Annotated in this window: 62 protein-coding genes and 1 other RNA gene (2 of these 63 cut by a window edge); 7 read left to right on the forward strand and 56 right to left on the reverse strand. The window is 42.6% G+C overall.

What is annotated here, in order from left to right; all coding sequences use genetic code 11:
- The 7 genes from G343_RS0111580 to G343_RS0111605 form a co-directional block, all read right to left on the reverse strand.
- Positions 1-729, reverse strand: the 5' portion of a protein-coding gene (locus G343_RS0111580) for a sulfurtransferase (RefSeq protein WP_020008312.1). It extends 129 nt beyond the left edge of the window; 729 of the gene's 858 nt are visible here — the first part of the coding sequence; its start codon is at positions 727-729; its stop codon lies beyond the left edge, outside the window.
- On the reverse strand, positions 726-4103 hold the full coding sequence (locus G343_RS0111585) for a dynamin family protein (RefSeq protein ID WP_020008313.1): 3378 nt from the start codon (positions 4101-4103) through the stop codon (positions 726-728). The genes G343_RS0111580 and G343_RS0111585 overlap by 4 nt, the downstream gene beginning before the upstream one ends.
- Positions 4104-5234 (reverse strand): THUMP domain-containing class I SAM-dependent RNA methyltransferase, encoded by a 1131-nt coding sequence (locus G343_RS0111590; protein ID WP_020008314.1) that lies wholly within the window; start codon positions 5232-5234, stop codon positions 4104-4106.
- A gap of 89 nt (positions 5235-5323) precedes the next feature.
- An RNA gene (gene rnpB, locus G343_RS15250) (RNase P RNA component class B) lies at positions 5324-5714 on the reverse strand.
- 31 nt (positions 5715-5745) lie between these two features.
- Entirely contained in the window at positions 5746-6072 is a 327-nt protein-coding gene (gpsB, locus tag G343_RS0111595; RefSeq protein ID WP_020008315.1) for a cell division regulator GpsB, read from the reverse strand.
- Between the two features lie 11 nt (positions 6073-6083).
- Entirely contained in the window at positions 6084-6626 is a 543-nt protein-coding gene (locus G343_RS0111600; RefSeq protein ID WP_020008316.1) for an SLOG family protein, read from the reverse strand.
- Positions 6627-6959 (reverse strand): hypothetical protein, encoded by a 333-nt coding sequence (locus G343_RS0111605; RefSeq protein WP_245541955.1) that lies wholly within the window; start codon positions 6957-6959, stop codon positions 6627-6629. It lies immediately after the preceding gene.
- An 88-nt stretch (positions 6960-7047) separates the two neighbouring features.
- Between G343_RS0111605 and recU the strand changes: the two genes are divergently transcribed.
- On the forward strand, positions 7048-7659 hold the full coding sequence (gene recU, locus G343_RS0111610; RefSeq protein ID WP_020008318.1) for a Holliday junction resolvase RecU: 612 nt from the start codon (positions 7048-7050) through the stop codon (positions 7657-7659).
- 2 nt (positions 7660-7661) lie between these two features.
- The gene (locus G343_RS0111615) at positions 7662-10133 is read left to right on the forward strand and encodes a transglycosylase domain-containing protein (protein ID WP_169336677.1); all 2472 of its coding nucleotides are present in this window, start codon (positions 7662-7664) and stop codon (positions 10131-10133) included.
- Positions 10134-10296: 163 nt separating this feature from the next.
- Here G343_RS0111615 and nth read toward each other — a convergent pair whose 3' ends face one another.
- The 33 genes from nth to cmk all read right to left on the reverse strand — a co-directional run bounded on the left by nth (position 10297) and on the right by cmk (position 39436).
- Positions 10297-10953 carry an endonuclease III gene (nth, locus tag G343_RS0111620; RefSeq protein ID WP_020008320.1) on the reverse strand — a complete coding sequence of 219 codons (657 nt, stop codon included), beginning with the start codon at positions 10951-10953 and terminating at the stop codon, positions 10297-10299.
- The gene (locus G343_RS0111625; protein WP_020008321.1) at positions 10946-11566 is read right to left on the reverse strand and encodes a DnaD domain-containing protein; all 621 of its coding nucleotides are present in this window, start codon (positions 11564-11566) and stop codon (positions 10946-10948) included. The genes nth and G343_RS0111625 overlap by 8 nt, the downstream gene beginning before the upstream one ends.
- 44 nt (positions 11567-11610) lie before the next feature.
- Complete coding sequence (gene asnS, locus G343_RS0111630; protein ID WP_020008322.1) at positions 11611-12900, reverse strand: asparagine--tRNA ligase; 1290 nt, start codon at positions 12898-12900, stop codon at positions 11611-11613.
- 1 nt (position 12901) lies between these two features.
- Positions 12902-14089 carry a pyridoxal phosphate-dependent aminotransferase gene (locus G343_RS0111635; RefSeq protein ID WP_020008323.1) on the reverse strand — a complete coding sequence of 396 codons (1188 nt, stop codon included), beginning with the start codon at positions 14087-14089 and terminating at the stop codon, positions 12902-12904.
- Positions 14090-14122: 33 nt separating this feature from the next.
- Positions 14123-16639: a helicase C-terminal domain-containing protein gene (locus G343_RS0111640; RefSeq protein WP_020008324.1), complete on the reverse strand. Its 2517-nt coding sequence runs from the start codon at positions 16637-16639 to the stop codon at positions 14123-14125.
- Between the two features lie 17 nt (positions 16640-16656).
- Positions 16657-17619: a biotin--[acetyl-CoA-carboxylase] ligase gene (locus tag G343_RS0111645; protein ID WP_020008325.1), complete on the reverse strand. Its 963-nt coding sequence runs from the start codon at positions 17617-17619 to the stop codon at positions 16657-16659.
- Entirely contained in the window at positions 17582-18796 is a 1215-nt protein-coding gene (locus tag G343_RS0111650; RefSeq protein ID WP_020008326.1) for a CCA tRNA nucleotidyltransferase, read from the reverse strand. Before G343_RS0111650 ends, G343_RS0111645 begins: the two co-directional genes overlap by 38 nt.
- Positions 18789-19934: an N-acetyl-alpha-D-glucosaminyl L-malate synthase BshA gene (bshA, locus tag G343_RS0111655; RefSeq protein WP_020008327.1), complete on the reverse strand. Its 1146-nt coding sequence runs from the start codon at positions 19932-19934 to the stop codon at positions 18789-18791. The genes G343_RS0111650 and bshA overlap by 8 nt, the downstream gene beginning before the upstream one ends.
- Before the next feature lie 4 nt (positions 19935-19938).
- A complete protein-coding gene (locus G343_RS0111660; protein WP_020008328.1) occupies positions 19939-20316 on the reverse strand; it encodes a methylglyoxal synthase in 378 nt (125 codons plus the stop codon).
- Between the two features lie 79 nt (positions 20317-20395).
- A complete protein-coding gene (locus G343_RS0111665; RefSeq protein ID WP_020008329.1) occupies positions 20396-20875 on the reverse strand; it encodes an NUDIX hydrolase in 480 nt (159 codons plus the stop codon).
- Positions 20876-20974: 99 nt separating this feature from the next.
- Positions 20975-21688, reverse strand: a complete 714-nt coding sequence (locus G343_RS0111670; RefSeq protein ID WP_026366383.1) for a zinc metallopeptidase — start codon at positions 21686-21688, stop codon at positions 20975-20977.
- Between the two features lie 42 nt (positions 21689-21730).
- Complete coding sequence (locus G343_RS0111675) at positions 21731-22306, reverse strand: DUF1405 domain-containing protein (protein ID WP_020008331.1); 576 nt, start codon at positions 22304-22306, stop codon at positions 21731-21733.
- A gap of 40 nt (positions 22307-22346) precedes the next feature.
- On the reverse strand, positions 22347-23147 hold the full coding sequence (locus G343_RS14675) for a menaquinol-cytochrome c reductase cytochrome b/c subunit (protein WP_020008332.1): 801 nt from the start codon (positions 23145-23147) through the stop codon (positions 22347-22349).
- Between the two features lie 24 nt (positions 23148-23171).
- Positions 23172-23846: a menaquinol-cytochrome c reductase cytochrome b subunit gene (gene qcrB / locus G343_RS0111685; protein ID WP_020008333.1), complete on the reverse strand. Its 675-nt coding sequence runs from the start codon at positions 23844-23846 to the stop codon at positions 23172-23174.
- Positions 23847-23857: 11 nt separating this feature from the next.
- The gene (locus G343_RS0111690) at positions 23858-24358 is read right to left on the reverse strand and encodes a QcrA and Rieske domain-containing protein (protein WP_020008334.1); all 501 of its coding nucleotides are present in this window, start codon (positions 24356-24358) and stop codon (positions 23858-23860) included.
- A gap of 143 nt (positions 24359-24501) precedes the next feature.
- Entirely contained in the window at positions 24502-24930 is a 429-nt protein-coding gene (locus tag G343_RS0111695; RefSeq protein WP_020008335.1) for a DUF2487 family protein, read from the reverse strand.
- A 14-nt stretch (positions 24931-24944) separates the two neighbouring features.
- Positions 24945-25412 carry a YpiB family protein gene (locus G343_RS0111700; RefSeq protein ID WP_020008336.1) on the reverse strand — a complete coding sequence of 156 codons (468 nt, stop codon included), beginning with the start codon at positions 25410-25412 and terminating at the stop codon, positions 24945-24947.
- Positions 25393-26664: a tetratricopeptide repeat protein gene (locus tag G343_RS0111705; protein WP_020008337.1), complete on the reverse strand. Its 1272-nt coding sequence runs from the start codon at positions 26662-26664 to the stop codon at positions 25393-25395. Before G343_RS0111705 ends, G343_RS0111700 begins: the two co-directional genes overlap by 20 nt.
- A gap of 2 nt (positions 26665-26666) precedes the next feature.
- A complete protein-coding gene (gene aroA, locus G343_RS0111710) occupies positions 26667-27953 on the reverse strand; it encodes a 3-phosphoshikimate 1-carboxyvinyltransferase (RefSeq protein ID WP_020008338.1) in 1287 nt (428 codons plus the stop codon).
- Positions 27950-28999, reverse strand: a complete 1050-nt coding sequence (locus G343_RS0111715) for a 3-dehydroquinate synthase (RefSeq protein WP_026366384.1) — start codon at positions 28997-28999, stop codon at positions 27950-27952. Before G343_RS0111715 ends, aroA begins: the two co-directional genes overlap by 4 nt.
- Before the next feature lie 5 nt (positions 29000-29004).
- Positions 29005-30171, reverse strand: a complete 1167-nt coding sequence (aroC, locus tag G343_RS0111720) for a chorismate synthase (protein WP_020008340.1) — start codon at positions 30169-30171, stop codon at positions 29005-29007.
- Positions 30172-30242: 71 nt separating this feature from the next.
- Positions 30243-30689: a nucleoside-diphosphate kinase gene (gene ndk / locus G343_RS0111725; protein WP_020008341.1), complete on the reverse strand. Its 447-nt coding sequence runs from the start codon at positions 30687-30689 to the stop codon at positions 30243-30245.
- A 61-nt stretch (positions 30690-30750) separates the two neighbouring features.
- Positions 30751-31704: a polyprenyl synthetase family protein gene (locus tag G343_RS0111730; RefSeq protein WP_020008342.1), complete on the reverse strand. Its 954-nt coding sequence runs from the start codon at positions 31702-31704 to the stop codon at positions 30751-30753.
- Entirely contained in the window at positions 31701-32411 is a 711-nt protein-coding gene (locus G343_RS0111735; RefSeq protein ID WP_020008343.1) for a demethylmenaquinone methyltransferase, read from the reverse strand. The genes G343_RS0111730 and G343_RS0111735 overlap by 4 nt, the downstream gene beginning before the upstream one ends.
- An 11-nt stretch (positions 32412-32422) precedes the next feature.
- Positions 32423-32917: a hypothetical protein gene (locus tag G343_RS0111740; protein WP_020008344.1), complete on the reverse strand. Its 495-nt coding sequence runs from the start codon at positions 32915-32917 to the stop codon at positions 32423-32425.
- A 64-nt stretch (positions 32918-32981) separates the two neighbouring features.
- The gene (locus tag G343_RS0111745; protein WP_020008345.1) at positions 32982-33254 is read right to left on the reverse strand and encodes an HU family DNA-binding protein; all 273 of its coding nucleotides are present in this window, start codon (positions 33252-33254) and stop codon (positions 32982-32984) included.
- Between the two features lie 115 nt (positions 33255-33369).
- A complete protein-coding gene (locus tag G343_RS0111750; RefSeq protein ID WP_020008346.1) occupies positions 33370-34092 on the reverse strand; it encodes a hypothetical protein in 723 nt (240 codons plus the stop codon).
- Positions 34085-34291 carry a DUF2768 domain-containing protein gene (locus tag G343_RS0111755; protein ID WP_020008347.1) on the reverse strand — a complete coding sequence of 69 codons (207 nt, stop codon included), beginning with the start codon at positions 34289-34291 and terminating at the stop codon, positions 34085-34087. The genes G343_RS0111750 and G343_RS0111755 overlap by 8 nt, the downstream gene beginning before the upstream one ends.
- A gap of 4 nt (positions 34292-34295) precedes the next feature.
- Positions 34296-35354, reverse strand: coding sequence for an NAD(P)H-dependent glycerol-3-phosphate dehydrogenase (locus G343_RS0111760; RefSeq protein ID WP_020008348.1), 1059 nt, complete (start codon positions 35352-35354; stop codon positions 34296-34298).
- 13 nt (positions 35355-35367) lie between these two features.
- Positions 35368-36678 (reverse strand): ribosome biogenesis GTPase Der, encoded by a 1311-nt coding sequence (gene der / locus G343_RS0111765; protein WP_020008349.1) that lies wholly within the window; start codon positions 36676-36678, stop codon positions 35368-35370.
- Between the two features lie 101 nt (positions 36679-36779).
- Complete coding sequence (gene rpsA / locus G343_RS0111770; RefSeq protein WP_020008350.1) at positions 36780-38123, reverse strand: 30S ribosomal protein S1; 1344 nt, start codon at positions 38121-38123, stop codon at positions 36780-36782.
- Between the two features lie 74 nt (positions 38124-38197).
- Entirely contained in the window at positions 38198-38773 is a 576-nt protein-coding gene (locus G343_RS0111775) for a lysophospholipid acyltransferase family protein (RefSeq protein ID WP_020008351.1), read from the reverse strand.
- Between the two features lie 3 nt (positions 38774-38776).
- Entirely contained in the window at positions 38777-39436 is a 660-nt protein-coding gene (cmk, locus tag G343_RS0111780; protein WP_020008352.1) for a (d)CMP kinase, read from the reverse strand.
- 48 nt (positions 39437-39484) lie between these two features.
- Here cmk and G343_RS0111785 point away from each other — a divergent pair, with 48 nt between their 5' ends.
- Positions 39485-40468, forward strand: a complete 984-nt coding sequence (locus tag G343_RS0111785; RefSeq protein WP_033426616.1) for an asparaginase — start codon at positions 39485-39487, stop codon at positions 40466-40468.
- A gap of 21 nt (positions 40469-40489) precedes the next feature.
- Here the strand turns inward: G343_RS0111785 and G343_RS0111790 are convergent, their stop codons facing one another.
- Together G343_RS0111790 and G343_RS0111795 are read right to left on the reverse strand one after the other, a co-directional pair.
- Entirely contained in the window at positions 40490-41467 is a 978-nt protein-coding gene (locus G343_RS0111790) for a YpdA family putative bacillithiol disulfide reductase (protein WP_020008354.1), read from the reverse strand.
- A 13-nt stretch (positions 41468-41480) separates the two neighbouring features.
- Entirely contained in the window at positions 41481-42626 is a 1146-nt protein-coding gene (locus tag G343_RS0111795) for a LysM peptidoglycan-binding domain-containing protein (RefSeq protein ID WP_020008355.1), read from the reverse strand.
- Between the two features lie 187 nt (positions 42627-42813).
- Here G343_RS0111795 and G343_RS0111800 point away from each other — a divergent pair, with 187 nt between their 5' ends.
- Positions 42814-43062 (forward strand): ferredoxin, encoded by a 249-nt coding sequence (locus G343_RS0111800; RefSeq protein ID WP_020008356.1) that lies wholly within the window; start codon positions 42814-42816, stop codon positions 43060-43062.
- 30 nt (positions 43063-43092) lie between these two features.
- On the opposite strand, the gene G343_RS0111805 is transcribed toward G343_RS0111800, so the two are convergent.
- From G343_RS0111805 to G343_RS0111845, 9 genes are all read right to left on the reverse strand, one after another.
- The gene (locus tag G343_RS0111805) at positions 43093-43656 is read right to left on the reverse strand and encodes an ECF transporter S component (RefSeq protein ID WP_020008357.1); all 564 of its coding nucleotides are present in this window, start codon (positions 43654-43656) and stop codon (positions 43093-43095) included.
- A gap of 5 nt (positions 43657-43661) precedes the next feature.
- The gene (locus tag G343_RS0111810; protein ID WP_020008358.1) at positions 43662-45359 is read right to left on the reverse strand and encodes a sensor histidine kinase; all 1698 of its coding nucleotides are present in this window, start codon (positions 45357-45359) and stop codon (positions 43662-43664) included.
- Positions 45359-46066, reverse strand: coding sequence for a response regulator (locus G343_RS0111815; RefSeq protein WP_020008359.1), 708 nt, complete (start codon positions 46064-46066; stop codon positions 45359-45361). Before G343_RS0111815 ends, G343_RS0111810 begins: the two co-directional genes overlap by 1 nt.
- Before the next feature lie 18 nt (positions 46067-46084).
- A complete protein-coding gene (gene ccsB, locus G343_RS0111820) occupies positions 46085-47284 on the reverse strand; it encodes a c-type cytochrome biogenesis protein CcsB (RefSeq protein ID WP_020008360.1) in 1200 nt (399 codons plus the stop codon).
- A gap of 4 nt (positions 47285-47288) precedes the next feature.
- A complete protein-coding gene (locus tag G343_RS0111825; RefSeq protein ID WP_020008361.1) occupies positions 47289-48920 on the reverse strand; it encodes a cytochrome c biogenesis ResB family protein in 1632 nt (543 codons plus the stop codon).
- 12 nt (positions 48921-48932) lie between these two features.
- The gene (gene resA, locus G343_RS0111830; protein WP_020008362.1) at positions 48933-49469 is read right to left on the reverse strand and encodes a thiol-disulfide oxidoreductase ResA; all 537 of its coding nucleotides are present in this window, start codon (positions 49467-49469) and stop codon (positions 48933-48935) included.
- A 92-nt stretch (positions 49470-49561) separates the two neighbouring features.
- Complete coding sequence (locus tag G343_RS0111835) at positions 49562-50293, reverse strand: pseudouridine synthase (RefSeq protein ID WP_020008363.1); 732 nt, start codon at positions 50291-50293, stop codon at positions 49562-49564.
- The gene (scpB, locus tag G343_RS0111840) at positions 50293-50829 is read right to left on the reverse strand and encodes an SMC-Scp complex subunit ScpB (RefSeq protein WP_245541956.1); all 537 of its coding nucleotides are present in this window, start codon (positions 50827-50829) and stop codon (positions 50293-50295) included. Before scpB ends, G343_RS0111835 begins: the two co-directional genes overlap by 1 nt.
- The gene (locus G343_RS0111845) at positions 50813-51538 is read right to left on the reverse strand and encodes a segregation and condensation protein A (RefSeq protein WP_020008365.1); all 726 of its coding nucleotides are present in this window, start codon (positions 51536-51538) and stop codon (positions 50813-50815) included. The genes scpB and G343_RS0111845 overlap by 17 nt, the downstream gene beginning before the upstream one ends.
- 30 nt (positions 51539-51568) lie before the next feature.
- Between G343_RS0111845 and G343_RS0111850 the strand changes: the two genes are divergently transcribed.
- A complete protein-coding gene (locus tag G343_RS0111850; RefSeq protein ID WP_020008366.1) occupies positions 51569-52096 on the forward strand; it encodes a DUF309 domain-containing protein in 528 nt (175 codons plus the stop codon).
- A gap of 79 nt (positions 52097-52175) precedes the next feature.
- Here the strand turns inward: G343_RS0111850 and deoB are convergent, their stop codons facing one another.
- The 4 genes from deoB to G343_RS0111870 all read right to left on the reverse strand — a co-directional run bounded on the left by deoB (position 52176) and on the right by G343_RS0111870 (position 55332).
- Positions 52176-53360, reverse strand: a complete 1185-nt coding sequence (gene deoB / locus G343_RS0111855) for a phosphopentomutase (protein WP_020008367.1) — start codon at positions 53358-53360, stop codon at positions 52176-52178.
- 8 nt (positions 53361-53368) lie between these two features.
- The gene (gene xerD, locus G343_RS0111860) at positions 53369-54259 is read right to left on the reverse strand and encodes a site-specific tyrosine recombinase XerD (RefSeq protein WP_020008368.1); all 891 of its coding nucleotides are present in this window, start codon (positions 54257-54259) and stop codon (positions 53369-53371) included.
- A 3-nt stretch (positions 54260-54262) separates the two neighbouring features.
- Entirely contained in the window at positions 54263-54706 is a 444-nt protein-coding gene (gene fur / locus G343_RS0111865; protein WP_020008369.1) for a ferric iron uptake transcriptional regulator, read from the reverse strand.
- 74 nt (positions 54707-54780) lie between these two features.
- The gene (locus tag G343_RS0111870; RefSeq protein WP_020008370.1) at positions 54781-55332 is read right to left on the reverse strand and encodes an NUDIX hydrolase; all 552 of its coding nucleotides are present in this window, start codon (positions 55330-55332) and stop codon (positions 54781-54783) included.
- 206 nt (positions 55333-55538) lie between these two features.
- Between G343_RS0111870 and G343_RS0111875 the strand changes: the two genes are divergently transcribed.
- Complete coding sequence (locus G343_RS0111875) at positions 55539-56453, forward strand: aldo/keto reductase (protein WP_020008371.1); 915 nt, start codon at positions 55539-55541, stop codon at positions 56451-56453.
- Positions 56450-57370, forward strand: coding sequence for an alpha/beta hydrolase (locus G343_RS0111880; RefSeq protein WP_020008372.1), 921 nt, complete (start codon positions 56450-56452; stop codon positions 57368-57370). Before G343_RS0111875 ends, G343_RS0111880 begins: the two co-directional genes overlap by 4 nt.
- Here G343_RS0111880 and G343_RS0111885 read toward each other — a convergent pair.
- Positions 57345-57671 carry the 3' portion of an MBL fold metallo-hydrolase gene (locus tag G343_RS0111885; RefSeq protein WP_020008373.1) on the reverse strand. Its footprint extends 600 nt past the window's final position, so only the last 327 of its 927 coding nucleotides appear in the window; its start codon lies off the right edge, out of view; its stop codon occupies positions 57345-57347. The two genes, G343_RS0111880 and G343_RS0111885, sit on opposite strands and share 26 nt — an antisense overlap.

Genomic DNA, 57671 nt, shown 5'->3' on the forward strand with positions numbered 1-57671 from the left:
CAGTACAAACATTGATGACGCACTCATGCCTGAACCGCAATATACGACAATTTCGTCAAATTTGGCAAACTCCGCGTTCATATGATCGAGTGCACTGAAGTCTATCGCCCCATTTTTATAAATGGATGGGTACGGTATATTGATGCTCCCGGGTATATGTCCCATCTTGTCGTCTGCCGGTTCCTCGCACCCGAGATATCTTGGCCGCGATCTGACATCAATCAGCAGTGTTCTGGGGCTGCTGATGGCTGATTGTACGTCTTTCATGGAACAGTGGAAAGCTGAATTTATCCTGCTCTGTAAATTGACTGGCGATGCTTCGGGCAGCGGCAGTGTCTGTATGTTTTTATCCTTAAGCGCCGCTTCCAATTGTGATATCGTATCATTCCACAAATAGGTTTCATGACCGTACAATTTAAACAGATAATAAAGTCTCGCATGAAAGAAGCTGTCATCATCAGCAAATATAACGATCCTGTTCTCGTCACCCTTGAATGCATAAAAGAGTGTATCAATAATTTCCTGCACAGGAATTGGATGTCTGCCGCCGTTCATACCTGAATCGCTAAACATCCATGGTTGCTGAGGGATATGGGTGGCGTCTGCAACAGGCGCTTTATCGACCCATTCCGCTGAACCGTTTAAATCATCCATGATATTTCTGGCGTCAAGGACTGTAAGGTTTGACTGACCCAGTTTATCTGCAGAGTATCTATCTATTATCGTCATACACCCGCCTCTTTCTGGCTGCTGATTTCACCCAGCAGGGCTTTGTCTTCATTATAATCTTCTGCACTGATTTCAGGGAGTGGTTCTTTCAGTGAGTGAATCAGTGCGTTTATATCTTCTGTCATCTTATCATCCTTTGACTTCATATATGTGCGTACCATTGTCTCAACAGATGATTTCAATTTTACATGATCGATGGATTTCACCAGTTTTTTCGAAAGGTTCAAGAGCTGTTCCCTGAATTCCCTCGTGTTATTTTTGGCTTGGAAAAGCGTTTTTTGGCTGTTCGCAAGTACTGTGGAATCTATCCTGATTTCAACCTGTTCTCCTTCAGTTTCCGGATGATCAAGCTGGGCATGGGTATTGGCTTCCTGCAATTTTTCATTAAACTGTCGGATGACCTGTTCCAGTGTGCTGTCAGCCATCCGGTAAACCGCATTGAAGGCGGTGGCTGTCTCTATCGTCAAAAATGAATTGATGTTATTCGTCAGCAACACTTCGTTTTTGGCTAGAAATTTGCGGTCGGTAATATTGGAAACATTGATCAATCCTTTCAGATGGTCATAAAGCTTAAGTTCCAGCTGTCTGTCCATATGTGTATACACAATGTCAATTTCCTGATCCAGCTGAGGCACGAAGTCTTCAGCAGTAAAATCCTTCAACTGTTCTATCAATGATGCCCTGGCATCATTGATCCTTTCCTGTTCCGCCTGTTGATTGGTGTACCTTCTTATATTGCTTTGCAATGCGGATTTAAACTGTGCCCCTGTTTCTTTCAGAGCAGCATACTGCATCTTTGAGGCATTTCTCTCCGCCAGAGAGATGATGTTCTTTTTGGCAGAATTAAATCTTCCATCTCCATGTTCCAGCGCCCGCTTCGAGGATACCGGATAGATGACATTCTTAATGTCGAGCGACCTGAGGGAATGCCTCATGTAGTCAACGACCTTTTCCCTGTCTGCTTCGGACTTCATTAAATCCACAGCGTTGATGACGAAGATGATTGGAAAGTCTCTGCCTTTAATCGACTGTATATATTTCAGAAAATTTTCGTCTGAACGGCTGAATACGTGATTGTAATAGGAAACGTATATAATGAGATCACTATTGGTAATGATATTATGGGTTTCCTTTGTATGTCGCTGATTTGTAGAATTGATTCCTGGAGAATCAACAATTGTGAATTTTTTTGTCATGTCGTTCTTAATTGACAGCAGTGCTTTATGGATAAAGATAGCATCCTGGTCGGCACTGATCTTATATATCAGTTCATCAACCGGGAGTATTTCCTCTTTTCCCAGATGATTTTTATACGCATCGTACTTGTGGTATATACCATTGACAAATGGTATATACTGTTCGCTCACTGTGTTGCGGCTTTTTTTTAGCCAGGGCATGTAATCCTGGATACTCTCTCCATCCTGATTCGCTATTGCTTTGAGAATGCTTGTGAGGTCCTTCTCTCTTTTATACACAGCGATGCTGTCTTCATTGCCGTTTATTTCTGTAATGGCGGCAGTGGTCGGATTCGGGCTGGTTTTGAGTTTTGATTCACCCATCAGCGCATTGATAAACGTCGTCTTGCCTGCACTGAACCCGCCAAACACACTAATGTTCATCAGTCCGTTATCAATCCGATCCAATTTCTCTTTAAGTACATTTTTAAAACGCTCATGTCTTGGGTGTGATTGGAGCATTCCATGGAGACGTCTGTAGGGTGTCAGGTCAATGGCTGCTTCATCAATCGGGTCATTTTCCGTGTCATGTGCCACATGTTCTATTTGTTCACTGTCTTCAAAATTGAACTGGATCGGTTCCTGCAGATTGAGTTTATCGATTTCGTCATCCATATGAATATAAAAATGTCTGTAATTATTTGTATCAATGGATGCCTTCAGTTTCAACAATGCTTGTATCTCCAGGTAGGTATCTCTTTCGCTTTGGTGGTCGCCCGGCGTCTTCATACTGTCAATATCCTCTGAATCGAGCCCGACAAAGTGTTCCGCCGCCTGATTCATGATATCTGTTTCAAGCCGTTTCTTCAGCTTATCGAGATAATTAAGCACATAGGTATTATTCAGTGTTGTGATCTCTTCTTCAAACAGCAGTGTCTGATCCCAGTGATATCTGAAGGGTGCTCCTGTCAGGCCCAGCTCCCCGAATAAACTGTTGATCGGTGCGTCGATTTCAGTTTTAATCACCGGTGAAATTTCTTCTTCAACCTTAGTACGGTGATCTTCATACAGCGACTGCTGTTTTTTCTTTTTGCCGAAAATGCCCGTGGCGCGAATGTCGCCCGAGAGCACCTTCAGAAAATCCGTGATGGCGCTTTTAACCTGATGCGGATAAAGATAACTGTCCCTGGCAATTCCTTTTGCCTTTTCTTTAACATGTGCCCGAAAGGCGTCCGGATTGTCATGCAATTCAGCAAGCGAGCTGTTTTTGATTTCCTGATCCAGGTATTCTATGTGTCTGTCTACTTCTTCCAGCGTTTTATCGGCTGCTTTCTCTTCGTCACTGTATCTATCCGCAAGCTGCTCATTTAAATACTGGTTTTGTCTTTCCTCAATATTGGAGACGATGCGTTCATGATACTTTTCTTTATACTTTTCCTTAGCATCCTCAATTTCGGCAACCAGTTCTGTCATGCTGTTCACCTCATTGAAGGGAGAATCATATATCGTGGTGGTAAACACATGCCCGGGATTGATTTGCCACTGGGAAAGCGTTGAATGCACCCTGGACAGGAAAGAATCCATGGAAAGTTCCGCATCGTCATGCTTATCCACCTGATTGATGACAAGGGAAAAAGGGATGTTCAAGTTTGAAATGTCTTTAAGCAGTTTTAGATTATGCTCACTTTCCACATGATTGTATTCCACAGTGAAGAATATATAATCACTGTTCAGCAGGAAGCGGTTTGCCCCTTCCTGGTGATGGTCGGTATTGGAATCCACTCCGGGGGTATCCTGAAAAACAGTGCGTTCCCTGAAGACTGGGTGCCTGACATTCATTGAAATCGATGTGATATCAAGATCATTCGTATTCAGTTTCCTGAGCACTTCATAACTCTCAAGGGGAATATATCTATACTGGTCGACAAAAGCCTGGATTTCTTCGGTGCCGCCAATTTGGACTGATACAGTATTATTGGTGGTCGGCACCGGCGATGATGGCAGAATGTCCTGGTTCAGGATATGATTGATCAGACTGGATTTTCCTGCAGAATAATGACCGATGAATGAAAAGACCAGCTGATCTTTATATGTTTTCATAATGGCATGGTCAATTTGTGATACAAGCATTTCATTATCTGATTTCAGGATCTCTTTTCTCAGCTTGTATAAAGTTTCAAGTGTTGGAGAATTTTCCAATCAGTCTTCAACTCTCTTTCCCCAGTATTGATAGAATGTCGTTTCAATATATCCATTAAAAAGTTTTCTGCGTTTCGTCGCTTTCCTGCCGGCAATATGTTCGAACTCCTTATTTGAAGTCATCAGATACACACTGAGCGTTTCATCTCGGTTCATCAGCCGGCCGATCTTCCGGTACATATCTTCAACGGCTTTGGCCTCCCCGATGCGTTCGCCATAGGGCGGATTTGTGACCATCTGTGCACCCCGATGATCTAACCGCAGATCATGAATATCTTTGACTTCAAACGTGATGTTTTCAAGCAGCCCGATCTCCGTTGCATTAACCTTTGCAATTCGGATCATTTCCTCTTCAATATCCGAAGCGTATATTTCCACTGCCCTGTCGTATTCTGCAGCATTTTCCAGCTCCATGCGGTGGTGACGCCACTGTTTTTCAGGAATAACATCCCACTTCTCAGCATCAAATGATCTATTTGCCCCCGGAGCGATATTCATTGCAATCATTGCAGCTTCGATAGCAATGGTGCCCGAACCTGTGAATGGATCTATGAGTGCATTAGAGCCGTCATAGTTGGCCAGTTTCAGCATGGCGGCTGCGAGCGTTTCTTTTATAGGGGCCTCTCCCTGAGAGACTCTGTACCCCCTCATATGTAGTGCCTGTCCGCTTGTGTCAATGGTCAAAAGTACCCTGTCCTTATGGATCTCAACATCAATTTTATATCGGGCACCTGTTTCAGGGAGTTTCGACTTGATGCTGAAAGCATCTTTCAAGTGTTCGACGACTGCCTTCTTCACGATTCTCTGAACATCGGGAACACTGTACAGCTTGGATTTCCGGGAGCTGCCAGTCACCGGGAATTCGGCAGCGGGGGATAATATATCGGACCATGGCAGTGCTTTGGTTTTTTCAAAAAGCTCATCAAATGAGAATGCTTTAAAGTCACCCAGAACAATCCGGATCCGATCCGCAGTCCGCATCTTCAGATTCGTGCTGATGACAGCATCTTCATCACCGTCGAAAAACACTTTGCCATTTTCCAGTCTTGTTTCACAGCCGAGAGATTCTATTTCATCAGCGACAACTCTTTCAAGCCCCATCGGTGTATTTGCGAGCAATTTAAAATGCATTGGAACACTCCCTGTCATATATGTAAACGAATAATATTCGGAAAATAAAAGCTCTCCATGCGTGATGGAGAGCGTCTCTAGTCCGGTGTCTCTATAAGCCATGTTCTGTACCGCTGTGCTGCAGACGTGCACTAGCTACACTCGCACATTGGTGATAATCATCTGTCTATATTACTGTCGTAATATCTCTCCGCTGGTTGAATTTCCATTGGAAAGTGCTCCTACCTTGTTTGGATTGCTCACTCGAGGGGTTTACCGCGTTCCACCTTCTGTATTTCTGCAGAAGCTACGTCACTGTGGCACTTTTAGAGTTACTGAGACCGTATGCCGGGCACTTAGGTCATTTCACAGCCGTCAACCGTATAAAACGAGCTGCCCTGACTTATTGTTTCGTCAGGCACGAACACTACGACCATCTCAGGATCGTGTGAGCATGGACTTTCCTCTATGCGTAATGACGCATAGCGATTATCAGAGATACCGTTCTTTATCATACAAATGATTTGGCGGATCAGTTAACCTTTGATTGTCCAAACACTTTCTTTTCCAGACTGCTCAGCCGTTTAAGGATATCAATCTGATGATTCTGTGTTTGGTTGTCAGCAGATCGGGAATTTGTCGCCACCCGAATCCTGAGATCTTCAACTTCCTTTTTGAGTCTGGTGTTTTCCTCTTCCAGCTTCTTTAAGCTGCTGTTCATGTCCGCCATCTTCTGGTAGTCACTGATCACATCATCAAGGAAACTGTCCACTTCAATCGGTTTGAACCCCCGCAGGGATTTTTCAAACTCCTTTTCAAAAATATCTTTGGCTGACAATTTCAGCGTTTGATCACTCATCATTTCACCTCTTAACTGTCATATCCGGAATCTATGAAAGTATTGATATCATCAAATTGTATTCTTTCAATATTATACGGATTATTCTCCTGGAATTCAAGTATTTCATTGTACAGATATCTTGTTTTGGAGGGTGTTTCTTCATCATATATGATGATCGCCTGATCGGTATGGCGGATTAGAAATTGATTAATGATTTTGAACATTCCGGGATTCTTGTACGGCCGGTCAAATATAAACTGGTGGAAATCACAATCCTTCAAAATCTGTTCAAGCTGCAGTTTTTCGTGGGGCTTATATTTTTCATCAAATCCGTGAAACGGTTTTAGGACAGCGAGACTGATATCATACTCAGATTTAAGTTCAAGCACACAACGGGCGGCATAGAATTCTATGCCTGTATAGCCCTGGATGATAAACCATTCTGTGCCGGCTTCTGCATGTGAGCTGATTTGAGATTTGAGAACATCCGTCAGAATATCCACTTTCGGATCTGAATCTTTAAATATCCCGAGTTCATAGGGTCTGTATCCGGCGATCAGCGTTTTCTTCATTTACAATCCTTCTTTTTTAATGTGTCTGACCCACATATTGACGAATTTATATTTTTCCTTATACGCTTTCATGCTCGAACGGCCTGCGTGACAGGACATTAACAGCTCCATCAGTTCCTCTATCATTTTATCCCTGGTGACGGCGTTGAACCGCTGATCTGTATCATACATTTTGATGTTATCGACCATGTCCTTGTTGTCATTTAAGAACGGCGCGATTTCACTGTCAAAGTCATATTTATACCCGTCCCTTGCTGCTTCGTGTCTCCTGTCTACTTCCAGGAGCAATGCTTCCAGGCTTTCATATGCAGGTTTTCTTGACAAAATTGCCACACTCCCTATAATTATGAATGGTTTATTTCCCTTCATGTGTTGTATAATATTATAATACCATCATACAGAATTATGGAAGGCGATGTTAATGAAATATCCAAAAGGGTTACGGCGGAACAGAATTAATTCTCCGAATGGCTCGGGTATGCCGGACGGGGAGGTCAGCTATGGCTCACGCGGTATGACACTTGAAAAGGATCTGGATTTCACCAACAATTATTACCTTGAAAGAAAGAAAGCTGTCATTCATAAAAAGCCGACGCCGGTGCAGATAGTTAATGTCGATTACCCTTCAAGAAATAAAGCAAAGATATCAGAAGCATATTTTAAAGTGCCGTCGACAAGCGATTATAATGGGATATATAGAGGGAGATATATCGATTTTGAAGCGAAGGAAACGAAGAATAAGACACGCTTCCCCTTCATCAACATACATGACCATCAGGTGGAACACATGAAACAATGTCACAATTCAGGCGGCATCGTGTTCATCATCATCAAATTCAGTTCATATGATGAGGCATATCTGCTGCCATTTGAGCATTTCCTCCGCTTTTGGGAGTGTTTTAAAAATGATGGCAGAAAGTCTATCCGTTATACTGATGTAAGAGAAAACAGCATGCTTTTAAAGCAGAGCATCAATCCGAGAATAGACTATCTTTCTGCAGTAGATGAATTTTATTTTGAGAACGGAGAATGAAAATGGATCAAAATTATAGAAGGGCTGACAAGAAACCCCGGAAGAAAACTTCTTCGGGGAACAGCGGTAAAAAGTCGAGAGCCTCACTAATTAAAAAAATACTCATGTGGATAGTTCTCGTCGGGCTTGTCTTTTTGGTACTGGGTTCTTTTCTGTTTGCATTTTATGCATCAAGAGCTCCTGCATTCAGTGAAGAAAAGCTTAAGGATCCCGTGCCTGCAAATATTTATGACCAGAATGATGAACTGGTTACCACGTTGTATCAGGGTCAGAAGCGCGAGTTCGTGGACATTGAAGATGTGCCGGAACCAATGACCGATGCCGTCCTGGCCATAGAGGATAACAGGTTTTATGAGCATGGCGGGATGGACTTCATAAGGCTCGGCGGTGCAGTGCTCAGCAATATCACCGACGGTTTTGGCAGCGAGGGCGCAAGTACGATTACCCAGCAGGTGGTCAAACGGGTGTTTCTGACGGAAGAACAGACGCTCGAGAGAAAAGCACAGGAAGCCTATCTCGCCTATCGCCTGGAACAGGAATATTCAAAAGATGAAATATTTGAAATGTACCTTAACAAAATTTATTACTCAGATGGGATATATGGAGTGAAAACCGCCAGTCAGTATTATTTTGATAAAGAACTCTCTGAGTTGAATCTGGCCGAATCTGCATATCTGGCAGGGTTGCCGCAGCTGCCAAACAGATATAATTTATATGAAGATGCAGAAACCGGTACCCAGCGTACACATACAGTGCTCAACATGATGCTTGAGCACGACAGGATAACAGAAGAGGAATATAATCAGGCGATTGATACGGACATCACTGCAAACCTGGTCGACCGTACAGCGGAAGAACGGGCTTCGAATGAATCGGAAGATCCGGAATTTGCATCCTACATCAACATTGTCAAACAGGAACTCCAGAACCATGAACAGTTCGAAAATATGGACTTGAACGAAGCACTGGCCAGCGGTCTCGATATCTATACAAATATGGATGCGGATGCTCAGCGGAATCTGCAGGCTATGGCTGATGACAGGGAATATTATTATAACCCGAAATTCCAGAGCGAAGACTTCAATATTGCTTCCACGATCCTGGATACACAAACAGGCAATCTGGCAGCTGTGACCGGGGGCAGAGATTATCAGGAGGTTGTCATGCACAATCATGCATTGCAGCCTAAAAACGCAGGTTCGACAATGAAGCCGTTCCTGGCTTACGGGCCAGCTATTGAAAATATGCAATGGCGGACCGATCAGCCGATACAGGATGAATATGAATATTCCCCTGAGGGCCATGACAACACCATTTACAACTATGATATGGAAGATCACGGCGAGGTCACCATGCGGGATGCATTAAGGCAGAGTTTCAACATTCCTGCAGTAAAGACATTTGAAACGGTCAGCGAAGAAGCCGGCGAAAATGCACCGGAGGAATTTGCGCAGAATGTCGGGCTGGATTACAGCAATAAGAACGATGGTAATTATTCATTGACCTTCAACGATGTACTTGGCGGTTCACAATCTACCTTCACACCGCTCCAGATGGCAGAAGCATATTCTGCCATCGGCAATGGCGGTACTTACAACGAGGCACAGTCCATCCGCTACGTTGAAAATGATGAAGGAGAGACCATCGAGTTTGAAAGTGAATCCAACCAGGCGATGGAGGACTATACAGCATACATGCTGACAGATATGTTAAAAGACACATTTGAACCTTATGGCAGTGCGGACTATATACAGATGGATGGTCTTAATGTCGCTGCCAAGACAGGAACAACCTCTTATAACAGAGAAACCAGAGAAGAATATAATCTGCCGGATAATGCCGCTAAAGATGCCTGGATAGTCGGTTATACCCCTGAATATACTATGAGTGTCTGGACCGGATTCACAGCCACTGAAGAAAATGGGGAGACGTCGTTCGTAGGCGCAGATGAACATATCACACCGCAATGGTTCTTCAGAGACATCATGCAGTCAATCAGTTCTTACAATGGACAGGACTTCCAGCAGCCGGACAGTGTCGTTAATATCAATGGCGGTGAACTGGCCGTGGAAGGTTCGGATGAACTTGACTCTTATGAAGAAGAGCAAGCTTCAATTGCCCGGGAAGAAGAGCAGAGACAGCAGGAACAAGAAGATCAGGCAGAAAGAGAGGCTCAGCAAGAAGAACAGGAAACTGAGGAATCAGACACCGAGGAAGAAACAGAAGAACCGACTGAGGCAGAGACAGCCGAGGAGACGCCGACTGAGGAAGAAACAACCGAGGAACCGACGGAAGAAGAGACAACTGAGGAACCGACTGAGGCAGAAACAACCGAGGAACCGCCGACGGAAGAAGAGACAACTGAGGAACCGACTGAGGCAGAAACAACCGAAGAATCCACCGAAGAGGAAACAACGGAAGCACCGACGGAGGAACCGGCTGAAGAGGAAACAGCCGAAGATGGAGCGGCATAATCTGCGATTCAGTAAGAAAATGGCAGAAATACAAGAAAGACGAACGATTTTCAGTTATTGAATGATAACTTGATCGTTCGTCTTTTTTAATATCATAAAGTTTATTGATTACACACTTTACTTTGGCAGGCAGATTTCAATGTGTTTTTCCGGTTAGTCATCTTCAAGCTTTTGCTTTCTTCTTCATGCGTTTCTGCCCTTCTCTGCAATCATCGAGAAGCGGGCATATCTCACATTTGGGATTTCTGGCCAGACAGTGGTATCTGCCGAAGAAAATTAACTGATGATGGGTCTTACTCCATCTTTCTTTTGGAATTTTCTTCATCAACGTTTGTTCCACTTCCAGCACGGAGTCCTTATAACGTGCGATACCGAGCCGTTTTGATACTCTTTCAACGTGGGTGTCCACTGCGATTCTGGGCATGCCAAACGCTACTGAGAGTACGACATTTGCCGTCTTCCTGCCGACACCTGCCAAACTGATGAGATCGTCGTAATTACCGGGGATACGGCCATCGTAACGATCGATCAGATCACGGCACAGCTTCTGTATATTTTTAGCCTTATTTCGATACAGACCAATCGAGCGTATATCATTTTCCAGTTCATTTATCTCCACTTTAAGATAGTCTTCTGGTGTTTTATACTTTTTAAACAGATCTTTTGTCACCCTGTTCACCAGATTGTCCGTACATTGAGCTGACAACAGCACAGCAATTGTCAGCTCGAATGAATTCTCATGCGCGAGTTCTGCTTTGGCATCAGGAAACATCTGATCGATCTTATCGATCATTTCAACGGTTTTTTTGCCACTAATCAAATACGTCCTCTCCTTCCAGCCATGAGCGTACAGGCATGCTTGACCTTTTTTGTGTATTATCTTTTTTATTATCGGTACTGTTTAAAATCCGTTCGACATACTGAAGTGAAGTGACCTGGTTTTGATAAGCAATATCCACTGCTTCTTTAATTGCTTCAGGTGAGTGATTGGAATCTTCCAGCCAGCTATTTATACGCTGGAACTCATTTGGACTGATGACTCGTCCGTAAAGGCCTTCAACATATTCGAATAATTCCTTGATGGCCGCTGTGTTTTTTTGATTGGCTTCCCTCTCCCCAAAAAGCTTTTCCAGCTTGTTATAAAGGGGGGCAAGCGTGTAATGTTCCACGTATTTACCTTCTTCTTTCACTGTCTGCACTTCAATCAGACCGTTCTCCATCAATTTTTGGATAATACCGGAGATATCATTTTCTTTCATTGTGGTGCCTTCAGACAAAGTTTTGAAATCGGGCAGGGATTTCGACGCTGTATTCATATCAATCAATCGGATAATGACAACAAGGGATTGTTCATCAATACCCAATTCACTGTACCTGTCGATCAGGATTTTATTGACGGGTATGTTGATGTAGTGCAGATAATTTTCAATCATTCATATTCTCCTTATGAAAAATATCGCCCTCAGGCGATATTTTACTACGGGTACAGTCGGTTCAACAGACGCGGGAAGGGTGCTGTCTCCCTGACATGCTGAACACCGCTCAGCCATGCAACCGTCCGCTCCAGACCCAGACCGAAACCTGAATGGGGTACGCTGCCGTACCTGCGCAGATCCAGATACCATTCATAAGCGTCGATATCCAGTCCGCTGTCTATTATTTTTTGTTTCAGTTTATGAAAGTCATGTATACGTTCACTGCCGCCGATAACCTCGCCATACCCTTCGGGTGCGATCAGGTCGGCACAGAGCACTGTTCTTGGGTCATCAGGGTTTTCTTCCATGTAAAATGATTTGATCTCTTTTGGATAGTTGACAATGAAGACAGGCTGATCAAAATGAGTTGCAATTTCTGTTTCGTGGGGCGCCCCGAAATCTTCCCCCCACTCGATGTCATCAAATCCTTTCTCTTTCAAGAGTTCGATTGCCTCTGTATACGTAATACGAGGGAATGGCGCCTTAATCCGCTCTAATACTGAAGTATTCCTGCCGAGCGCCTCCAAATCCAGCCGGCAGCTGGTGATTACATTCTGAACAAGGTACTCTACGTACTGTTCTTGTACCTGCAGGCTGTCTTCATGATTATAGAAAGCCATCTCAGGCTCTATCATCCAAAATTCAATCAGATGCCTTCTGGTTTTTGATTTTTCCGCCCGAAATGTCGGACCAAAAGTAAACACTTTGCCATGGGCCATTGCCGCTGCTTCCGCATACAGCTGCCCGCTTTGTGACAGAAAAGCATCTTCCTCAAAGTATTTGGTATGGAATAGCTCCGTCGTACCTTCGGGTGCACTGCTTGTTAAAATTGGAGGATCAATTTTCTTATATCCATTGTCGAAGAAAAAGTCATAGGTACTTTTAATGATTTGGTTTCTGATATTCATAACAGCATGCTGTTTTCTGGATCGCAGCCATAGATGACGGTAGTCCAGAAGGAATTCAGGGCCATGTTCTTTGGGTGTGATTGGATAGCCTTCCGCAGCATGGATGATTTCGATATTGGAAATTTCCATCTCATATCCAAAGGAGGAACGGTCATCCGCTTTAATCAGCCCTGTCACATACATCGATGTTTCCTGATTCAAGCCCTTTGCTTTTTCAAACAATGTTTCATCTGATGCTTTCACAACAATACCCTGCATGAAACCTGTGCCGTCTCTCAATTGCAGAAACTGTATTTTTCCGCTGCCCCGTTTCTGCAGGAGCCAGCAGCCGATGGTGACTTCTTCTCCTGCGTATTGAGGTGCCTGGTTAATTGAAATCTTCATGTTAAGCTCCTTCTGTTCTACTGAGTACAAATTGTTTTATACGTTCCAATGCTTCTGTCATCTCTTCTATGCTTAATGAGTAGCTCAGTCTGATATTATCCGGTGAACCAAACCCTGAGCCCGGTACAACTGCGACGTATACTTCTTCCAGTACAGCGGCCGCAAATTCATCCACAGTCTCAAAACCGCATTTTTCTGAGCATGTTCTGAAATTCGGGAATAGATAAAAAGCGCCCTGGGGTTTGATGCATTCGATATACGGAATTTCCATCAGTTTATCATAAGCTGCATCCCTTCTCTCATGGAATGTCCGATTGTATGATTTTAAAAATGATTCATCCATCTGGTAAGCAGCTACCGCTGCCCACTGGGAAGGGGTGGCCGGATTTGAAGTGGAGTGGCTGCTCAGATCACTCATTGCTTTTATCACTTCTCTGTTGCCGCAGCAGTAACCGATTCTCCATCCGGTCATTGCATGGGATTTACTCACACCATTGACAACCAATGTATTTTCTTTCATCTGTTCGCTGAATGATGCAATGGAAATATGTTCACCCTCATATACAAGCGTTTCATAAATTTCGTCGGCGACAACGACAATGTCTTTTTCAAGGAGGTATTCAGCGAGCATTTCCAGCTCCTCTTTTGTGTAAATCATGCCGGTCGGGTTGCTTGGAGAATTGAGCAGGAGCATTTTGGTTTTGCCTGTGATGTACTGATCTACAATTTCGGGGGTCACTTTAAAGGAAGTGGACTCATCTGTCTCCATAATGACAGGGCTGCCTTCGGCAAGTTTTATCTGCTCTGTATAGCTGACCCAGTACGGAGCGGGCACAAGAACTTCGTCCCCCTTATCCAGAGTTGCCTGGAACAGGTTATACAATACATGTTTTGCGCCTGTACCAACAAATATTTCGGAGGGGTCATACAGAAGGCTGTGGTCACGGTCCATTTTGGAGATGATCTCATTTTTAAGTTCAGGGATGCCGGCTGCCGCAGTGTATTTCGTCTTACCTTCTTTTAGAGCCGAATGCGCTTTTTCAATGATTTCGTCGGGTGTAGTGAAATCAGGTTCTCCGGCACCAAGGCCAATGACATCCAGGCCTTCGGCTTTAAGCTCTCTCGATTTTGCTGTTATTGCCAAAGTCTGGCTGGGAGTGACATTTCTGATTCTCTCTGATATTTGCATAGCTCTGCTCCTTTTAAATATGATATACAGTCATTATAAATCACGGAGGAGACCTTTGAAAGTATCTCTCGTCCCATGTATGATGTTTTCATTTGGAAAATACTTTAAAAAAGCCTTTTTGTAATTCCTTGTCAATATCCTGTTATCGAAAAGAAGGATAATCCCTTTATCTTCAGGATTTCTTCTGATTCTGCCTGCAATCTGTCTGAAAGCGAATACTGCCTCAGGGAGATCCTGTTTATAAAAGTTTCTGAATCCCTGTTCTTTGGGAACCGGAAAAGGCAGCTTTGTCAGCATTAGACATTTGGCACTGCCGCTTTCTATATTTATACCTTCGTTAAATCCTGAAGTTCCGAGCAGCAGGCATTTATCAAGCTGGTTAAACTGAGTGAGCAGTTTCTCCGAAGATGTGCTTCTGGACTGTTTCAAGATGACATACTCCTCAAACATTTGGAGTTCTCCAGTATAATCGGACACTTTATCGAGCAGATCATAATTGGAGAACAATACCATCAGTTTGCTGTCTGTTTCAGTCAGGTACATTGCGATATACTCCACAATGGCTTCAATGTACTGTTCGTCACCTGTATCATAATCCGGTATGTCTTCCGGGATAAAAAGGCTGGTTTTGTCAAATAGATTGTCCTGACTGATTACCTGGGTGTCATATGGATGATCGCCGAACCAGAAATCCAGATGTTTGAAGCTGCCGCCGACTTCGAGTGTGCCTGACAGCAACACAGAGGATGAAATCTTGTCAATCACTGATGCAATTGGTTCTTTAAAATGATCATGAACATATACTGTCATCTTTTGAAAGTTATTATTCGCAGCAATGGTGAAATCATCATTTTCCATCCCCTGCTTTATAGCTTTTAAAAGTTCCTGGTAATAATGGATATGGTTGTATAATATCTGATAATTTTTCGTCCCTCTGATTGTACCAAGAAAAGTAGAAGTATGTTTGATTCCATTATTCAAATGGCTGATTGCTTCATCAAACCGGCCTGCTGAAATTGAACTGAACAGAAGATCGATGTTCTGATTCAGATGTGACAGCAGATCCTCGAGCAGATAAATATGAGATTCATTGTTGTGGTTAATATACAAAGATAAAAGGCGGTCCTGGCTGCTCAAGCCCACCTGTCCGATAAAGAATTTCATCGCCTGATAATTATATGATGTCTGCACCCTTTCAACAAGCGCATTTTTCAGCTGATGAGCTTCATCGACCAGCACCGCATCGAAATCGGGAATATATTCAAGACAGTCCATGAGGAAATAATGGTTGGTAATAATGATCATTGAATCATTCGCATCAGCCATCATTTTTTCAAAGAAAGGGTGGGAACCACTGTGCCCGGATTGTATTTCCACTGTTTTATAATAAGCTTGTTCAGGCCCCCTCAAATGGATTTCAGCGAGATCGCCGGTATCAGTATCAAGCAGCCATACGAGCAGTTTCATCTTAAGATATATGATTTCTTTATTATCATCATCGAAGGAAAGGAGCAGTTCCAGGGCGTCAAGGCTGATATAGTTTTTGCGTCCTTTCAGGCTGACAGCATTTATATTGAATCCCGCGGCTTTTTGAACGGTATCAAAATCATGAGAGATAATCTGGTTCTGTAAAATTTTTCTGCTCGTAGACAGGAGAATGTTTTTGCCGTACATAGAATGATAACTGATTGCAGCAATCAGGAACGATACGGTCTTGCCCAGCCCTGTGTATGCTTCGACAGCCATATGTCTGCCTTCCTCAAATGCGGTATAGATGTTCAGTGCCAGTCTGAGCTGGTCTTCACGATAATCGTTTCCAGTATAATCAATATACTTCTGATACAGCTCCCTTACATTTATGGGTTCGATCACTTTAGTGTGTGACGCCCTTTTTTTAAGATAAACTGAACCTATCTTCTTGAGATTTTTGGGGACGCTGTCATTCTGATCGGCGATTACTGTAAACAGCAGATCGGAAAGATTGAATTTCAATGGTTTAGAGAGGGTGTAGAGCTGCTTCAGTGTTTCAGTGTTCATACTGGTAATCATATATAAAAGTTTTATCAGCAGTTCTGATGTCGCTCTGGCATCTTCATCAGCCCTGTGTGCATTTGACAGATCCAGTCCAATCGCCCGGGCAACTTCCGATAGTTGGAACCTCTCCAAAGTTGGCATAAATATTTTAGTCAGTTCCACCGTATCGATTTTATATACCGGTTCATACCGAATGTCTGCGTTTTTCAGTGCAGTCTTCAAAAAACCGAAATCAAATTCAACATTATGTGCTGTGAAAATGCATCCCTGAAGCATAGCTGCCACTTCTTCTGCTACGTCATTAAATTTTGGCGCACCTTTTAACATATTGGGTTCGATGCCGGTCAGCTCTCTGATAAACGGGCTCAAGTTTGTATCATCAGAGAGAAAGGTGCTGTATTGATCCACTATCTGCATATCTTCAACAAAGACAATGCTCAGCTGGATGATGCTGTCTCTATTTTTATTGTTGCCGGTTGTTTCCAAATCAACAACGGCAAATTTCCCTCTGTACATCTGATCACCGGTTTCTATTATAATTCGATATCCGCACTGATTATCTTTTTTATATTTCCTTCATTGTCAAGCACTTCAAGAAAGCCATCTTCTGTTATATCCAACGCTACAGCCTTATAATGGTTATAAATCTCACTGATGCTTATTTCCCGGTTGAATATGATCGATTTTCGCATCCATTCTCCCCGGATTGAAGAGAATGGTTCATTTAAGAATTTAACATAATACTTTTCTATATTGTTAAAAAAGTATTCCAAAAATATATCAGTATCAAGTGACTGTCCTTCGGTCATTTCTTCTTCAACAGAGGTGGCCGATTCTACGTTTGAGAGTGCATCATTTTTAAACAGGTTGATCCCCACGCCGCATACTATGGCATTGATGATATTCGCTTCACTCACGACTTCAGTAAGGAAACCGCATACTTTCCTATTGTCTATATATATATCATTCGGCCACTTTATTCCACTCCTGAGTCCAAATGCTTCATCCAGCGTGTTTGAAATGGCCATGGAGATGAAAAGATTGAAACGTATAATCTCAGAGATCGAAATACTTGGGCGAAATACCATGGATACATAAAGTCCGCTTTTCTTTGGCGATTCAAACTGACGGTCAAATCGTCCTCTGCCTTTCGTCTGCTCCTCAGCAATAACTAAATACGTGTTGTCATTTTCCTCCAGGATACGGAAGGCATCTTTCTGTGTGGACTCCGTGGATGTGAAATATTCCATGCCTTCAAAAACTTCGGAGCGGGTAACGAGGGAAGAAAGCTTTGTCGGGCTGAGTACAGAAGGCTTCCGTCTCAGTTGATATCCCTTATTGGTCACAGATTCAATCTCATAACCTTCCTGTTTCAAGATCTGGATAGATTTCCAGACTGCCGTTCTGGAAACATTCAGTCCCCTTGCAATTTTCTCTCCGGATATAAAATTACCGTCCTCAATTAACTTTAATATTTCCTGTTTCAATTTCGACATTCGCGTCAATCCATTTCACTATTTTATCATAATCATTTTCAAGTCGATTATACAATATTTCTTCTTCCAGTATGCCCAATAACTCTTTGATCCAGATACCGCCCTCTTGGTTGAAGTATTTCATCAGCTGCCTGCCGTTGATATTTATATCTGTTGTTTTCTTTATGGGCAGTTTCTGGCTTTGTTCAAGGGAGTCGATGAGCAGTTGGATTTTACAGTCCCGGTCGTCGGCCTTGCTTCCGTTAATTTCAATGAGTGTCTTAACCGTACTGATCACCTCTGGTGAGTACAGATAGGACAATTTAATCGCATCCCTTTCCTGGTTCAGCTCATTTAATAAAGCTGTCATATTTTTTATCATGGATTTTTCCTCATTGGAAATTTTCAATTCAGACAGTTTTTCTTCAATGTCAGGGTGATGGTAAATTTGGATCGCTGCTTCACCTGAGAGGGAATGAGCGATGACATTCAGAAAGTCATTGTCGGATATTTCGCATAAAAATGGCATTTCCTTTTTTACGCCTGTTGAAACCAGCATGTGCTTTACATGTAAAATGTTGTCACGGCCATAGATCTTTCTGAGTTCCACAAGCTTTCTCTCGACAGCAACATGTTTCAGGTGGGGGCTTTTTCTCGTCATTGCAGCTACTGTATCCATGGCAATACTGAAATCCAGTTGAGCCATGAATCGCACAGCCCTGAGTATTCTCAGGGCATCTTCATCGAAGCGTTCGTCAGGATTCCCAACAGTTCTTAACAACCTGTTATCAAGATCTTCCCGGCCTGAAAATGGGTCGGTCAACTGATAATCTTCATTCATTGCCATTGCATTGATTGTAAAATCCCTGCGTTTGAGATCACCGGTTAATTCGTTGGTAAACGTTACAGAGTCCGGTCTGCGATGGTCGCTGTAATCGGACTCTACACGGAAAGTTGTCACTTCACACGGACTGTCATCCATCACTACGATGATGGTCCCATGTTCTTTGCCGACATCTATTGTTTTTTCGAAAATGGATTCGATATCGGCCGGCAGGGCGTCAGTTGTGATATCAATGTCATTGACCGTTCTTTTAAGAATCACATCTCTGACACATCCGCCGACGAAGTAACCCTGAAAGCCGTGGCCATTTAAAATTTTTATAATTTTTTTCCCTGTCTCAAACAATTCATTCATATGAAATGTCTCCTGTCAGACTTTTATAAAGAGACTCGTATTCACGGACAATGACATCCGAATGAAATCTGTCATAGATATTCTGCAGCATTCCATTCTGCATTTCCTTGTATAGTTCATCATCCGTCAAGAGTGCTATGGCACGGATTGCAGCTGATTCGTAATCACCTGTCTGGACAATATATCCTGTTTCACCGTCATTGATCACTTCAGAAATACCGCCGGCACTTGAACCGATAGGCACCGTACCGCAGTGCATTGCTTCAAGCATCGCCAGACCAAAGCTCTCTTTCTGGCTTAGCAGTAAAAATAAATCACTCATCATATAAAATGATTTAACATCATTTTGCTGACCGGCAAAAATGACTGAGGATTCCAGGTCAAGTGACCTTACAAGCAATCTTAAACGGTTAGTTTCCGGACCATCCCCCACAAGCACGAGCACAGAATCGATTTTTTGTTTGATAATGGCGAACGCATAAATAATGTCATCGATGCGTTTGATATTTCTGAAGTTAGATGTATGCATAAGCACTTTAACGTTCTGTGCGAGCCCATACCTGGCTTTCATATCATGTTTTACATTTGCTCTGTTGAATATATTGAATTGTTGCTCTTCAACAAAGTTATATATTGTTTCTATATCTTTATCGGGGCAAATCAGTTCCATTGTCTGCGACTTCAGACCATCGGAAACTGCTGTTACTGCATCCGAACCTTCAATGCCAAAACGTATGGCATTGACAAGGGAAAGATCGTAGCCGAGTACTGTTATATCTGTCCCATGAAGCGTGGTAACTATTTTAACGTCACGTCCGGACATCTGCCGGGCTAAAATTCCACAGATCGCATGCGGCACTGCATAATGCATGTGAATCACTTCCAGCTCATGTTCAAGGATGACTTCCGAAATTTTACTGGCAAGTGTGATGTCATAAGGCGGGTATTTGAACACGCTGTAGTCGTTTATATCAGTTTGATGAATATGGATGCTGGGGTGACTGATATTCAAACGAAAGGGAACATTGGATGTTATAAAATGGACTTCATGTCCCCGTTCAGCCATCTTAATGCCTAATTCGGTTGCAATAACCCCGCTGCCTCCAACAGTAGGATAGCATGTTATTCCTATTTTCATATTATCACTCTCGGTTCTTATTACTTAAGTACTGGATAACCGCCGATGCAGTTCCTTCATTGGTGGCAAGGGGCACATCATAAACATCTGACAATCTCAGAAGCGCCGTTACATCGGGTTCATGAGGTTGTGCTGTCAATGGATCCCTGAAAAATATTATCGTATCGATGGCTTCGTTTGCGACCATTGCACCGATTTCCTGGTCTCCGCCTAGAGGACCGGATTTGCAGCGATGGACAGCAAGCCCCGAATGTTCAATAATTCTTTGTCCGGTTGTGCCGGTGGCAAACAATTCGTGTTTCTTAAAGAAGTCCAGGTGTGTGTATATAAAATTCAGCAGATCATCTTTTTTCTTGTCATGTGCAATTAGTGCGATTTTCATATTTATCATCCAATCCTGAATATCTTACCTCGATTATAGAGAAATTCATTAAGGAAGTGAACTTAATCCTGCTAAATTGTTATATTCTTTCATCATTTATAATTGTTTCAACATTTTCAGGCAGTTTCTGAATTATTTCTTTCACAATCTCCGGGCGCATTTCAATTGTTTTGATTTCATTCATAGGAATCCAGGTGAAACTTTCTTTCCTGCCTCCCCCGATGTCATTTTTTTGAATAATATCTTTCCGCCCTTTTTCTTCCATTAGATAATAGAATGTAATCTCATGGAAATCATATTGAGTGTCGTTGAACTCGTAGTTAAAGAAATTTTCTACAATGGTAAGCAGCCGTTCGACATCATAATTCTCATTTATCATTTCCAAAGTTAGTTTCCGTGCAGCATTCTCGCTGGATTCTCCTAAATTTACAGCACCGGAAAGTGTATAATAATAATCGGACATATTGTTTTTGGCTGTCAGCAGATGGTCATCCTCTATAATAATCATTGCGACCCTGTATCTAAATATATTTTTCCCGGATTTGAATCCTGCATCCATAGAAAGTCCCTCCTTCACATCATTTATAATCATAACAGACACTTTAAAGATAAAAAAAGCCGGATACCCTGTCTGAGGATATCCGGTCTCAAGCACTGACTAATTGCTCCCACGCGCAATCATGATGAACCTTACAAGTTCAGCGACCGCAACTGCAGTTGCTGCCACATATGTCATAGCCGCTGCATTAAGCACTTTTTTAGCGTGTCGATATTCTTTCTCGTTGACAATATTCAGTGATTCTATCTGTTTCATTGCCCGTTTGGATGCGTCAAATTCAACGGGCAGTGTAACCACTTGGAATAGCACTGCAAATGCCATCAGAGCAATACCGCCCCACAGCATCATACTGCCAAATGTGCCTCCGACCCCTTGAGCATAGGTGACAAACATACCTGCTATAATCAGGAAATAGGAAAGATTGCTGCCCAGCTGGGCAAGGGGAAACAACGCAGATCTGAAGTTCAGGAATGCGTATCCTGTCGCATGCTGAATGGCGTGGCCCACTTCGTGTGCTGCCACTGCTGTACCGGCAATACTTGGTGTATCATAGTTGTCTGGTGACAGCGCGATTTTCTTATTCTTCGGATCGTAATGGTCACTTAAGAATCCCTCTCCTCTGACGACTTCAACATCGTAGATTCCATTGTTTCTTAAAATTTCCTCAGCAACTTCCCGACCTGTCAGACCACTTGTTGACCGTACTTTGGAGTACTTATTAAAAGTGGATTTGACGTTCATCTGGGCGAGCATTGGAACAACCATCAGAATTATAAAATAGATGATAATACCCACGTTTATGTCAACCTCCATAAATTTTCATAATCTTATTTTACTTGAATGCTGGTTTGATAGTCAACTGGAACGTCTTGGCACAAGCTGATACAGCAACACCAGAACGAAAACTGTCAGCCAGAACGAAAAATAACCAATGTGGTCCGCATACTGCGATAATTGTCCATATGTCGGATACTGACCGTAGACATAATCGATCACATCATTATGGAACAGCCATACGGCTGTAACCAGAAAATGACTCATTCTGATTTCCAGATGGGGGAGAAACATGAATGCCTGAAGGGCCATTGCACCATGAGAAGCGATAAGCATCAAAGAAACCCAGGAGATAAAACCGGTTTCAGCAATGGTCAGCAGATTCATAATCACCGCCCATCCACCATATTTTATCAAAGTGGTAAATACAAGCGCATCAATGAGGCCCCATTTACGCCCGGCGAGTATAAGGATGATTAGAATGGATAAAAATAATGTTGCTGTCGGACTGTCCGGTACGAATGGGATGAACTGCCAGGGGGTTTCGGACAGCTGTCCGCGGTACCACCAGTACCCATAGATCGTACCGGCACCGTTACATATTAAAAGAAATATTAAAAAATATCTGTTATACATCAGGTCAATAAGTTTTGACATAAATAGATCTCCTATTAAAAAAAACCCTATTGCTAGGGTTTTATTCTCCTTCATCCCCGGTATTCTGGGCATCATCCCTGGGGACTTCTTCAAGATTTGCTACATATTCAGAAATTGCTTGTATTTGGTCTTCTGTCAACTGACCTTCAAATGCGGGCATCTCCCCTGAACCATTCGTTACGAATGAGTTAACTGCCTCCTCCGAAAGCTCGGCTGTCACCAGGTTCGGTCCGGAACCGCCGGTGAGTTCACCGCCGTGACAGCTTGTACAGTTGGTTCGGATCAGATCATCAAATACCGGATCTTCAGTATCCAGGTTTGAGAAGACAATCTGCCCCTGAGCATCCTGAGTTTCCCAATCGTGATAAGCGACAGACTCCCACGTCGTATAGAAAATCAGGCCGCATGCAAGCAGCATTGTTGCTGCTGCCACAGGGCGTTTTTTCCAGTGACGTTCCTTATTGTTATCAAGCCATGGTGCCAGCAGCAATGCGCCGACAGCAATACCCGGAATGACGACTGCCCCAATTACATTGAAGGGGCCGGATGCATAAGTATACTTAAGTATCTGATAGAGGAACAGGAAATACCAGTCTGGCAATGGTATATAACCTGTGTCTGTCGGATCGGCTACACGTTCGAGCGGAGCCGGATGTGCAACCGTCAGGCAGAGAAAACCGATGAGGAAAACTGCACCGGTGATCCATTCCTTGAGAAGGAAATCAGGATAAAACTCTTCTGTGCGTCCGGGAAATTCCGAATAGTCACGGTTAAGTTTTGGTTTGTCATATTTTTTAATTCGTGAGTCGCCGACAAAGGTCAGCCCTTTTCCACGCTCCATATCAATTTACCTCCCTTGTGATTCCTATAGTGGACCAGCAATCCCTTGTCTGCGTATCATGATGAAATGTACTGCCATTAGTACAAACAGAGCAGCTGGCAAGAAGAACACGTGGATGGCGAAGAAACGTGCCAGGGTCTGGGCACCGATGATTTCCTCATCGCCGGCCAGCAGTGTTTGAATCCAGTCACCGATAAACGGCACACTCGCTGCAATATCCAATCCTACCCTGGTGGCAAACAGGGCTTTCATATCCCAAGGCAGCAGATAGCCTGTAAATGCCAGCCCAAGTATTACAAGGAATAATAGGACGCCGACAACCCAGTTAAGCTCACGCGGTGCTTTATATGCCCCGGTGAAGAAGACCCTTAGTGTATGTAGGAATATCATGACGACGACCAGACTTGCACCCCAATGGTGCATACCTCTTACAATTACCCCTGCTGCAACTTCGTTCTGCAGATAGTAGACTGACTCCCAGGCGTTAACAATATCAGGCACATAATACATTGTCAGAAACATACCCGAGATTATCTGAATTACTACAATAAAAAAAGTCAATCCTCCGAAACAGTAGACGAAAGCTGAAAAGTGATAGGCAGGGTTAACATGCTCCGGCACTTCGTGATCAGCAACATCTCTCCATATCGGAGTGATATCCATTCGATCATCTATCCAATCATAGATTCTATTAAGCACTGGTTTCCCTCCTATACAAGTTCATTTGGAAATATTTGCCCAATTGTGAGATATCCATCGGACACACCGACTTCATACTGATCAAGCGGTCCTGTTGGCGGAGTTCCCGGGACATTATTCCCATTTTTTTCATAAAGCCCGTTATGACATGGACAATAGAAACGTTCTGGATTGGCATCATCAGTTGCCCATGAAACTGTACAGCCCAGATGCTTGCATACAGGTGATAAAGCAATAATTTCATCGCCGTCCCTATAGACCCAGGCAAAATCTGTGACTTCACTCTCATACCAGCCATCCTGCTGAATGAACGAAAAGTCCACCTGTGTAGGTTCCTCTGTAATATCATCAGCTGAGATGCTTGTTTGGATCATGGAACCTTCAGCGTCGGACTGAAAAAGCGGATCGACAGCAAATCTGCCCATCGGCAATACCATACCTGCCACCATGAAAGACCCAACTCCCATCAGGGAATAGTTTAGGAACTGGCGTCTTGTTACTTTTTGCGACATTCATCTTTCCCCCCTCAAAACGCACGTTCTTTTACATGAAAATAATACTAGGACAGTTCAATTTTAGCCTATTACCATAGGGCGGTCAATAAGCATTATAAACTTTTGATGTCGGCGTTCTGCCTAATTGTGTAATAATACTTTTATTTATTCCAGATTGAAATGACAGACTTCATCACAGTTTTTACTTCATCGTTGATCATTTCAATTTTCATCTCATTACTCATATTTTCAAGTGGTATTTCATTAAGTTTTATGCGATGGGCATCATCTATTTCTGCTTTCAGATGGGTCAGGACTACGATATTTTTAAATCCATATGTGCGAAGCTGTTTGACATATGAAGCTAGCACACTGATATTTTCATCGACGGTAGTCATCATGGGTGTGATGAGCAGACGCCCCTTAAACTGCTTTTCAAGCTGTATGGATACAAGGTGGAGCATTTCGATGTTGCTGGAATTTAACGGAGCGTGCACAGTCATGTCTGAACTGGCAAATGGGATCACAGCTGTATCGACAAATTCAATCTCATCTTTCAATATTTTCAGATCATTTTGGTTGTAAAGCATGGATTCACCTGCAATTAAATTATTCGCTTTAAAATTTCAGTCAGTTTCAGGAATTCGTGTTCATCCTGTGCGTCTAAGGCATGATCTATCTGTTTCTCCAGTGTATCTTTTTTGATTGCATGCAGGTCTTTATCCAAATCTGATTCAATCGCTTTAACATGCTCGTACTTACTGTCTTCATCTGTTAGATTAAATTCTAGATGAAGCAATGCCTCCTGGTTCATGTTCAGTTCATGAAATATCACTTCCCCATCCGCTGTGACAGTATTATTTTTTTCCAGGACCAGTGTCGGCCGGCTGGTTCCTGTCACTGAAATGCGAAGTTTTCTTGTTATATTTTCATCTGAGGTAAAAGTAATGTTTTTAGAAATCACCGGATGTGATTTCAGGAAATTCAAGATCCAGACGGCAATGCGGTCTTCGAATTCATAGTTAAAAAGAATATAATCTATGAATTCTTTCCTATAACTGATCTTCCTCATTTTCCAATCGCTCCCTTTCAAATTGCCACTCGATATTATTTGGATCCAGCTGAATCAGCTTATCCAATACCGGAGATTTTTGGGAATGGCCGATTTCAGTCAGGTACTTATAATAATCAGTATAGAATTCAAGTGACTCTCCGATCAATTTTTCCGCGTCCTGATAAAATTTAAGCGCATTATCATCATTTTCATTTTCCTGTTCGATTTTAGCAAGCAGGTACAATGATTCGCCTGATAGTGCATGGGTGTCAAGGTTTGGATAAAGCTCTGCAATTTCATCTGTCCGTTCAGTTTGAAGCAATGTTTCAAAAAGCATCAGGTATGCATCGTCGTAATCCTGATCCAGTGAAATTGATTTTTTGAAAGCCTCAATCGCTTTGTCTGAATTCTTAGATCTGAAATTCAGTCTCCCGATATGGAAAAAGATCAGCGGATTCGTATCGTCCTCAGCCAGATAATTTTCAAGTGTGGATATTGCAGCATCCAGTTCGTGTTCTGTTTCATGAACATTCATCAGAAGAATATAAGCATTGATATAATATGGTTCATTTTCAATCACTTTATCCAGAAGATTTTTAGCTGATTCATATGATTCCAGCTGATACTCGACAAGTGCTTTCCTGTAAAAGTCATCGTTTGAATATTGTTTTTCATCCACTTTCTCGAAATATGCTCTGGATTCCTCAAGTTCAATCTGGTTCATGTATAATTCAGCCAGGCGCAAGTTAAGGTTTACACCGTTGAGATCTTCAAAATTCTGATCGATCAGTGGTCTGTAGTATCTCAATGCTGATTCAAAATCACCATCCTGGTAATAAATCTCAGCCAGGGCAAAATCAAGGACAGGCTCATCCTCTATCTCTTTGGCTTCATTTATGAGCCGGATTGAGACATCATTCATGTTCAGCTGTTGAAAAATTTCAGCTTTCGACATGAGTACAGTCTTGGTTTTCGGAGCCTGGTTGATGAGATTAAGTGCATCATCCAGCTTGCCGTCCGCAATGTAGATATCTGTCATATACGCGATGACTTCATCATCGTGGTCCATTTGATTATATATGTGCATGAAAATGGTTTCAGCTTCTTCCATCGCACCTGCCTGAACGAGGGCATCTCCTAATGTAAACAGAGATTCCATGCTCTCTTCATCTGTTAACTGTCTGATACTGTTCAGCAATTGGTTTAGATCTTCTTCAGGGTATTTACCTGATTTCAGATCGTCGATAACTGAATAGATTTGCTCCTGCATTATTAAGCATCCTTCCGTAATGGCTCCAAATCATCTATGAATCCAGGATATGAATTATCAATCGCGGAAATGTCATCAATATCAATTTCAGTGTCAGTCACGATAGACAGTACAATGAGCATCATAATTATTCTGTGATCATGATACCCTTTCACTGTCGTGCCTTCTATTGCATTGACAGTGCTGGAGATTACTTTGAATCCATCTTTTTTTTCTTCAAATTCTATACCAAATTTGGAAAGCTCGTCTATAGTGGCACGTATCCTGTCTGTTTCCTTATATCTGAGCTCACCCGCGTCGCTCACTGTACATGGTTCATTCGAGAATGCAGCAAGCATGGCCAGTACCGGGATTTCATCAATCAGTCTTGGAATTATGTCTCCTGATATATTGAAACCTTTCAATCCGGGTGTATAGGAAGCTGTAATATTACCGATTGCCTCTCCTTCACCCGGCAGTTCCTCAATCTCAATATTTGCCCCCATCATTTTCAAAACATCCAGTATCCCGGAGCGTGTCGTGTTCAATGAAACATTTTCAACTGTAATTGAAGAACCTTTCTTCAGCACTGCTAATGCAATCGGAAATGCGGCTGAAGATATGTCGCCGGGGACGATGACCTCTGCCGGAGTCAGATCTTTTCCGCCCGTCACTGTGGCCCTGCCCTCTCCTGCATCTATTTCAGCACCGAATTGCTTCATCATTATTTCAGAATGGTTGCGGGAAGGTGAGGATTCGATGACTTCTGTTGTCCCCCAGGTGTTTAATCCGGCAAGCAGTATTGAACTTTTCACCTGCGCACTGGCTACAGGCATATGATAAGAAATTGGGCTGAGCACAGAAGGATGGATGACGACAGGCGGGTATCGGCTTTCTTTAAGTTTGATATCCGCCCCCATTTCAGAAAGCGGGGTTACGACACGATCCATCGGACGGTTATTGATGGAGGCATCCCCGCTGATTTCGGCATACAGACCGAGACCAGCGATCAGGCCGGTAATCAGACGGGTGGTCGTACCGGAGTTGCCTGTATAAAGGTGTGTGTGTGGAGATTTTAGTGACGAAGCGCCCCCGGATTCCACGACCCACTCATCCTCTTTTTCGGTAATTTTTGTACCCAATGCACGCATGCATTCGATAGTACGCAGGGTATCCTCGCTTCTGAGCGGCAGTTTAATTACAGTTCTGCCGTTTGCCAGTGCACCAAACATCAGCGAGCGGTGAGTGATCGACTTGTCTCCCGGTACACGCATTGTACCGTTGAAAGCATGATTCAAAAGATTTTTCATATGCTCTCCTTTATATCATTAATATATTTTCCGAGCGTTTCTTTTTCAATTTCTATGAATTTGGCTTCCCCAAATTCCTTAAGAATGACGTATCCCGCAGTCTGGGTGTTTTGATTTTTCTTATCTTTGGAAATAAGGGAAAGCATTTCCTCCGCATCAATGTCCTTAAGGATATCCATTGGATATCCAAGATTATCAAAGAAGCAGTAATAGTATGATAAATCAAATATTTCATATTGTTCCACCTGGTTGGAAATATGGAGCGCAGCATATATTCCGATTACAACTGCTATCCCATGCGGTATTTTATATTTATATTCAACAGCATGTCCGAGCGTATGCCCCAGATTGAGGTATTTTCGGATGTCCGATTCATTTTCATCTCTGTTCACATACTGCATTTTGGTTTCAATCCCGGAGATGACAAAAGGTTCGATGCGTCTTAAATCTATCCCATTGCGGGTCAATGCGACCAGATGATCAACTGTTTCCTGGTTTTTCAGCATTGCATGCTTGATCACTTCGCCGAAACCGCTCAGAATTTCAGAGTCAGGCAGCGTATTCAAGAATTCCAAGTCGTAAATGACCCCGGCCGGTCTGTAAAAAGCACCGATCAGATTTTTTCCATGTTTCGAATTAATTGCTGTTTTACCGCCGATTGAAGAGTCGTGGGCAAGCAGTGTAGTCGGGACATGGATATAGTCCAGCCCCCTCAGGACACATGAAGCGGCAAAACCACCGGCGTCCCCGGCTGCGCCTCCGCCGATAACAACAATCAAGTCATTTCTTTTGACGCCCTTAGCCAGCAGTGTTTCCAATAGATAATGAAACGCCTCGAATGATTTTGATGTCTCACCGCTCCCCATAAGAATGGGATGATCAATAAACGCCAGCATGCGTCCTTTGTGAAGTTCAAACACCTTTTCATCAATCAAGTAGTGCACCTGACTGTATCCGCCTGTATAAGCAGTGATGGAATCCTTCAGCATGCCTCTAGCCACTTCAATTGAATAATTACCGCTGTTGTAATCCGTACTGATTTTCATAATTATCAGTATGCTTTAATGCGTTTTTTATATTCTTTGACAGCATTCTTCAACTCATCCATATCATCATGCGGAAACTTGTCTAAAATCGCTCTGGCCACTTCTATGACCACCATATGTTCACACACCACAGAAGCGGCAGGCACTGCACATGAGTCACTGCGTTCAATCGTTGCTTTGAACGATTCTTTGGAATTGATATCTACACTGAGGAGCGGTTTATAAAGCGTAGGTATCGGCTTCATCACTGCTTTTACAACAATCGGCATGCCGGTTGTCATACCACCTTCAAAACCACCCAGGTTATTGGTGCGTCTGATATACCCTTCATCTTCATCGTACAGGATCTCATCCTGTACTTTTGAGCCTGGTGTTGAGGCTGCATCGAACCCTAAGCCAAACTCCACTCCTTTAAAGGCATTGATACTGACCACGCTGCCTGCAATTTTAGAATCAAGTTTTCTGTCATAGTGGACATGGCTCCCAAGGCCGGGTATTGGGTTTTCAACAATCACTTCAACGATGCCGCCGATGGAATCTCCATTTTTCTTAGCGTCATCAATCAGCTGCTCCGCTTCTTTGGTTTTTTCTTCAGAAACCATCCGTACTGAAGACTGGCTGCCGAATACTTTGATATCTTCCAGATTATATTGAGCATCATCCATGACGCTGCCAATCCGATTTACCCTGCTCGAAACACGAATGTCCAGTGCATGAAGAAGCTCTTTACACAATGCACCGACTGCCACACGCGCTGCTGTCTCCCGTGCAGAAGATCTTTCGAGGATATTTCGCAGATCTCTCACATTGTATTTCATGCCGCCGACAAGGTCCGCATGGCCGGGTCTTGGTTTTGTTACCACACGTCTCATGGAATCCAGCTCTTCCGGTGAGACAGGCTCAGCGCTCATGATTGTACTCCAATGTTTAAAGTCATCATTATTAAGTTCTATCATTATTGGACTGCCTAATGTTTTACCGTGCCGGATGCCGCTGCCAAAATTGAAAGTATCTTTTTCAATCTGCATGCGTCTTCCACGGCCGTAGCCGCCCTGCCGTCTTAATAATTCCTCTGTCATGCGCTGCTTGTCAATTTCCAGATTTGAAGGAAAGCCCTCTACGATCGCTGATAGTTTTGGTCCGTGCGATTCACCTGCTGTTAAAAATCTCATTTTAAAACACCTGCCCATTTCATGATATTAAAAAAAGCTGAGTTCCAGTACCCAGCCTCTGCCGTATTGTTCTAGTATATCCAGGAGCTGTTGATTAAATCGTAATCAATTACTTCTGATTCATCGAAAAAAAGGCCGATTTCCCTTTCTGCACTTTCAGGAGAATCTGAACCATGGATGATGTTTTTGCCGACTGTGAGACCAAAGTCACCGCGAATTGTTCCCGGATCAGCCTGTTGGGGATTTGTAGCACCAACAACCAGACGGGCAGTATCAATGACATTTTCACCTTCAAGTACCATGGCGAACACAGGACCTGCTGTGATAAAGTCAACAAGTTCTGAGTAGAAAGGCTTATCCTGATGTTCTTGATAATGTGTCTTTGCTAGCGAGTCAGAAACTTTCATTAATTTGGCTCCTGCAATTTTAAACCCTTTATTTTCCAGGCGTTCAACAATAGGTCCAATTAGATTTCTTTGTACGCCGTCCGGCTTGATCATTAAAAATGTCTTTTCCATTTTGAGTCTCCTTTTTGTGAATTCCTTACTATTCTAACATTATTAAATTTATAATTTCAATTTAATTCAGACGATTTGATAACTTTTCTGCAATTTGTACAAGGTAAGTTTTAATCGGTTCATCCACATCTTCTATCGCTTCAACTGCCTGTTTGAGATGCATATTGCTGATTTCTATCGATTTTTCTATAGTATCAGCATTCATGAGATCATCGATAAGGCTGCTCAGCAGTGAATGGTCATTTTTATAGGCGGTCAGTTTATCTTTGAACGCCGCGTCCCGGTCTCTGAGTAAAAGCACGGGCAGCGTGTAATGTCCGTTATCCAGATCTGAAAACTTAGGCTTTCCCAGCTGCTTTTCGTCACCGATGAAATCTAGACAATCATCAATGATCTGGAAGCTCATGCCGATGTGACGGCCATATTTCATCAATGCTTCTGTCGTATGATCTGAAACTTCAGCTGCATAGGCACCCATTCTGATGCTGAGTTCGATAAGGAGCGTGGTCTTATGATAAATTTTTTCGTAATAATCATCCAGTGTCTGGTCTGCATTGAATTGGTGATCAAACTGAAAAAGCTCACCGCTTACGATATCCTTCACAGCATGTGAGTATATTTCATGAAATGCCCTATGTTCTATACTGCTGACCAGGAGCAGTGACGTGGATAACAAATAATTTCCCGTATTCACAGCCTGGAGGTAGCCGTGTTTATAGTATACTGTAAGTTCTCCACGCCTCAAGCGGCTGTCATCGATAATATCATCATGAACCAGACTTGCCATATGGATCAATTCCAGGCTTGCGCTCGTTTTTATGATGTCATCGTATTTATCCGGATTGCCGAGCTTGCCGACCAGTAAAGTAAATGTCGGCCTGAGCTTTTTGCCGCCAGATTCAAACAGCTCATAGCTGCTGTCATTAACGGGGATCTCATTTGGATCCAAACTGCTTTTGATTAATTGTTTTACATCTTCAAATTCCTGATTAAGATACTCCCTGGCTGTTTTCACTTGGACCCCACCTGTCCGAGTGGTTTATAGGCAATGTGTGTCGCTGCTGTGCCCATTGTGTGGGAAATCATTTTAGTATTTGTGAAACCAGTGGATTTCACCAGGTCTTTTAACTCTGATTTGGAGAGGAAGCCGCTGGTCGATTCAAACAGCCATTCATACTCCTTTGTACTCCCTGCGACAAATCCGCCGAGTTTAGGCATTATTGAACCAAAATAAAAGTTAAAAGCGCTGCTAACAAGCTTATTTTCCGGATTGGAGGTCTCCAGAATCACAAGGACGCCGCCGGGTTTTAAAACCCTGTAAAATTCATCTATAGCACTTTTATAGCCGGGCAGATTGCGCAGACCAAACCCAATGGTTACAAAATCAAAAAGGCCGTCTTCAAATGGCATATCCATTGCATTGCCTTGAAGAAGTTCTATATTTTTATGATGTTTGGTCTTATCCTTTGCAATCTCAAGCATATTTTCACTGAAATCCAGACCGGTCACCTGTGCCCCCGGTGCTTTTTCTGCAAGTTGAATCGACCAGTCACCGGTGCCGCAGCATACGTCCAGAACCTGATGCCCTTTTTTGACAAACAGCTCTTTCATCGTCCTCTTTCTCCATACACTGTGCTGATTAAGGCTGATGATGTTGTTCATGCGGTCATAGTCATCAGATATGGTGTTAAATATCGTTTGTACTTTCTTTTCTTTATCCATAAAATTCACCTTTATCTTTGGGTTATGTACGGAAGAGTTGTGATATCAAGCTGTTCCATCTGCTGTTCAATAAGACTCTCCAGTCGGACACCTGTATATTTATGTTTTATGAGGTATAACAGCGGTGCATACAGAAGGTATTTAATTTCTTGGGGATCCGGGTTTTTACAGCTGAGGGCTATTTCAGATTTTCTGGAACTCAATGCTCTTGAAATGTTCATCATATCCCCAAGGACTTCATATTCCTCATTTGAGGATAAAAGTATATAAAAACGGCTGAATAAATAATCGCCGGCTAAAACATGAGGTTCTCTGTTTGTTTCATTTGGGGTTTGATCCAATAAGTTTAAAGCCTTGTTAAAAAGAAGAACGGCCTCATTTACGTGTTTTTGGCGGGCGATATTCTCATTAACAGAAAAGTATTCAAAAAATGGATCATTATGTATATCAAGCAGTTGAGCATTGACTCCCAGGTCTGCTTCAAGTTCTTCCTGTAGAGAATTCATGACAAATATCACCTTGTTATAAATTAATAGACCTAACCAAGTCGTTAGGCCTAATAATAATTAATTATTTAACTGCATCTTTAAGTGCTTTACCTGCTTTGAATGCAGGGACTTTAGATGCTGCAATCTCGATTTCTTCTCCAGATTGTGGGTTCCGCCCTTTTCTTGCTGAGCGTTCACGGACTTCGAAGTTGCCGAAGCCGATCAACTGTACCTTTTCACCTTTTTTCAAAGATTCCTGGATCGTGTTAAATACTGCGTCTACCGCAGCACCTGCTTCTTTTTTAGTAAGGTCAGCATCATCGCTGACTGCATTGACTAAGTCTGTCTTGTTCATCAGATCCACCTCCTTATATAACTATAATGACAATCTGCATTATCATTATGTTTTGACTTTAACACAGTGGTTTTTGAACTGCAACGGATTTCCCCATTTTCAGGGCAAAAAAGCCTTACGTATCGCTTTTGTGCTGGTTTGTCATGAAAATCGGGTTGTTTTCTTCATCAACTGTAATCTCGGGAGAATAAATTGGAACAATAGGTGTATATTCATACAGGACATGTCTGACATCTTCCCCTGTTTCAAATTCCAGGTCATTATCGTGGATGATTTTACCGATTTCTTCCCTGTAATCGATCAGAAATTGCTGGCCGCCATTATAAAAAACATTCAATGATGTGCCCGTATAGGGGCTTGTGACAACAGGATTTTCTGACAGATTATAATACTGGAGATCAAGCTGATAGACATTCGGTCCGACTTGTTCATCCAGCTCCACATGTTCACCCATCGCATCCAGACGGATGGTCAGTGATCTTATTTCATCAGTAAGAGTCAAATCAGCCAGCTTAACTTCTGGATCTTCTTCTGCATCGATGATGACATATTGATACTTCCCGCCCATTTCATAAGCATTTCCAGGGCGTTCACTCAAGTAGTCCGGCACTAATTGTTCAAAATCTATTTGGTATTGCAGATAATCCCTCTGATTTTCCACCGTTTTTATCGGGAGCAGGCCATCCGAGTCTTCCCGGTATTGTTCGACCGCGTTTTGTACCATCTGGATTTGTGATTCGTCAGAAATCTGGTTCTGGGCTTTCTCCTCCTCAGGGAGCATACATCCCGCTATGAATGGAATGAGAATGAAGAGTAGCGTTGTTTTAATACTACGCATGAGTGCTGCCTCCAAGTACCGGTATCATCAGAATGAAGGCAACGATTAATAATATCCATGCAGCAGCCGAGACGATGAAACTGAAAAATCTATTGTGGATTACATATCGTGCAACATAGATTAATACGGCAGCCATCGCCATTGCACCAATAGAATAAAAAGATATCCACATGAGGTTCATTCTTGATATATCAAACATAGTATCACTCTCTCGTCCATTCTTTGTATTGCTTCTCCAACACTTCTTTCAATTCATCTGTTTCCCCGGTTTTTTCACGCATCATCAATTTATAAAATGCTTCATCTTCACTGATTTCTTGGAAAAGATATTGATAAAGCACTTTAGTTATTGGCATTTCCACTTCATATTTGGCAGAAAGTTCATACGCTGCCTTAGTAGTGTTGACACCTTCCACAACCATGCCCATTAATTCCTGGGCTTCTTCCACACTCTTACCTTCAGCAAGCATGATGCCGCAACGGTAGTTTCTTGAATGCATGCTGGTTGCGGTCACGATCAGATCCCCCATGCCGGTGAGACCGAGGAAGGTTAATGGATTTGCTCCCATCCGTGTACCGAGACGGGCAATTTCCTGCAGTCCTCTTGTAATGATTGCAGCTTTTGCATTATCACCAAACTGCAGACCGTGCAGCACGCCAATCGCGAGGGCGATAATGTTTTTTAATGCGCCACCGATTTCAACACCTGTCATATCATCATTTCTATATACGCGGAAGTATTTATTCATAAAGACATCCTGGACAGTTTCCACGTTTTCTAAAGATTTAGATGCAGTGCTGACAGTTGTGGCTGATTTCCGGGCGACTTCCTCTGCGTGCGAAGGTCCGCTCAGCACACAGATATCTGAAACCGTCTCATCAGAAGTTTCATCAGCGATAATATCTGACACACACATGTGGGTGTTCAGTTCGAGCCCTTTTGCTACATGGACGAGCAGAATTTTTTTCTGGTTTTCTTTTAAAATGGAATGCAGGTTACTGGACATGGACCGGATGGCTTTTACAGGAACAGCAAGTACAATCATCTCACAATGTAATGCTGCTTCTGTTAGATTTGAAGTTGCTGTTATCACTGATGGCAGTTGAATGTCCCTGAGAAAACTTTTATTCGTTTTGTCAGTGTTGATTTCGTTAACCACCGATTCATTTCTTCCATACATCAGTACATCATGGTTATTATCTGAAAGCACCATTGCCAGGCTTGTTCCAAAGCTTCCTGTGCCAATGACAGAGATTTTCATGGGCATGCCCTCCTTAATTACGTTTTCTAGTAATGACATGAATGGGAGTACCGGTAAAATCAAAGGCACTTCTCAGCTGATTTTCAATATATCTCCGGTAGCTAAAATGCATTAATTCAACATCATTGACAAACAGGACGAATGTTGGCGGAGCAACACTGACCTGTGTGGCATAGAAGATTTTTAAACGTCTGCCTTTGTCAGTTGGTGTTGGATTCATGCTGACACTGTCAACGATCACTTCGTTGAGCGTACTCGATTGCACACGTTTTTTATGGGAATCATTGGCTAATCGGATCATGGGAAATACGGTGAGAAGCCGGGTCTTTTTTAAAGCGGAAACAAAAACGACAGGCGCATAATTCAGGAATTGAAATTCCTTTTTGATTTTTTTTTCAAAGTTTTTCATGGTCTTGTCATCTTTTTCTACTGCATCCCATTTGTTAACAAGGAAAATGACTGCCCTGCCCCCCTCGTGGGCAAGACCAGCGATTTTTTTGTCCTGTTCCAAAACACCTTCTTCGCCATTAATTACCATAAGTACAACATCCGAACGTTCTATTGCGCGGTTTGCCCTTAAAACAGAATACTTTTCTGTCGCTTCATAGACTTTTCCCCTTTTACGCATGCCGGCTGTGTCAATCAGTGTATATTCTTCATTATCATAAGTATATGGTGTATCAATGGCATCCCTAGTAGTGCCGCCAGTATCAGAGACGATGACTCTGTCCTCTCCTAAAATGGCATTAATCAGGCTTGATTTCCCCACATTAGGCCGTCCGATCAATGAAACCTTTACGGAAGTATCAATTTCCGTTTCCTTTTCCAGCGCATTGAAGTGTGCTGCCGATTCATCCAGTACATCGCCAAGTCCCAGGCCGTGTGAGCCTGATACAGGAAAAGGTTCTCCCAGTCCCAACTGATAGAATTCGTAAATCTCACTTCGCATTTCATAATTGTCGATTTTATTAACGGACAGTACTACCGGTTTTTTGGATTTTTGCAAGATGCGTGCAACAAGAAGATCATCCTCTGTCACACCTTCTTTCCCATTGGTGATCATCAGGATGACATCTGCTTCAAGGATGGCGATTTCAGCTTGCATTTTAATCTGTTCCTGCAGAGGCTCCCCTTTCAATTCTATACCGCCTGTATCAATGACATTAAACTCATAGTTCAACCAGTCACCTGCAGCATAGAGTCTGTCCCGGGTCACACCCGGTGTATCCTCCACAATGGCTTTCCTTTCTCCTATAATTCTATTGAACAGAGTGGATTTCCCAACATTTGGTCTCCCTACTACTGCGATGGTCGGTTTGTACATAGGTTCCCTCCTATTTTAAATTTATTTTAACACAAAAATAAAATAAAGAGCGATAAACATCGCCCTTTATTGAATCCAAATCATGTCATTTTTATAACAATTTAAATATCAAGATCTTTGAAACGATCTCCGAATACATCTCCGAGCGTGGGACCTTCATCCTGCGAATCATCACGGTAAACTTTTGGCTGATCTTCTGTCGATGCCGCAGTCTTTTCAGTTGTTTCCTTAATGGATAAAGAAATTTTTTCGGAGTCTTCATTAAGGGAAAGAATTTTGACATCGACAGTCTGACCTTCTTGCAGAGCATCTGATGGCACAGCCACATGATCATGGCTGATTTCAGATACGTGTACGAGGCCTTCAACGCCCGGCGTCACTTCGACAAAAGCACCGAAGTCCACAAGTCTTTTAACAGTGCCTTCAAGTACATCACCGGCAGAATATTCTTTTGCAAAGCCTTCGAATGGGCTTTCCTGTGCCTGTTTAAGTGACAGACTGATCCTTTCCTGCTCAGGGTCCACATCGAGAATCTTAACCTGGACCGTGTCACCGATGCTTACCGCATCTTCAACTTTTTCGACTCTCTGGTAGCTGAGCTCTGAAATGTGGGCCAGCCCATCCACTTCACCAAGGTTGATGAATGCGCCAAACGTTGTGATGCGTACAACTTCGCCTTCAATGATACTGCCGTTTTCAAGAGATTCAAGCTGTTTTTGCCTTTCTGCAGCCTTCTCGGATTCAACGATACGTTTTCTGTTGAGTATCACACGGTTTTTCTCCGGTTCGATGTCTTCGACTTTCACTTCAAGATCCTGTCCGTCGAATTGTTCCAGATCTTCAATGTAAGCATCTGACAGCAGAGATGCAGGGATGAAACCTCTTACACCAACGTCAATTACGAGTCCGGCTTTTACAACTTCCATCACTGTTCCTGTAATCGTCTCGTCATTATCTTTTGCCGATTGAAGAGAGTCATATGCATTAGATTCTTCGAGCTTTCTGATCGAAAGGATTACATTGTTGCGGTCTTGTTCATTTTCAACTTTAATCACAACACCTTCAATGGAATCATCTTCAGAGATGATTTCCTCCGGACGTTCAATCCTTTTGCTTGTAAGCTGACTGATAGGAACGATACCTTCAAAATCAGAGCCTTCAATATGAGCTTTGACGAATTTGTCCTCTATCTTATAGACAGTACCGCTGACAGTCTGTCCAACTTCGAATTCTGCCTGATGGGCTGCCTCATCTGCGACTTCATCAGATGCAGCCTGAGATTCCTCAGTAGGATCTCCGTTATTTTCTTCTGTTGAGCTTACTTCCTCATCATTGCCATGTTCCAGTGAAGATACATCTTCGCTGGTTTCAGGGGAATCCTGGTTGTCAGTAGAGATGTTGGTCTCTTCCTGATTTTCTTCGTTTTTAAAATTATCTGTCGTCATGTGCCTGCCTCCATTTACATTACTAAAAAGTATATATACCTAACTTCTTATAAATATATTGATTTGTCAAGTGATTATTCAGAAAATAAAAGAGTATTTATATTTTCTGTGATTTCCACGGTGATGTCTTTACGATTGTAACCCTCTGCTGTGAGTGCTTTTGTATCGATAGGTTTCCCGAATACTACGGTGATTCCTTTTTTTCGATTATAGCTGCCTTTTATGGCTGCCGGAACAATCTGTGCTTCAGATTTAACCGCCAGGAACCCTGCGCCCTGCTGCAGATCTTTGAGTTTTCCTGTATTGCTGCGTGAGCCTTCTGGAAACATAAGCATCATATTGCCGTCTTTCAGTACTTCTACGGATTTCTTCAAAGCAGCCCGGTCGCTTTTGCCTCTTTCGACTGGAAATGCGTTGAGATGACTGATCAAGTATCCAAGGACTGGAATTTTGAAAAGTTCAGATTTGGCAAAGAAAGACATCTCCCTGTCAACACTGATGCCAATCAGCGGCGGATCAAATTCTGAAATATGATTGCTGCATATGATCACCGGTCCCTCTTTGGGGATGCGGTCCTTGCCAATCACATTTATCTTGTATCTTGCATGATAAAACCTTTTTACAGCTCCCCTGGCAATCTTATAGAACATCAATTACTCTCCCTTCAGTATTTCTTCAGCCATGCGGACGATTTTGTCTTCAACCTCTTTTATGCTCATGTGGCTGGTATCGAGAAGTATTGCATCAGCAGCTTTTTTAAGTGGCGAGATATCCCTGTTCATATCCAGGTCATCACGCCGGATGATCTGCTGCACAAGCGTTGAAAGCTCGACATCAATCCCTCTTTGATTTTCATCCTTCAGCCTGCGCTTTGCCCTGATTTCGGGAGAAGCTTTCATGTAAACCTTAAGTTCGGCTTCGGGCAGTACTGTTGTGCCTATGTCTCTGCCATCCATAACCACCCCTTTTTCATCTGCTATGACTCTCTGCATTTTTACAAGATATTCTCTTACAGCGCTGATGCTTGATATTTCACTGACATTGGCTGTAACGTCCCGGGAACGGATCTTTTCTGAAATATCTGTGCCATTCAGGAAAATCGCACGGTTCGTGTCATTGGAAAATCTGATATCCAGTCCATCCAGATGATCAAGCGCCTCTCTGCCGTTATTTAATACATGTAAAGTGATTGCACGGTACATCGCGCCCGTATCAATGTAGATATATTGCAGACGTTCCGCGATGCGTTTTGAAATTGTGCTCTTTCCTGCCGCTGCAGGACCGTCGATCGCAATGTTGATATTCTTTGTCATATAAACCCGCCTTGTTGAATGTTCCAGTTTATTCTATCATATATTTAAATGAATCGTTTAGGAGGAAGCAGTGTGCAGAAAAAAATATTAGCAATTCATACCGGCGGTACAATCAGCATGTCTTCAGCCGGCGGCCTGGTGACTGAGAGTAATGAAAATCCTGTATCAATAGGCGGTGCAATAGATCTGAATATCACCTTGGAAGAAAGATACCCGGTGAAAAAACCTTCCCCGCACATCACACTGAACGATATGCTGATTGTAAAAGATACCATCCTTGATGAAAAGGATGATTTTGATGGATTTGTGATTACACATGGCACTGATACTTTGGAAGAAACTGCATATTTTCTGGATCTGACGCTGAATCTGCCGCATCCAGTCATTGTTACCGGTGCCATGCGGCCGTTTGACGAAATCGGATCTGACGGTCTGTACAACTATATTTCAAGCCTCCGAGCCGCCCGGAATGAACAATCATATCATCGTGGTGTACTCATTGTCTTTAATGATGAAATACATACTGCAAGGAATGTAACCAAGACGCACACATCAAATATAGCCACATTCCAGAGTCCGAACCATGGACCCATCGGATTTTTAACGAAGGATGATATACAGTATCATCATCAGATCAATCCCCAGAATCTATTCGTCAAAGCAGATATTTATTGTAAAGTTGGTCTGGTTAAAGCACATTCCGATATGGACGGCACGCTGTTTGATGCCTTTTTGGCCGCTGGTTACGATGGTATTGTTGTCGAAGCGCTCGGTCAGGGCAACATCCCTCCGGATGCCCTCGGTGGCCTGCAGCGCATATTGGACCGGCAGCTGCCTGTAGTACTTGTGTCCCGCGCCTTCAACGGAATCGTCGGGAGCTATTACGATTATGAAGGCGGCGGCCATGACCTCTCAGAACGCGGAGTTATATTTTCAAACGGACTCAACGGCCAGAAAGCCAGGATCAAATTACTGCTCGCCCTCTCTGACGGTTTGGGATACGGCGATATAAAAGAAGTATTCAAACATTAAAAAGCTCCCGGACGGGAGCTTTTATGATTCCTTTTCCTTCCTGAAAATATCATCCGCTATCCTGACGCCATGAAATCTGCCGTTTTCAATAAATATCGTATTGGCATCATTACCGGCAGCAATTACGCCCGCGATATACAGACCATTGACATTGGTTTCCATTGTCCCGGGATTATGATACGGCGCTGTGCCGAATTCATTTTCATTTAACTCGATACCAAGTGATTGCAAAAACCGGTAATCCGGGCGGTACCCAATCATGGCAAATACATGATCATTGACAATTTCAAATGTTTCTCCATTTTTTTCAAGTACAACACTGTCATTTTTGATATCCTTAACATCAGTGCTGAAGTGCATATTGATTTTCTCATGTTTGACGAGTGAATCAAATTGGGGCAGCACCCACGGTTTAACACTTTGGGAATATGCATCCTGACGGTATACAACCGTCACGTTGCTATCAGCTTTTTCAAGTTCGATCGCTGCATCCACACTGGAATTTTTACCGCCGATAATGAGCACATTCTGGTTGAAAAAGGGATGTGCCTCTTTAAAGTAGTGAGAGACCTTGGCCTTGTGTTCCCCCGGAACGTTCAATGCATTCGGCTGACCGTAATAGCCGGTAGCGATGATCAAATATTTACAGCTGTACCTGCCTTTTGAAGATTCCAGTATGAATCTGCTGTTTTCCTTTCTGCCTGAGGTGACCTCTTCATAGGTGTTGATGTTGAGATCAAAATGTTTGACGGCTTCCCTGTAATAGACAAGCGCCTGATTTCGCTTCGGCTTATGGGCTTCGGTGATGAATGGAAAGTCACCAATGGAAAGCTTTTCACTTGATGAGAAAAATGTCTGGTGTGTCGGATAATTAAATATTGCCTGTGCGATGTTTCCTTTTTCTATAACCAGGTAATCCAGTCCATTTTTTTCAAGTTCTATCGCAGCTGATAAACCGCATGGACCGGCACCTACAATAATCGTTTCGATGTGTTTCATTGATAGCACCTTTCTACTGTGGTATAACTAATTCCTCGCCGACGGTCAGAGCATCACTGCTGATACCACCGTTGGCCTCTCTGATCCTGTCGACATTTTCAGAGGTGCCGCTGCCATAATAGCGGATCGCAATCCTGTATAAATTATCTTCGGCACTCACCACATGTGATACGGCATCTCCAGTGCTTTCTCCAGTCTGTTCCTCGGCAGGCTGCTCAGTTGTTTCTTCTTCTGGGGATTCTTGAGTTACCTCTTCAGTACTTTCTTCCTCAGTACTTTCTTCCTCGGTGTTTTCTTCGTCTGAAGATTCGCTGTCATTGGTGCTGCTGCCGGATTCTTTGTCAGCGATTGCTGATTCTGAAGCATCCTCCAGTTCATCCTGCTCTTCCTCTGAATATTCAACCTGTACATCCCCGGTGCCTAAATCATTGCCTGAATTTGAATTTCCGGAGTCTTCGCCGCCGCTGTCCTCACTGCCACTGTCCTCGGGCTGATCTTCATCGGAATGGGATTCAGCGAGTTCACGCTCCATCTCTGCTTTCTGTTCCTGCATATCTTCATCCACGTTTTCAGAGGTATTTTCTTCTGATGCTGCTTCCTCTGATGTTGATTCTTCATCTCCGCCCCCTGCGATCTGTCCTTCAGTTCCGGTGTCGGACGGCCAGAAGTTGGATGTGATCATTGCAAAGAGCATGATCGTAATCGGGAGTATGATGATGCCGCCGATGATGATGGGTACAATGTTTTTCTTTTTTCCACCGTTTGCATCAGTGCTGTCCTGGCTGACTTCAGCTGTATTATCATCATTTGTCTGTCTGTTTCTTATCTCGGACAGCTTTGTTTTTGATACATTCAATTCCTCTTTCAGACGGTTTCTGTAAGCGGATAGTCTGCCTGCAAAAAAAGCTTTTGCCCTGCCCAGTTTCTCCTTATTCACATAACCCGTCACTCTTTGGCCAATATTTTTAAAAGGCGTTGTTTTTTCTTTGTTTTGCTTTTCTTTTTTTTCCTGTTTTGGACGGTGGCGGGCAGCCCGTGTCATGACAGGTTCTTTATCTTCTGTGGAATTTTCGGATTTATCACTATTATTTTCGTGAGCATCATCTGTCTCTTTTTGAGCACGTTTATGTTCTAAATCTTTGTAAAAATCGTCCTTCATAGACATTCTCCTCAAACAGTATGTTATTGATTAATTATATTACGTTTTCATTACAATTTAAAGAGATAACAGACTCAGTATCATTCAGATGGTTGATTATTTCATACATATAGATGCATTTCATTGAAATAAATAGCATTTGATCTTAAAATTATATGGAAGTAATTTTGCGAGGTGAAATTTGAGCTTGAGAAAATATACCATTGTTGACCAGGATACCTGTATTGCATGCGGCGCCTGCGGAGCTGCGGCTCCGGATATATACGACTATGACGATGATGGCATTGCTTATGTCATACTGGATGATAACGCAGGAACGGCTGCTGTGCCTGAAAAATTGCAAGAAGCCCTGGAAGATGCATTCGATGGATGTCCTACAGATTCTATAAAAGTTGAAACAGAGCCATTTGATGGTGATCCATTCAAATTTGAATAAATTTTAAAACCGAGGCTGAATGCCCCGGTTTTACTTGTCATAATACAGATTTTTCAGCTTTGGCAGCAGTTTAATATAAATCAGATATGCCACCAGTGATACTATAATACCTTTTACAATATTGAACGGAATAATGCCTGCAGTGACCACTGTCCTGATATTGGCAATCAAATCGGTATGGTCGATGATCAAACCGTACATTGGCAGCAGTATAAAGTAATTCAGCACTGCCATCATCAATGTCAGCGACAGTGTGCCTGCTGCGAAACCAATCAGTAATGATTTTCGGCTCTGGTATTTCATATAGACGAAATATATCGGCAGAAGCAGTGCGAAAGCTGCAAGCATATTTGCCAGCGGACCGACGGGCTCACTAGCCATCAGCAGTCCGAACAGGACAATTTTCAAAATGATGACCAGTGAACCTGCAGCACCTCCGAGCAGCATGAATCCTATAAATGCCGGTATATCAGATAGATCCACTGTCAAAAAAGGCGGCAGAAATGGAAGCGGAAACTGAATAAGCATAAGAATGAAAGACAGTGCGCCGAGGATGCTTATGATGATCAGCCGTGTTAACTTATTTTGTTTCATAATTCTCATCCCTCTGCATTTGATTTGGGCAGTATGACACGGAATGTCGTTCCTTCGCCGTACTCGCTTTCAAGTTCGATTGTGCCATTATGTCTGTGAATGATGCTTCGTACAATATAAAGACCGAGGCCGGTGCCGTGTTTACCGCGTGTCCTTGATTCATCCACTTTATAGAACCTCTCAAACACTCTCTCCCGGTGCTCCGGCATAATACCGGTCCCGGTATCCGAGATTTCAATCACTTTGAAGTGACCGCTGTCTCTTGCCAGAATGCTGATACGGTCTCCTTCTGAAGTATAGCGAATCGCATTATCCACAAGGTTTGTCAGTACCTGATCCAATTTATCATAATCGAAGTCAAAGACCGGGTCAATGCCTCCGATATCCACTAAGAAATCAATATCGTTATCATCCATTTCCTTTCTGAGTCTTGATTTCAGCTTATCCAAAAGCACACCGAGGTCATTTTCCCCAATATTGAAAAAGTCTGACCTGCTGTCCATTCTGGCTATGGTAATCAATTCGTTGACCATCGTATTCATACGATCGGACTCATCTTTAATGATACCTGCCATTTCTCTGACTTCTTTTGGATCTGTCACGATTTCATCCTGAAGCGCTTCAGAGTACCCGCTCAGCATGACCATCGGTGTCTTAAGTTCGTGGGACACATTGGCGATAAATTCTGAACGCATTTTTTCTGTATTTACTTCCTGCGTAATGTCACGTATCAGTAATATTACACCAAAGTGTTCACTGTCCTTTTCGACAGGCGTATAAGCAAACTGCAGATGCCGGTCATTGATCTCTACCCGTTCTACGGCAGAAGCTTTTGTTTCTGCGACATCTTTTATATCTTTGTTCAGAGTATCAAATTTATCTTTTTCATTTTGGGCGGAATCGTAAAGGAGATTACCTTTTCTGTTACTGTAGATCAGACTGGCATCGCTGTCGAAGTACAGGACCCCTTCATTCATCGAAGTGAAAATCTGTTCCCTCAGATTCCTTTCATGGACAATCTGATTGATATTATTTTGTATGTCATTGTTCATTTTATTGAAGGCGAGCGTCAGCTCACCGATTTCGTCCCTGTTTTTCACTTCCAGGGTATTATAGTCTCCTCGGGCAGTTTTAAAGGCAGAGTCTTTCAGCCGGATCAAAGGTCTGGTTATTCTGCTGATGAGAAAGAAAGCAAATGATGTGGTAATCAGGAACAGGACCAATGCGCTGCCGACAATAATCATAGTGACTGCAGCCATGGACTCATTGATATCTTCCAAATCACTGTACTTAATGACTGCAGCATCACTGGCGAAATAATCGCTCAGATCGGATACTTTAGCCATATAGCTATGGTCGTTAATATTATCCAGAATATAGGTATTTCCTTCACTGCCGCTGTCCATCACCCGTTGGAAAACTGCCCTGTCAGTTGCAGACTGCCGGGAGAGCATCTGTCCGTCATAGTAGACGATCAGATTTTCTTCCCGCAGCAGACTGGTATTCAAATCCTCAATATCATGTTCTGCCAGTATGTTTTCTTCGGCTCTTGTTATTTCTTCCTCAAGCAGTGTCTCTGTTGAATTCAACATATAATTTCTGAAGTATAAACTTAGAATTACAGATAATATAATTAAAACTGTAGTCACTATCAATATGATAGTCAACCACAGTTTCATCACCACACTGTTTAACTTCTTCATTATTCATTAACCTCAAATTTATAACCGATGCCCCATACAGTATGAATCATTTCACTGGCCTCCGGAGAGACTTTGTAGAGTTTTTCCCTGAGCCTTTTGACATGGGTATCCACTGTCCTTAGGTCACCGTAGAAGTCATAGTGCCAAACCTCCTTGAGCAGCACTTCCCGATCGAAGACTTTGTCAGGACTTTTTGCTAAAAAGAGCAGCAGTTCGTATTCTTTCGGCGTGAGATTCACTTTGACCTCATTGGCAAGTACCCTATGGGCATCATTGTCAATGACAAGATGGTCATAGGCGATGACATCTTTCGCTGTAGCATCGGCTTCTATGAATGCAGTTTCCGATGACCGTTTTAAAATGGCCTTTACCCTGAGGACGACTTCCCGTGGTGAAAATGGTTTGACGATGTAATCATCTGCGCCAACTTCGAAACCTTCCACACGGTTGTTCTCCTCTCCTTTTGCAGTGAGCATGATGATTGGTGTGGACTTTTGCTTCCTCAGTTGTTTGGCAACTTCAATCCCGTCCACTTTCGGCATCATAAGGTCGAGCAGGATACAGTGGAAATCCTGCCCCATGGCCAAATCAAGCGCCTCCTGTCCATCAGCGGCCTCAACAGTTTCATAGCCTTCCCGTACCAAATACATATTTAATAATTTTCTAATGCGTTCTTCGTCATCAACGATGAGTATCTTTTCAGCCATACAAACCCTCTTTCCTTATTATGCGTAAGAATGCAGGCCCGAGACCAGCAGGTTTATTGCGATGAGGTTGAAAAGGATGAGAAGGAATCCGATGATCGCCAGCCATGCTGACTTTTCACCTTCATAACCTCTGTTCAATCTCAGGTGCAGGAATATTGTGTAGAACATAAAGGTGATGAAAGCCCAGGTTTCCTTCGGATCCCAACCCCAGAACCTGCTCCATGCAATCTGTGCCCAGATCGCTGCAAAGAATATGCCGCCCAGCGCGAACAAGGGGAACCCGATAATCACCGAACGATAGCCAATTTCATCCATCAGATTAAGGTCTGCCCGATCGGTCCATGGTTTAATCAGAGCGGTAATTCGTTTTCTGATTGCCAGTCTGATGATGCCATAAAGTACAAGACCGGCCAGGACTGCCCAGATGACAGTGTTCAGGCTTTGTGAGTTGATGATTGGGGGCAGGTTGATGCCACTGTGGAAATGATCTGCTTCCTCATAGTTATTATCACCGACGTTCTCCACAGGTATCGCATCTTCATAGTTTACCAGACTCGGCAGATGATATTCAGCTATTTGTGTCTGCCCCTGTTTATCCGTGTAATAAAAATCGTCCTGGTAGCCTATGATAGATTGCATGAGAATGGTCGTCCCAATATAGGCGATCACGATAATGATTAGAGCCATAATGGATTCCAGAAATCTTGCGCGCCAGGATTTTTCATCTGACGGTACGGATTTTAAGAGATAGATCAAGCCGGCTACCGCACTCATGGAAAGTATACCATATGACAATGTGACTGTAATAACATGTATCGCCAGCCAATTACTCTGCAATGCTGGAATCAGCGGTTCCACTTCCCTTGAAAACATACTGCCATAAGCCATCAGCAGCATGGCAACCGGCAGAGCAAAAAGCCCAAAGAGCTGAGTTTTGAAATAAAAGTACGTAATCAGGAAACCGGCAATCATCATGATTGCAAACATTGTAATGAACTCATACATGTTTGATACCGGTGCATGTCCTTGTGCTATCCATCTTAGTATAAAGTAGGAGAGCGACAAAATAAAACCAATTATTACCATAACTATTGATATTTGGCCGGGTTTTTTCGATTTCGACTTAATACTTGTTGCAAGCGGCACCATGGCAACAAGATATATGATAAACGCTGCAAACAGCAAACTGCTGCTAAGTGTCACGAGTTGGGATTCCATATTATTACTCCTTCTCTTTACCGTTATGTTCGTCATCTAATCTGTCTGATACCGGCTCAGATCCAATTGAGTCCAATACCTGATTCAATTCTTTCTTCATGCCAAAATAGTTCTTGTTGGTATGAGCCCCAAGGGTGAATCCGTCCTCCGCACTGATCCATATACGCCTGTGATTAACATATGAGCCGGTGAACAGCCCGATGAGGAAAATGATAAAACCGCTTGCGATAAACGGCACCGTCAAGTCCTTCTTAAGTGTGAGCACGCTGGCGATATGTTCCTCGGATTCAACAAACCGAATGTTGTAATCGTTATTTTCCGTAATGTCTGTACTGTTCATTACTTGCAGAAGGCTTAGCTCACTATCTTCACCATCGTTTGTTTCAAAAACGAATGCCGGATCGTTCGGTACAGGGGTTTCGGAAACCAGGCTGCCATTTTCATCAATTTCCAAAAAGTCCGGGGCATAGGCCCTCATATTAATTTCTATATCCTCATTAATCTGGTAGCTTTCTTCAGGGTTATCCAAATTGACTGTGAAGTTTTCCCCGAGCGTATTTCCATCACTATCCTCAAGCCTGAATGTCAGTGATTTCAACTGTGTATTATCGTAGCTGGACTGGTAAAGCTCATAAGAACCGAAACGGTAAGGATGATTGACCTGTATACTGTGCTGGTCGACTTCTTCCAATTCCGGCTCTGCACCGACAATATCCGCGCTGCTATTCTCATAAACGGTAATATCTGTCTGGAAATTGCTGACTACCATATTTCTCTGATTCAATGATTCATCGAATACTTCTTTTGCATCTTCATTATAAGTATCGAGCGTGAAATTATTATTTTCAACATAATATTCACCGTCAGTTGCCGGCAGCGCTTCTTGCTCGCCTTCGTTGACGTAGACAATTTCATCGACATACATGCCGGGGAAAAATCTCAGCATACTTCCAAACAGGAGAATGATCAGTCCGACATGGTTGATATAGGGTCCGTATCTTGACAATTTCCCTTTTTCGAGGAAATAATTATCCCCGTCTTTACGTACTTTATATCTTTTATCTGATAACCCTTCGACAATTTTTTCAGTATCCGCTGTGTGATCTGTCTGCTTGTGAAGACGCTGCCTTCTATAGAATGATTCGTGTTTCTTCACCCGCTGTTTGTGCAGTGATTTGAACAACGGTACGCCCCTGTCGATACTTGCAGCAATGATGGACAGGGCAAGCATACCGTTCAGAAGTACGAACCACCAGGATGAATAAAGATTGTGGAAACCGAGGGTGTAGTACAGATAACCTAAAGTACCATATGTATCACTGTAATATTCAGCGGGGTCGGCACCTATCGGGATAAAATATTCCTGCGGAAAGATTGTTCCGATAGCAGCAGCGATTGCAATTAGTAAGATAATGGAGATGCCGATTTTAACGGAAGTGAAAAAGATCCAAATCTTGTCAAAAATACTCTTTTGTCTCACTTTTGACCTTACCGCACTGCCGTCATACCTCATGACATCCTTTATTTTCTTTTTATCGTAATCGCTGTTGATCATTTTTCCGCAGGACTGGCACAATTGTGTGCCCGGCGGATTGACATGACCGCAGGATTCGCATTTGATTTCTTTTAATTCCATCATTCACTCATCCTATCCAGTGGCATCATTTATAAATGCCAAGATGTCATCTTGTGTGAGCTGATATTCCTGCTTTCTGACAACCTTGCCTTCTTTGTCAATTGCAATGGTTGTCGGCAGAGGACCGATGTTGTATGCTTCGGTCACACTTCTGGAGCTATCCAGTGCAATCGGGAATTCAAGATTAGCATCGAGTCCGGCAATGAACTGTTGAATCTGCTGTTCATTTTCAGCAACGTTGACTGCCACGATCTCATAGTTATCGTTGTAATCGTTAGTATATATTTGGTTCATATCGGGCATTTCCTCACGACAGGGTTCACACCACGTCCCCCAGAAGTTCAATATGACACCTTTGTTGTCATTTGTCAGATCCGACAGTCTGAAGTCTTCACCGTCCAATGTCTTCAGCTGGAAATCCACAGCATCATCACCGACAGCGACTGTTTTATTGTCAGAAGTAAGATTAAACCAGAGTGTTATCCCTATAAGGACTGTGATTGTCAGGATGATACTGATCCTCAGGAAATTACGGGTCTTTTTCTGCATTTTCTCACCTACCTGTGCATATGATCATGAATGTCATTATACCATTTTATAAAAGGGTCCTGTATGACAGTATTATGACAATTGGCGCCATTTTAAGTCTCTTTCGCATTACTGATCAGTTTCTTTACTTCAAAAGGTTTTAAAAACCTGTATTCACCTTCTGCAAGACCGTTCAAGTTCAGGAAATCATATTGGATCCTGGTCAATTTGACAACATTCAGACCAAAGTGTTCGAACATTCGCCTGACCTGTCTGTTTCTGCCTTCGTGGATCGTCAGTTCCAGAATCATCTGCCTGTCCTTCTTGTCCCTGATTACCCTGAGACCGGCACGGGCAGTTTTGCCATCATCCAGCATAATGCCCGTGCGCATTTCCTTCTGCTGTTCCCTTTTTAAGATACCATCTATCTTCACCCGGTATGTTTTCCTCATTTTATATTTTGGATGTGTCATGTATTGTGTGAACTCACCGTCATTGGTCAGAAGCAGGATGCCTGATGTATCATAGTCCAATCTTCCCACAGGATATAATCTGACATCCAGTTCCTTGAAAGCGTCCGTGACTGTGTTACGGCTTCTGTCATCCTCAACAGCCGAAATTTCCCCGGCGGGTTTGTAATAGAGAATGTGCACCCGCTCTTCTGTCGTCAGCGGCACGCCATCCACTTCTATCCTGTCAACTGAGGCGACCTTTGTCCCCAATTCAGTGACCGTCTTTCCGTTGACAGTAACCCTGCCTTCGGCAATCATTGTCTCAGCCTTTCTTCTCGAGGTGACACCGGCCTGGGAAATTGCTTTTTGTAATCTTACTTTTTCCATTTCCATCATTTTTCCTCCTCTAAGCTATCAAAAAATAAATCCATTTCTTCCTGTTCGGCGATTTCTTGCTGTGAAGGGAGTTCATGCAAAGACTGAAGGCCGAAAATCTGCAGAAAGTAGTCAGTTGTTACAAAATGGTCTGCCCGTTCATCCTGCATCTGTTTCTTTGCGATGACACCTTTACTGAGCAAAGTGGATACAGGCCCGTCTGAAGCAACTCCTCTCAGCATTTCTATATCGTTCCTTGTTGCCGGCTGATTGTAGGCAATGATGGACAGTACTTCCAAAGATGCCTGTGACAGCTTCGATGAGGGTTTATCATCAAGGATTCTTTTTATATATTTTTCCATATCTTTTGTTGTCTCCAAAAAATAATTGTTTCCATGCCGCTTGATTAAAAAGTTACTTTTATCATAATTGCCTATTTCAATATTTAATTGTTCCTTCGTAATCGGGACATGCATAATCAATTGCTCTTCAGTCAAGCCGGTGTCGCCGGCAATGTAGAGCAGACCTTCTATAATCTCAATTTTCTCCATCATGTGACAGCCTTTCAATTTCCAAACTTCCCTGTGTGTGCATTATGATTCCAAGTACCCCTGATTTAACATGATTTAATATGGTCATGAATACGGCCACAACCATCTGTTTAGACTCATGAAAAGTAAAAATTTCATCTAATGTGAGTGTATCCTTCTCATTAAATCTTGTGCTGAGGAACGCTTCTGCATCTTCCATTGAAACAGGTTCTCTCTGGATTGTTATATTTTTAGGACGTTCAAGTGTGACCCTGGAACATACTTTCTGATACGCTGAAACTAAATCCGAAAGGGAAATTTCAATTTCTGTCCCTGTTGTATCCTGTTCTTGAAGATCGTGCGGTGCTTTTATAAATATTTTGTCATTTTCCTGTTTTAATTGCTCCAGCTGTTCGGCGTAATGCTTATAATTTTGATACTCCAACAGCTGTTCCATGAGCGTTTCCCTCGGGTCGCTCTCCTCTTCTTCCATATAAGCGGGTTCAGGCAGCAGCATACGACTTTTAATCTTCAGAAGTTCACTTGCCATTACAAGATACTCACTTGCAATGTTGATTTCAAGTTCTTTCATTTGAGCGATATATTCCATATACTGTCTGGTAAGGATCTTCATGGGTATATCATGGATATCAATCTCCAGCTCATTTATTAAGTGTAGGAGAAGGTCGAGGGGGCCTTCAAATATATCGAGTTTTACTTTGTATTCATCCATAAAATTACCTCTTCACGGGAGTGTATTACTTTGAAACTGTCAGTGCTGTTGGAATTCTATAACGAACTCATTATAAAGCAAGATTACTTTGAATGCCATGAAATCATGGAAGATGCATGGAATGAGAAACAGGTAAGGACGAAAGAAGATCCTGAAGTGTTCTTGATTAAGATTGCTGTCGCCGAATATCATTACAGAAGACAGAACATAAAAGGTGCTGAAAAACTGATGGAACGTGCGCTGAAGCTCTACAATGATAATCAGTATGATCTTGATGAACTGGGTCTTGACAGTGATGTGATCTGCAGAATCACGAGTCGGAAGAATCACATCAGAGAGAAATCTTTCGAGCCAATGATCTTTCCATTGAAACACAGTGTCCTGTACCAACTTTACGCCGAGTACGGCACCCATTCAAGCTTTGATGAATTTGAACGGTGGGCGGAAACATATGAAAACAATGATGAATTCATCATCCATAAGCATTTGCTGAGAAACAAAGACCATGTTCACGAATCGGGACAAAATGTGCTTAAAAAAAGAAAACATCTGAAATGATGTTTTCTAAACAATGACAAACCAGTATACAAGGCCCCAGATGAGTGCAAGTATGAAGAGTGTGATAAAGATGGAATATCTATTCTTCATGCTGTTTTAACACTCCTGTCAGACTTTTGCCGTGAGTCGCATATTCAATTCCAAAATTTTCTGCGATGGTTGCTGCAATATCACTGAAGGTTTCAGAATTGCGAATTCGTCCGTAATTCATGGCTCTGCCAGCTTTGATCAGAAGCGGGACACTTTCACGCGTATGGTCGGTTCCGGTGAAAGTGGGATCATTGCCATGGTCAGCAGTGATAATGAGGAGATCGTTCTCCCTTAATTTGGAGAGAATCTCCGGGATCCTGTCATCGAATGATTTTAAGGCGTTACTGTAGCCTTTTGGATCACGCCGGTGGCCATATAAAGCATCGAAATCCACAAGATTTAAAAATGATAAGCCTTCAAATTCTTTGTCCATTACTTCAAGAAGTTTATCGACACCGTCTTCATTATTTTTAGTCCGCACGGCTTCAGTCACACCCGAGCCGGTAAATATATCCTCAATTTTACCGATGGCAATCACATCTTTGTCATTTTCATCAAGTGAATTCAACACGGTTCTGCCAAATGGTTCAAGTGCATAGTCATGCCGGTTTTCTGTTCGTGTGAAATTCTCTCTTGATTCCCCGACATACGGTCTGGCGATAACACGCCCGACCAGAAATTCAGGTTCTTTAGTCATTTCTCTGACCTTTGAGCAGATTTGATAAAGTTCTTCCAATGGAATCACATCTTCATGGGCTGCTATCTGCAGCACTGGGTCATTGGAAGTATAAACAATAAGATCGCCGGTTTCCAGCTGGTGTTCACCGTATTCTTTAATGATTTCAGTACCGCTTGCCGGTTTGTTGCCCACGATATCTCTGCCGGTTGCTTCACGAATGGCATCCAGAAGTGCTTGCGGAAATCCGTCAGGATATACTTTGAAAGGCTCTGTAATATTTAAACCGGCAATTTCCCAGTGCCCTGTCATTGTATCTTTACCCTTTGAAATCTCATCCATTTTACTGTAAAAGGCTTCAGGCTCCTCAGGGCATCCAACTCCTGGAAGTGCATCTATACAACCCAGGCCAAACTTCTCCAGGTGAGGCAGTTCAACCCCATGGGTCTCCAGCGTGTTTTTTAAAGTGTGGGAACCTTTATCGCCGAATGCTTCAGCATCGTGCTGGGCACCGATGCCAACCGAATCCAGAACGATCAGATGAATTCTGTTAAACATAATATCTCCTACTTTCTTGGGTGGAATCGTTTATACATCTCTCTGATTTTTACGGCAGAGATTTGCGTATAGATTTGAGTTGTACTGATATCTGAATGTCCAAGCATCTCCTGGACGGCTCTCAAATCTGCACCATTTTCAATCAGATGAGTGGCAAAGGAATGCCTGAAAGTGTGCGGGGTAATATTCTTACCGATCCCGCTTAACAGTTCATATTTTTTAATTGTTTTCCAAAGCCCCTGTCTTGTAAACCCTTTACCCCGGTTGGTGATGAATAATGCATCAGTATGATCATCTTTCAACAGTTCCAATCGATGGGTCTCCATATATTCCTGCAGCAGCCTTCCCACATAATCCGTCATCGGTACAATTCTTTCTTTGCTCCCCTTGCCTCTGACTTTGATGAAACCGAGAGCGATATTCAAATCAGTCATGCTGATATCTATGATTTCACTGACCCTCAGCCCGGAAGCATAGAGAAGCTCCATCATCGCACGGTCTCTCGAGCCGGCTCGGGAATCATCAGGTGTCCGTAATAGTGTCTCCATTTCTTCCACAGTCAGATAGACCGGCAGTTTCTTATCTTCTTTAACGGATTGAAGTCTTAACGCCGGATTTTTTGATGTGATATTTTCATTTAGAAGAAACTGATGATAATTCCTGAGCGTGGATTGCATCCGGCTCAGCGTTTTCCCGCTCCTGCCACTTTCTTTTAAAACTTTTAAAAATAAAATAAGTAATTCTGTGTCAATATCATTGTATTCCGATACACCGTTGTCTTCTAAAAACGAAAGGTACTGTTTTAAATCCTGGCTGTAAGATTCTATCGAAGACTGGCTTAACCCTTTTTCCACGCTCAAAAAGAGCAGATATTCATCCATATGTCTTTCAAAATTCATCATCTACTCCTTCGTCTGACACTTTTTACATATTCCATGGAAAGTAAGACGGTGATCCAAAATTTTAAAATCATAATCTTTCTCTACTGTCTTTTCAACTTCAACAAGCAGATCTTCTTCTATTTCTTCTACTGAACCGCATTCCATACAGACGAGGTGATGGTGGAAATGCTTTGCGCCTTCTTTCCTGAGGTCGTAACGGCTGACCCCATCTCCAAAGTTGATTTTGTCGAGGACCTTAAGGTCGCTTAACAGTTCAAGCGTACGATATACTGTCGCTAATCCAATTTCAGGGTACTTGTCCTTTACCTTCATAAAGACATCTTCCGCACTTAGATGATCTTTTTCGTTCTCAAGTAATACTTTGACAGTAACTTCCCTCTGGGGAGTCAGTTTATATCTGGCTTCCTGCAGCGCGTCTTTGATACTCTGAATCCTGTTTTCCACAAGTTCACCTACTTTGTTTGTTTATCACAAACATTATACCTAATTTATAAATATTTTAAAAGTCTTATTTATAATCATTCTAAATTATACTTTGATAATACATATTGCACAGCAATAATTGTTTTAGCATCTCTGATGGTTCCATTCATGAGCAGGCTGTGCAGACGGTCGAGAGGTACCTTTTCAATGTCCAGGAACTCATCCTCATCAAGCTTCTGATCTTTCAGCCGGATATTTTTCGCCTCATACAGGGAAACCAGTTCGTTTGAAAAGCCTGGTGAAACATAAAATTCGAACAGCTGCTCAATATTCCCAGCAGTCGCACCAATCTCTTCTTCGAGTTCCCGCACAGCAGCGTCGTGAGGTATATCGCCTTTTTCAATCTTTCCCGCGGGTATTTCAAACAGGACTTCATCCGGAGCCACTCGATACTGTCGGACAAAATACATCAAACCCCTGTGTACCGCGATTACAGAAACTGCCCCATTATGATATACTATTTCACGCTTTGATTCAGAGCCGTCTGGTAATTGAACAGTACTATGGTCAACCTGGATGATTCTCCCGTCAAAAATCCTGTCTGTATGAATGGTGGTTTCTTTCAAGTGTTCATCTTCCATTGTCATAGCCGCTAATCTTCCTTCCCATGGTCGAAATTTCAAGTGTTGATATACACATGTTATCATAAAAATAATTTATTGATAAAAATCTGCGGAAACTTTAACCATTATATTATGATACGCTCAGCAGATTAATGCAATAATGAGTTCAGTATTGGTATAATTAATTTAAAGCATCTTAAATAGAAATTGTTAACGAAGGAATGATTTAAATGAATTACTTGGAAATTAAAGATATTCCCCCAGTGTCCGAATTTTCACTGGGATGTATGAATCTGCCGATTGATGATCCGGCTGAGACGGAAAAAATTATAGCGTTTGCACTTGAGTCCGGGATCAACTATTTTGACACCGCAGATTTTTATCAATTCGGTGAAAATGAAAAAGTTGTCGGAGAGATTCTCAACAAATACCGCTCCCGGTATAATTTCACCATCGGTACAAAGGTCGGTAATGAATTTGATGCCGCAAAGAAAGAAAAAATTGCGTGGAATCCGACAGCCCCTTATATCAAATCTGCTGTGAAAGATTCCCTGTCACGTCTCGGCGTTGACCAGATCGACCTTTACCAGCTGCACGGAGGTATGATTGAAGATGATAAAGATGAGACAATACAAGCATTTGATGAGTTGAAACAGGAGGGCACAATTAAGGCTTACGGTATTTCGTCCATACGTATGAATGTGATTGACTATTATCAAAAACACAGTTCAATCGCCACGCTGATGATGCAGTTCAATCCGATTGATAATCGCCCGGCAGAAATGCTCAAAGATCTCGATGACTCCATACGGTTACTCTCCAGAGGTCCGGTAATGCAGGGGTTGTTAAGTGATAAGTCCGATGAAGTGCTTGAGCGGAAATTCAAGGCTGGCCTGCTTGACTACACGCATCATGAGCTCAATCAGTCTGTAGAAGGACTGGCGGCATTAAACGATGACCTTACCGCCTTATCGTATAGATTTTTGAGGGCACATCATTCAGTAATCGTAAATGGTGTCAGCAGTTTTGAACAGTTGAAGGCTAACTTGCAAAGTTACAATAGGATTGAAGATATCAGCCAAAAATCATATGAAGATATTTTCAACAAGATCAAGCCAATAAAATATGGAGCGCATAGATTATGAAGTCCCTGGCAACGTGGCTGATTACAGCAGCCACTTCTTTGGTTGCACTATTTGTCTCTTTGGGATACTATGCTTCAAATCAAATTCTATTCTTTAAACTGCGGGATGTAGAAGTGATAAAAAGGCGGGAGACAAGGGCAAAACGATTGAATATGGAAGAGTTCAAACAGCTGAAGCAGGACGATGTACTGATACCTTCGAAGTTTGATTACAGCATCAATGCGATTTTTGTCCATCCCAACGATTCAAAAAAGTGGGTTGTCCTCTGCCACGGTGTCACCGAAAATAAAATCAGTTCAATCAAATATTTGAACATGTTTGCAGAAATGGGGTATAACTGCGTCATCTATGATGCAAGACGTCACGGGAATACAGGCGGTGTACATTCCACTTACGGTTTTTATGAAAAGTATGATCTCGAAACAGTTGTTGATTATTTATTTGAACATTACGGGCCGGATATCGAGTTTGGCATACATGGGGAATCCATGGGTGCAGCAACAATGATTCTGTATGGCGGAGAACTCTCAAATAAAGCGAAATTTTATATTTCCGATGCCTCTTTTTCAACGCTTGGGGATGAGCTGACCAATATATTCAGTCAGTATACGAAAATTGGCTCTCCATTGGTACTGCTGTTTACAAATATATTTTTCAGGATAAGAAGCAGCTTCTCTCTATTTAAAGTCTCACCGATCCGTGTGATCGATCATATAGAACAGCCGATGCTTTTTATCCATTCCAAGCCTGATAAATTCATACCGTATGAACAGACCAGGAAATTATATGAGAAGAAAAAAACGCCAAAAATGGCATGGTATCCAGAGCATGGCGGGCACGTTGAAAGCTATAATCGAAATCCCAGGGAATATCGTCAGGTTGTCGGCGATTTTATCCATAAATACGGGGGATGGTGACCTCCATAAAATCATGGGCGACAAAGACATTCTCAGGGAGACTTTCTGCTAATGTTCCAATAAATTTGTCATCATATCTGTTGCTTACATGGCTCATCAATATTTTGCCGTACGTTATTTCAGAAAAATTATTGAGCACATTCTGTATTTCCGAATGGAAATACTTATGTGCTTTTTCATTTTCACCATCAAGATAAGTGGCTTCATGAACGATTAAATCCGAACCGTCAACCAGGGACATATAATCATCTTTTGTTATGATCCTTGTATCTCCATGCACTGAAATTTTTCTGCCGGGTAT

The sequence above is a fragment of the Salinicoccus albus DSM 19776 genome (assembly GCF_000385175.1).
Lineage (GTDB): Bacteria > Bacillota > Bacilli > Staphylococcales > Salinicoccaceae > Salinicoccus > Salinicoccus albus.

Bases quoted from the DNA above. Each gene is read 5' to 3' on its own strand.
- G343_RS0111660 (WP_020008328.1), bottom strand. From the start codon at position 20,316: ATGAAAATCGCACTAATTGCACATGACAAGAAAAAAGATGATCTGCTG.
- aroC (WP_020008340.1), bottom strand. From the start codon at position 30,171: ATGAGATTTTTAACAGCAGGTGAATCGCACGGACCAAAACTATCAGCG.
- G343_RS0111695 (WP_020008335.1), bottom strand. From the start codon at position 24,930: ATGCTTTACAACCAAAATGATCTGAAAATATTGAAAGATGAGATTGAA.
- G343_RS0111590 (WP_020008314.1), bottom strand. From the start codon at position 5,234: ATGCATTTTAAATTGCTCGCAAATACACCGATGGGGCTTGAAAGAGTT.
- gpsB (WP_020008315.1), bottom strand. From the start codon at position 6,072: ATGAGTGATCAAACGCTGAAATTGTCAGCCAAAGATATTTTTGAAAAG.
- G343_RS0111785 (WP_033426616.1), top strand. From the start codon at position 39,485: ATGAATCGTTTAGGAGGAAGCAGTGTGCAGAAAAAAATATTAGCAATT.
- G343_RS0111740 (WP_020008344.1), bottom strand. From the start codon at position 32,917: ATGAATTCTCTACAGGAAGAACTTGAAGCAGACCTGGGAGTCAATGCT.
- ccsB (WP_020008360.1), bottom strand. From the start codon at position 47,284: ATGGAATCCCAACTCGTGACACTTAGCAGCAGTTTGCTGTTTGCAGCG.
- asnS (WP_020008322.1), bottom strand. From the start codon at position 12,900: ATGAAGATTTCAATTAACCAGGCACCTCAATACGCAGGAGAAGAAGTC.
- G343_RS0111760 (WP_020008348.1), bottom strand. From the start codon at position 35,354: ATGAAAATCTCTGTCATTGGCACAGGAAGCTTTGGAACAAGCCTGGCA.
- G343_RS0111750 (WP_020008346.1), bottom strand. From the start codon at position 34,092: ATGCGTAGTATTAAAACAACGCTACTCTTCATTCTCATTCCATTCATA.
- G343_RS14675 (WP_020008332.1), bottom strand. From the start codon at position 23,147: ATGGAGCGTGGAAAAGGGCTGACCTTTGTCGGCGACTCACGAATTAAA.
- G343_RS0111875 (WP_020008371.1), top strand. From the start codon at position 55,539: ATGAATTACTTGGAAATTAAAGATATTCCCCCAGTGTCCGAATTTTCA.
- G343_RS0111735 (WP_020008343.1), bottom strand. From the start codon at position 32,411: ATGGATAAAGAAAAGAAAGTACAAACGATATTTAACACCATATCTGAT.
- G343_RS0111755 (WP_020008347.1), bottom strand. From the start codon at position 34,291: ATGTTTGATATATCAAGAATGAACCTCATGTGGATATCTTTTTATTCT.
- recU (WP_020008318.1), top strand. From the start codon at position 7,048: ATGAAATATCCAAAAGGGTTACGGCGGAACAGAATTAATTCTCCGAAT.
- G343_RS0111775 (WP_020008351.1), bottom strand. From the start codon at position 38,773: ATGTTCTATAAGATTGCCAGGGGAGCTGTAAAAAGGTTTTATCATGCA.
- G343_RS0111870 (WP_020008370.1), bottom strand. From the start codon at position 55,332: ATGACAATGGAAGATGAACACTTGAAAGAAACCACCATTCATACAGAC.
- G343_RS0111845 (WP_020008365.1), bottom strand. From the start codon at position 51,538: ATGGATGAATACAAAGTAAAACTCGATATATTTGAAGGCCCCCTCGAC.
- G343_RS0111675 (WP_020008331.1), bottom strand. From the start codon at position 22,306: ATGTCAAAACTTATTGACCTGATGTATAACAGATATTTTTTAATATTT.
- G343_RS0111825 (WP_020008361.1), bottom strand. From the start codon at position 48,920: ATGGAATTAAAAGAAATCAAATGCGAATCCTGCGGTCATGTCAATCCG.
- bshA (WP_020008327.1), bottom strand. From the start codon at position 19,934: ATGAAAATAGGAATAACATGCTATCCTACTGTTGGAGGCAGCGGGGTT.
- xerD (WP_020008368.1), bottom strand. From the start codon at position 54,259: ATGAATTTTGAAAGACATATGGATGAATATCTGCTCTTTTTGAGCGTG.
- G343_RS0111835 (WP_020008363.1), bottom strand. From the start codon at position 50,293: ATGGAAATGGAAAAAGTAAGATTACAAAAAGCAATTTCCCAGGCCGGT.
- G343_RS0111745 (WP_020008345.1), bottom strand. From the start codon at position 33,254: ATGAACAAGACAGACTTAGTCAATGCAGTCAGCGATGATGCTGACCTT.
- G343_RS0111690 (WP_020008334.1), bottom strand. From the start codon at position 24,358: ATGTCGCAAAAAGTAACAAGACGCCAGTTCCTAAACTATTCCCTGATG.
- G343_RS0111715 (WP_026366384.1), bottom strand. From the start codon at position 28,999: ATGAAAATCAGTACGGATTACAACAGCGGTAATTATTCAATTGAAGTG.
- G343_RS0111815 (WP_020008359.1), bottom strand. From the start codon at position 46,066: ATGGCTGAAAAGATACTCATCGTTGATGACGAAGAACGCATTAGAAAA.
- G343_RS0111665 (WP_020008329.1), bottom strand. From the start codon at position 20,875: ATGGATGCAGGATTCAAATCCGGGAAAAATATATTTAGATACAGGGTC.
- G343_RS0111640 (WP_020008324.1), bottom strand. From the start codon at position 16,639: ATGTACAGAGGGAAATTTGCCGTTGTTGATTTGGAAACAACCGGCAAC.
- G343_RS0111615 (WP_169336677.1), top strand. From the start codon at position 7,662: ATGGATCAAAATTATAGAAGGGCTGACAAGAAACCCCGGAAGAAAACT.
- ndk (WP_020008341.1), bottom strand. From the start codon at position 30,689: ATGGAAAAGACATTTTTAATGATCAAGCCGGACGGCGTACAAAGAAAT.
- G343_RS0111700 (WP_020008336.1), bottom strand. From the start codon at position 25,412: ATGAGGAAGATCAGTTATAGGAAAGAATTCATAGATTATATTCTTTTT.
- scpB (WP_245541956.1), bottom strand. From the start codon at position 50,829: ATGATGGAGAAAATTGAGATTATAGAAGGTCTGCTCTACATTGCCGGC.
- G343_RS0111645 (WP_020008325.1), bottom strand. From the start codon at position 17,619: ATGTCGAAATTGAAACAGGAAATATTAAAGTTAATTGAGGACGGTAAT.
- G343_RS0111810 (WP_020008358.1), bottom strand. From the start codon at position 45,359: ATGAAGAAGTTAAACAGTGTGGTGATGAAACTGTGGTTGACTATCATA.
- der (WP_020008349.1), bottom strand. From the start codon at position 36,678: ATGTACAAACCGACCATCGCAGTAGTAGGGAGACCAAATGTTGGGAAA.
- G343_RS0111635 (WP_020008323.1), bottom strand. From the start codon at position 14,089: ATGCAAATATCAGAGAGAATCAGAAATGTCACTCCCAGCCAGACTTTG.
- G343_RS0111790 (WP_020008354.1), bottom strand. From the start codon at position 41,467: ATGAAACACATCGAAACGATTATTGTAGGTGCCGGTCCATGCGGTTTA.
- G343_RS0111670 (WP_026366383.1), bottom strand. From the start codon at position 21,688: ATGGAGGTTGACATAAACGTGGGTATTATCATCTATTTTATAATTCTG.
- rpsA (WP_020008350.1), bottom strand. From the start codon at position 38,123: ATGACGACAGATAATTTTAAAAACGAAGAAAATCAGGAAGAGACCAAC.
- G343_RS0111880 (WP_020008372.1), top strand. From the start codon at position 56,450: ATGAAGTCCCTGGCAACGTGGCTGATTACAGCAGCCACTTCTTTGGTT.
- G343_RS0111805 (WP_020008357.1), bottom strand. From the start codon at position 43,656: ATGAAACAAAATAAGTTAACACGGCTGATCATCATAAGCATCCTCGGC.
- G343_RS0111650 (WP_020008326.1), bottom strand. From the start codon at position 18,796: ATGAATGAATTGTTTGAGACAGGGAAAAAAATTATAAAAATTTTAAAT.
- G343_RS0111795 (WP_020008355.1), bottom strand. From the start codon at position 42,626: ATGAAGGACGATTTTTACAAAGATTTAGAACATAAACGTGCTCAAAAA.
- G343_RS0111600 (WP_020008316.1), bottom strand. From the start codon at position 6,626: ATGAAGAAAACGCTGATCGCCGGATACAGACCCTATGAACTCGGGATA.
- resA (WP_020008362.1), bottom strand. From the start codon at position 49,469: ATGCAGAAAAAGACCCGTAATTTCCTGAGGATCAGTATCATCCTGACA.
- G343_RS0111625 (WP_020008321.1), bottom strand. From the start codon at position 11,566: ATGATTGAAAATTATCTGCACTACATCAACATACCCGTCAATAAAATC.
- aroA (WP_020008338.1), bottom strand. From the start codon at position 27,953: ATGAAAAATCTTTTGAATCATGCTTTCAACGGTACAATGCGTGTACCG.
- G343_RS0111705 (WP_020008337.1), bottom strand. From the start codon at position 26,664: ATGCAGGAGCAAATCTATTCAGTTATCGACGATCTGAAATCAGGTAAA.
- deoB (WP_020008367.1), bottom strand. From the start codon at position 53,360: ATGTTTAACAGAATTCATCTGATCGTTCTGGATTCGGTTGGCATCGGT.
- cmk (WP_020008352.1), bottom strand. From the start codon at position 39,436: ATGACAAAGAATATCAACATTGCGATCGACGGTCCTGCAGCGGCAGGA.